We start from the raw sequence: 51,485 nt of genomic DNA, 5'->3' as shown, positions 1-51,485 counted from the left end.
TGGCCAGCGCCAGACCGGCGGACAGAACCTGTTCGATCCGGCAGACAATCTTGAAAGCGACTATGCGCGCGATGCGCTCAGCCGCTGGTTTCAGCTGCTCTATGACGGCAAGCTCGAAGCCACCACGTTCGGCAATTTCGTCGAGCGTACCGGCCTCCGGCTTGAAAACCCCGATGGTGGGCTGACCGACAATCTTCCCACAATCCAGCGTTGGCTCAACCGCATCCTCGCGCTCCCGATCGCGCTCCAGAACGCGATCTTCGAGGAATATCTCGGACTGGTAGAGGCGCGGATCGAGGCCGCTCGCGAGGCGGGGACGCTCGACCAGGGACTGGAGACCGTGAGGGTCGATCGTTTTACGGTCCTGGCAGATGAACTCCTGCGCACCGATCCCTTGACCGGAGCCGAAACACGCCTCGTCTCGCTCGAAGTGACGAGGCACCTTCGGCCTTTGCGCTTGCAGCGACTGGTGCGGATGCACGAGATCGGCAGCCCGCACGCGGTCCCGATGCGCAATGCGCGGTCGGGCAAGGTTGCGCTGTCGGTTCCAGCCCGGCGTCTCATCGCCGACGACGGGGCCGTGATCGAACGTCGGCGCCTTCTGCGACCGCTCAAGTCCGCGAACTGGACGCTTGACGCACTCGCTGAGAGCCACTGGGAGGAAATTGGCGTCACTGCATTCACCAGCGCCTGGCGGGCCGAGGAAGAAGAGGCCGCCGCTTCACCGGTGACCGAGCGTGTCCATCTCGCCACTGGTTTGCTGCTCCCTGTCTGGAAGCGCCTGCCGGGCGATCATGTCCGCGTCACCCGGCTCGTTGCCGAGGACGGCCAGTCGATCATTGGCCGCGAAGTGCTCGATATCGATCTCGCTGCGATCGCCGATACCTTTGGCCTTTCCGGAGTTACCGGACCATCGGCTGAGCAGATCGGCGACCTCGTCCTCGTCAGCGGCAAACCGCTGGGCCTCACAAGCCACGATGCCTTGACCGTAAAGCGCTCGCTGGTGGGAGGCGAGCAGCGCCTTGAACTGACCGGATTCTCGCCGGAACGCCTCGAGTGGTACAAGGGCAAGGGCTGCTTCACCGAGATCATCCGTTACCGCACGCGGCTATTTGCACCGGTGTCGAGAGCAAGCGAGATCCTCCAAAGCATCGCAATCGAGCCTTGAACTTCTCATTTGCCCTAAACTGGTCTATATAGAGACCAAATTCAGTCCTAAGGTGTTCTATGAAGCTGGACCAGCGCATCAAACCGATCAGCTATCTGAAGGCCCACAGCGCCGAAATTATCCGGGAGATTGGAGATGGCGCCGGGCCAATGGTCATCACGCAGAATGGCGAAGCCAAGGCAGTTCTGCAGGATGTCGCCAGCTACGAGCGCGCACAGGAAACGCTCGCTCTGCTAAAACTTCTGGCGCTCGGACAGGCCGATGTTGCCGCCGGTCGGACCCGCCCGGTGGCAGGCCTTGCGGATCGCGTACGGGGTAAGTCAAACTGAATGATGACGGCCGCCGTAGCGATCGAGATCACCTCCGGTGCGGAGCGCGATCTCGCGGGTATCTGGCAGCGCCGCTTGACGCAGCGCGGGCCGGATGGCGACGATGGTGCGGACGCACTGCTGGATGACCTTGTCGCGTCTATCGAATCCCTTGTGAACAATCCTGAGAAAGGACCGGTTCCACCGGAACTTGAGGCTCTCGGGATCACCGACTTTCGGCAATTGTCGCGCTTTCCGTTCCGCATAATCTACGGGTATCAGCCCGAGCCGGCACCCGGTCAGGTGACCGTGTTCGTAATCGCTGATGCGCGTCGGGATTTTCGGACGCTTCTCGAAGAGCGCTTGCTTAGCAGCGGATAGGCATAGGCTCCGCTGAAGAGGTCAGGGTCCGGATGAAGCTGAGCGCTGCCTCCGATTGCGCTTAGGTTTCCCCTTCTCTCCTCCCCTCCGTGTGTCTGAATGAACCGATAAGCTCCCGTGTCGCGTACGCCGGAGCCTGATCACGTCCTTCCTCAAGTCCGGGCGACTGATCTGCCTGTGCCCGCTGATGACGGGCTTGCGAATGGGTTCGCGCATCGAGAACAACTGCTCTCATGGACGGATCTCAGCCGATCCCTGATCGCCCCATCCCGGTAGCATAAATGGTCGCCACAGCCATTGAAGAGAGTGGAGGGAGCCCGTTGGGCTTGTGGGCCTCGTGATCCTCACCTGCGCCTTCATTCCATCAGGAGAACACCCATGATCCAGTCGATTCCCTTGAAGAAGCTCGTCCCGAGCCCGCGCAACGTTCGCAAGTCGAGCGATGTGCTGGCTGACCTCCAGCTGCGGGCAGACATTGGTGCGCGCGGTCTGCTGCAGAACCTCGTCGTGCGCAAAGGAAAGCGCGGCAAGTTCGAGGTCGAGGCCGGTGGTCGCCGCCTCGCCGCGCTGCAGGCGCTGGCAGAAGAGGGTACCTTGCCCAAAAACCACGAAGTTACCTGCCTCGTCATCGAAGGCGAGGAAAGCGAAGTGCGCGAGGCCAGCCTTGCCGAGAACTTCCAGCGTCTCGCGATGAACCCGGCCGACGAAGCGCAGGCTTTCGCGGCGATCATCGAGGCAGGCGCTACCACCGAAGACGTGGCGCGCCGCTTCGGCCTCACCGTCCGATTCGTCGAAGGGCGTCTGCGCTTAGCAAGTCTCGCACCCTGCGTCTTCGAAGCGCTCGCCGAAGGCACGATTACGCTCGACATGGCCAAAGCCTATGGCGCGATTTCCGACGTCGAGCGCCAGGCGCATGTCTATGCCGAGCTGCAGGACGCCTGGTACCAGATCACGCCTGACACGATCCGCCGCATGGTGCTCGATGCAACTGTTCATGGCTCCGATCCGCGCGCGGTTCTCGTCTTACGAGATGCCTATCTCGCCGCAGGCGGCCGGATCGAGCGCGAACTGTTCGACGATGATGCCAGCGAGAGCTGGATCGATGTCGCGCTGCTCGAAGACCTCGCGCACAAGGCCATGGAAGAAGCCGCCGAAAGGATCGCGCTCGAATATGGCCTTGCCTGGGTGCACCCGACGCTGGGCACCTATGTCAGTCATGACCTTGTCGAAGGTCTGAGCCGTTTGCCTTGCGAACCTGCGCCGATGACGGAACAGGAAGCGAAGGAGCTTGGCGAACTCGAGGCTGACTATGACCGCGTCGCCGCCGTGCTCGAAGACGAAGACAGCGACGAAGACGAGGTCGCCAAGGCCGAAGAGGAACTCGTGGTGATCGACCGCGCCATGCGCGCGCTCAATGATCGGCCGCCAGTACTCGCCGATGAGCTGAAATCCGAGGCTGGTGCCTTCCTCGTCCTTTCGCGTAATGGCGAGCCGACCTTGGTCCCGCAGTTCTATACCAAGACCGAAGTCATCGCTGAGGAAGGTCCTATCGAGGCAGTCGAGGACAGCGGAACGGCGAAGCCCAAGGGTAGCTCGCTGTCCCAGCGCTTGCTCGACGAGCTCGCGATGCAACGCCGCGACATCCTGGCAATCCATCTCGCCAACGATCCGGCACTGGCGCTCGACTTCATGGTCTTCACGCTCGCCGATGCCGATGGGCACGACTGGCGCGCCAAGAAGGCGTCGACGCTTGTCGGCTCTGTCGCGTCCGGCCCGGTCACCGGGTTCGAGGCCAAGGATGCGCCCGCGAGTGCTGCTTTGGCCGAGTTTGCCGGGTCGCTCGATGAAAGCTGGCGCTCTGGCGAAAGCGATGTTGAGCGGTTTGCCAGGTTCCGGGCACTATCCGACGAGGGGCGCTCGGCCTGGCTTGGTCATGTCGTCTCGCGCACGCTTGTCGCGAGCCTGGCCTGCGAAGGCGAGCGCTCGGTGCCTATGCATGAGGCTCTGGGCTCGCTCCTGGAAATCGAGACCGCGCATTGGTGGCGTCCCACGGCGGCGAACTACTTCGACCGCGTGGCCAAGGCCCGCACGCTCGAGGCACTCGATGCTGCCGGTGGTCCCGAACTGGTCAGTCGCTACGCTGCATCGAAGAAGGCCGAATTGGCGAGCGCTGCCGAGCGCATCTTCTCCGGCAACTTCATTGGCGAGTCTGAGGTCAAGGAGCGGGCGCAGGCTTGGGTTCCGCCGATCATGCGTTTCGCCGGTTCCGAAGAAGGCGAATTGTCCGACCGCGAAGAAGACGAAGCGGTCAACGCAGTAGAAACTGACGAGATTGCCGAGCAGGCTGCCTGACCCCTCCTGACAGGTCCAGGTCACTCGGCGGGCGGTCCGTCCCTTCCGGGACGGGCCGCCTTTTCCGTGTCAAATTTCGGGGCGGTTGCAGACCGTTGGGTTTTGGTGAGCAGGCAGGAGAAAGCAGCCGTTTTCTTTCAGGAGATCGGCGAATGCCAATGTATCCCCACGAAAACCTTGGGCAACTTGCTCAATTACTTGACGCACGTCTCCCAGAAACGTCATCTAATTGGGTGACCTACGATTTCGCTTCCTTGTCGCACAGTGAGTTCGAAGAACTGGCAAACGCGCTCATCGGGGCAGAGCTTGCGGTTCGGTTTGAACGTTTCGCAGAAGGACCGGATCAGGGAATCGATGGCCGATACGCCGAGAGCGACCGCAGCGTCATTTTGCAGGCAAAGCACTATCTGCGCTCGGGCTTTTCCAAACTGAACTCGGCGATGGCGAGCGAGCGCGCCAAGATCGATCAGCTCGCGCCTAGCCGCTATCTTCTGGCAACTTCATGTGACCTAACGCCAGCTCGCAAACAGACGCTCGCCGAGAAGATCGGGCCCTCTCTCCAGTCTCCCGGTGATATTTTCGGTCCTGCGGATCTAAACGCCCTGCTGCGCAAATTTCCTGACATCGAGAAGGCTCATCCGGCGCTTTGGCAGGGGTCGACCGCAGCCTTGCGGTCCATCGTCTCCGACGCAGTCGTCGAGGCGCTGGGTACCAAGCAGGATCTCCCAGAAATCTTCTCCGACCTGCTTGGTCAATCAAATGAGGCGAAAGGCGAAGGAGAAAAGGCGTCGAATTTCGAACGCAACGTGTTGTTTCTGATTAAGACCCATCCCGCAGACGACGAGTTCGCGCTCTGGCTCGCTCCCAAGCTCGAGGCAGAAGGGTACACTGTCTTTGCTGATATCCTCTCACTTGAGCCTGGAGACAGATGGCGACGCGAGGAAGGCTTGGTCCTGCAACATCGCGCAGCCAAGGCCTTGATCTGCGTCTCGGCGGCGGCAACCGCAGACACAAACGTTCAGGACAATATCGATCTCGCTCTGGAAGTGGCGCAAGCGATCGATGACAGCCGCTTCATGATACCATTGAGACTTGAAGCGACCAATCGCATCAAGGGGATCGGGGATGCTCGGCCGGTCGACTTCGTGCGCGGATGGGGCGAAGGACTGCAGACCCTTCTGGAGACTTTGCGCCGGCAGAAGGTGCCTCAGCGTGCCGACGGCGTTGCGATCAACCTGAATTGGGAATTGTTTCGGCGGCGTCGCAGCATAGAATTGTCGACCGATCCCGAGCCCTTAACCTCGAACTGGCTCAGGGTTCTCGAGGCGCCCGACACGATCCGCTTTTTTTCCGCAATGGGTGCTCAGACCGAACAAACGAGTGCCATCGCCGCCAAGACGCTTTCATACCCGGCAATTGCCCATCGCGGCGGGATTGTCAGCATGGCGGACTTAGGCGACATCGAGGCTGAGCTCGGGTCAATCGGCCGTTTCGAGCTCACCGCTGAATTGCCGATTGAGGAATTTGCTGAGCATGGCTGGGCCGAACTCGCGATCGTGCGGCAGGTCGCGCAAAAGATGCTGGTGCAGATGTTTGGCGAGGCTTGGATCAGCTACTGTCGTGAGCGAGGCCTGCTGCAATACAATTACTCCAGTTCAATCGGTTTTCATGCGTCGCCAGAGCTAGCGCCGATAGGAAAACTGATCCCTTGGGGGCGGCAAGGCGAACGACGCGCTTCGATGCTCCGCAACATTGCCAAGGGTCATATCTGGCAGTTCGGCGTGACCGCCACGCCAGTCTTGTGGCCCTTCTGGCATCTAAGACTCAAATCCCGCGTTCTATTCGCGGACGACAACGGCACCCCCGAAGGCTTGCAGATCGACGATGCGAAGAAGATGCATCGATTGCGCAGATCAATCTGCAAGGGCTGGCGCAATAAGCAATGGCATGGCCGATTGCTTGCCTTCCTCGAACTGCTCTCGGGTGAGTCCGCCTATATCCGCCTCAAGCTTGGCGGTACGCGCTCGCTCATGCTCGATGCCTCTCCGATCCTGTTTACCTCGCCTGTCAGCACGGTCCTTCCAGACCTGCTGGATCCGGACGCTGAGGAAACTGACGCCAGTACGCTCGGGAGACCCGAGCTGTCGCTGGAAGAGGATTCGGCATGAGGTTCCCGGAGACGCAACTCAAGGTTGAGCACCTCGCTGAACCGCAGCTTGAGTTCGCTTTCGGCCAGCAGAGTCCGCATCCAAAGGACGGGCTGTTTCTCTACGGCCCGCTGGCCAAAGCCAAGAAAACGAAGGAGATTAGGGTCGGCGTGGTCGGCACGCCCGAAGGTCTCGCGCATTTCCGGAGCTGGTCGCGTTCTTTGCTCCGCTCGGTTGAGGTTCCGCCGCCGGGAAAAGGGGAAAAGGCGGACCGGTTGCATCTGGCAAATTTCCCCGGGCTCGAAGAGGCATTCGGCATTTCCTTCGATCCCGACGAATGCAGCGTGCTGTCAATTCCGCTCGCGGATATCGACAGGGCCACGCGCGTGACCAACCTCAATGAGGCGGTCGACCAGGTGGCCAGTCTCTACATCGATCGCGTGCAAAAGTATCTGCGCAACGAGGAGAAGGCGATCGATGTCTGGGTGCTGGTCCTGCCCGAAATCGTCTATGAGCGCTGCCGTCCGGAATCTCGCCGCACCGGTTTGCCCTTGGTCAAGGGAGAATTCGGCAAAAAGCAAAAGTTTCGCGCAGACCTGCCGCTCCTGTCAGGGGCGGGAATCATCGACCAGAGCGGCGAGCGGATCTTCGAAGATGTCCCGGACTTTCACCGCCGTATCAAGGCAGAGTTCCTAAGGATCGCCCCCACTCAGCTGGTGCGCGAAACGACGCTCGCTCCAGGGGCATTCCTGAACAAGGCAGGCTACCCGATCCGCAATACGCAGGATGCCGCGACCACTGCCTGGAATCTGGCAACGGGTCTCTACTACAAGACCCAGCCAAAGCCACCCTGGCGCCTAGCCGAAGTGCGCCAAGGCGTTTGTTATATCGGGATGGTCTACAAAAGCCTGCCTAACGATCCTGACGGTCATTCATGCTGCGCCGCACAGATGTTTCTCAACGAAGGTGACGGCGTCGTCTTCCGCGGAGCCAATGGCCCTTGGAAGACGGGCGACCGCGAGTTCCATCTCAAGCCGCGGGCCGCCCGAGAGCTCATGGAACTCGTCCTCGAGACCTACATCGAAACACATGGAGCCCCGCCAGCTGAACTATTCATTCACGGGCAAACGACATTCAACGACGAAGAGTGGCAGGGCTTCGTCGCGGCAGTGCCGGCTGAAACCAACCTTGTAGGGGTTAGAATCCGATCAACTGGCGGTGAAACAAAGCTTTTTCGCGATGGGGATTATCCGGTCCTGCGCGGCACGGCACTTTTGCTTGACGACCAGACCGCCTACCTTTGGTCGTCAGGCTACGTGCCCCAGCTGGATACCTATATAGGTCCGGAAACACCCAATCCGCTTCACATTACTGTGCTGCGAAGCCGATTCGCCAAACCCAATATCCTGACGGTGCTACAAGACATCATGGGACTGACCAAGATCAACTATAATTCCTGCAACTTCAATGACGGCCTGCCCGTAACTGTGCGGTTCGCCCGTATGGTCGGCGATGTCCTCACCATGGGCTCGGCAAAGGGAGAGGAGAAGCAGCCCTTCAAGTTCTATGTCTAATTGTTGCGGCACATTCTTTGCGAGATGTCCTTTTGGCTGTCCGCTATTGGGATAGCGTCGCGCGCGGCAACAGGTCCGAAACGAAGACTCGTAGCGGCATTCATTAATGAGAGGGGAGGAAGCTTTGCTCTTCCTGAACCGGGACAATTCGGTCTCGGCGATCAGGAGAACTCCCATGAAGAAGTCCCGTCGCGCTGCATCGACTTCGCCGGCTCAGAGCATCACCGCCGCTATCATCGAAAAGCTCGAGCAAGGCACCAAGCCTTGGGTCAAGCCATGGCGCGGTGTGCCGGTCTCGCGGCCCTTGCGGAGCTGCGGGACACCCTACCGCGGCATGAACACATTCTGGTTGTGGATGGTGGCCGATGGCTGCGGCTATACCTCGCCTTACTGGATGACCTATCGCCAGTGTCAGGCGCTCGGCGGACAAGTCCGCAAGGGTGAAAAATCGACCCTCGCGATCTTCTACAAGAGCTACACCAAAGAGGTCGAGAACGCCGAAGGCGAAGCTGACACCGAGAACCGGCGCGTGCTCAAGGCCTATGCCGTGTTCAACGCCGATCAGTGCGACGGCCTGCCCGAGTTCTACTTTCCCAAGTCGCTGGTTGCCGCGCTTGAGCCAGAAGGACGCGAAGACCGGCTCGATGCTTTCTTTGCCCATATTGGCGCAGACCTGCGCCATCATGGCTCGCAGGCCTACTACGAGCCGCTGCGCGACCGCGTCACCATGCCGCCAGCCGAACTGTTCGAAGCCTACGACCACTACTACGCGACGCTCGCACACGAGTTGTCGCACTGGACGGGGCATTCTTCGCGGCTCGACCGCGATCTCAAGAACCGCTTCGGCAGCGACGCCTACGCAGCAGAAGAACTGATCGCAGAACTGTCCTCGGCAATCCTTGGAGCCGAATTGGGCCTTCCGGTCACCCACCTCGACCATCACGCCAGTTACATCGCGTCCTGGCTCAAGATCCTCAAATCGGACGAGCGCGCGATCCTGACCGCCGCGGCCAAGGCCGAAGAAGCTGCCAGCCTGTTGCTCGAACTTGGAGGCCATCAATCCCGTGAAGGCGAGGCCGACATCGATCTCGCCGATGCAGCCTAAGGAGTAGTGAGATGGGACGTTCCGTCAGCTACCCGACCGGCTCCGTAGTGGCCTTTCGCTTGCTCGATGACGGCGAAGACGAAGATATCGACTGGGTCTATGAGTGCCTCGTCGACGAGGTCATCGATGCCGCGAAAGCGGCCTTTCCTTCGTTCGAGCGCTTCAATGGATGGCGCGGCCGCGAAGATCGTATCCTCCTTCGCAATGCCTTCGCTGATTGCGGCATATCGACCTATTGCGGTCTCGCCGCGATCTGGCTCGTCGAGCGTGACGATGCCCGATACTGGGAGGCGGATTTCTACGTCCCACGAACGGCAAGGGCACGGCACTGGCTCGCCCAGGTGTCGGGACGCTTTATTGACCTGTTCGGGGATCTGCGCCTGGTCGGGCGATTCTCGAATGGCGAAGCGATCTTCGAGCGCTCCCGATCCACCTGCGACATCGGGACCTGATCCTGCCTCATCCCTGTCCGCCGGGAGAGGCCCTTGGGCCGGTCGGGGCGCGCCGCAACCTGCGGCCCGTCGGCCCGTGTTGCCCGCGCCAGCCTAGGGCCGCAGGTTTCCCGCTACGCGGTGCGTCACGCCCCTTGTCCCGGCCCTGATCGGGCTCCGGCGGACAGGGCCGAGGCAATGGTGCCTCCTCTCCTTGTCCCCGCGATCAGGAGACACCCCATGTACGACAGCTTCATCGACCAATTGAACGGTCTCGATCTCTCGGGCCTAAGCATCAGGCCAGCCCCCTTCAACGAGACCGACTTTCCCTGCGAGGATGCGATCGAGCAGACCCTCGCTGCAGTCTGGTCCGATCTTTTCGCGATGTTTTCGGACACGGCCCTGGAGGCCGATGCCGAGGACATTGCCTGGGGCATGGTCAATCTCTTTCACCGCGCAGCCAGCCGCAAGTCGGCTCAGCTCGACCGGGCCAGCGATGAAATCCGTGTTCTGCTCGCATCGGCCGATGGCTCCGAAGTGCATTCGAGCAATCTGGAAGAGCAGGTAGAGCGCGCGCAGGCCGCCGAAGCCAGCATGCTTGCCTTCGAGCAGATGCGCGAGGCTGCGGCAGCACTCTATCGCGACGAGACCGGTTCCTCGTGGAAGCCCGTTTCCGGCTCGCGCACGAGCCATTCGCGCAACCTTACCTCGACTGTGATCGATGCCCGCGACTTCCTTCGCGCACGTGCTGAGAACCGGCGTCACGCCCTGATCCCGGAAGGCACTCCAATCGTCTTCGCCGGTGGTCGCCAGAGCTTCGAAAACGCAGAAGATGCGCGTGTCTATGCCGACAATATCTGGGCGACGCTGGACAAGGTTCGCGATGCGGTTCCCGATCTCTTCCTGGTCCATGGCGGCGACGGCAAGGGTGCCGATCGTCTGGCAGCGAGCTGGGCCGAGCGCCGCGAAGTCCAGCAGCTGACGTATTCGCTCGATCGTCGGCTTGGTGCCCGCGCCGGGTTCAAGCGCAACGAGCAGATGCTTTCGCTCAATCCGCGTTACGTTGTCGCCTTTCCGGGCAATGGCGTGACTGAACGGCTAGTGATCGACGCCAAGACGCGCCGGATCACCGTGGTCGATCGCAGGACCGTGACGTCCGGATCCAAGACTAAGGGATAATAGTCTGTTGGTCGCTGCAGCATGTCTACCATCGGTTGGCTGCGGCGACCATCTCAGACAATTGTCATCGATTGCCTTTTCGGTTGGAGAGGGGATTTCTTGGGAAGGCATCTCGGGTTATCAGCCCCGCATGCACCACGCCGACTCCAATCCGCTCGCCCATGATCACAACTTCCTGAGCGCCTCGCACGACGCCCATGAGCGGCGCACGCGTTATGTCGTTGCCTTGACCGCCGCGATGATGGTGGTCGAAATCGTCGCTGGCCTGTGGACCGGATCGATGGCGCTTCTCGCCGATGGTATCCACATGGCGACCCACGCAGGTGCCCTGGGCGTCGCGGCCTTTGCCTACTGGTTTGCCAGGCGCCATGCGAACAACCCGCGTTTCACATTCGGTACCGGCAAGGTGGGCGACCTCGTCGGCTTCGCGAGCGCGCTTGTCCTCGCCATCTTCGCAATCGGGATCGCGGTTGAATCGGCTCAAAGGTTCGTCAGTCCGCTCACGATTGCCTATACCGAGGCGATCTGGATCGCCCTGCTCGGCCTCGTGGTGAACCTCGCGAGTGCCTGGCTGCTTGGTGCCGATCATCACCATGGGCATGATCACGACCATCATCATCACCACGACCATGCGCATGCCGACAACAATCTGCGCTCCGCCTATTTCCACGTGCTTGCCGATGCCCTGACCTCGGTCCTGGCTATCGTGGCCCTTCTCGCCGGCATGTACCTCGGCTGGGCATGGATGGACGCAGCAATGGGTCTGGTAGGTGCATTCGTGATCGGGCGCTGGTCATGGTCGCTGCTGCGCGATACCGCAGCCGTGCTTGTCGACGCCGAGGCGGACTCTGAACGATACACAGAAGTGAGCGAGGCGCTAGAGGACCGGGACGCCGCGATCGGCGATCTGCACATCTGGCGTATCGGCCCTGGCAAGTATGCGGTCATCGCCTCGCTCATCGCCGGTGATCCGCTCGCGCCCGACCATTATGCGAGCCGACTTTCAGAGCATGCGGAATATGTGCACGTCACGATCGAAGTGCATCGCTGCGAGCATCCCCATCCCGAGCTTCGCGCGGCCTGATCGCGCCGTTCTAAAAGACCGAAACAGTATTCGAGGACTGTTATACTGTAACAAACGACTTATACTTCATCGTGTTACGGAGCTTGCAATCTTGATCCGGTTTGCTAGGAGCCGTCGGAATCCATGACCACAAGCTATCGTCGCCTTGTCCTGCATCCTTTCGTCGTCCTGCTCATGCTGGTCGCGATGGTGTTCGTGACGGCGGCGGATGCTGCTGCTTGCGGCGCCGAAGTGGCGCCCGGAAGCACGCCCGTTCTGGTTTCGCTCGACAGCGCGTCCGCGTCATCCGCAGCTACTGACGAAGTTCCGGGCGATCCGGATGCGCCGACCGAGCAACACGGCGTGTGTGGGCACGGCCATTGTCATCATGGGGCGAGCTTTGCCAGCACCGTGCAGAAGAATTCGGTTCCTCACTTGGTTGTGGTTCCCGATGCGCCTCCCGCCGAAGCGCTCGCTTCCGACATTGCCGACCGACTGAAGCGCCCCCCTCGCGCCTGACGACCGTCACCGCGCTGCATGCCGCAGCGCAGTTCGGATCGTCAGCAGAGGAATATTCGAAAAATGTCAGCCATTCATTGGCGAGGGGTCCTCCTTGGAGGGCTGTTCCTCGCCGCTCAAGCCACGACCGTGGCGGCGCAGGAGCGTGAGCTTCTGACGCTCGAAGCTGCGCTCGCTCGTGCGGGCATCGTCGACAGCGCAGATGAGCCCCCAGAAAATCCGCGCCTGATCGGACCGCGGGCCGAAGCCGACGCGGCGCGGGCCCTAGTCGACCAGGCGCGGCTGCGGCCCAACCCAGAAATTGCTTTCGAAGCCGAAAACATTGCCGGGAGCGGCGCGTTTTCGGGATTGCAGGCCACCGAGTATACTTTGTCCCTGAGCCAGCGGCTCGAATTGGGCGGCAAACGGGGAGCGCGCGTCCGCGCCGCCCAGGCGGAAGCGCGCATCGCGACCCTTTCAGGAGCGCTCTCGGTTGCTCAGCTCGGGCGATCGGTGCGCGAACGCTATGTCGAAGCCGTCGCTGCGGCAGCCCGATTGGAACTCGCGCGGGACATAGTCGAGCGCAATCGCGAGCTTGCCAGGATCGCAGGCGTACTGGTCGATGTTGGGCGGGAGCCTCCTCTGCGATCGCTTCGTGCCGAAGCGGCACTTGCGGAGGCGCTCGCGGAGCTTGAAGCGGCCCTGGCTGCCGACAGTACGGCGAGGAACGCGCTCGCCGCGCTTTGGGGCGAGGCAACACCTGCTACGGACGTGCCTTCGGTGTTCCCCGAGATCGAACCTCCGGCGACGCTGCTCGCGTCACCTTCGGCCTTACGACTTCAGGTCGCCCGTGCCGAACGCGAGGCCGCGGATGCCGCGATCGCCCGGGAACGCTCTCTCGGCATTCCGGATCCGGCAATATCCGCCGGAGTCCGACGGTTCGAGGAAAGTCGAGACCAGGCGTTTCTCGTGGGGGTTTCGATCCCGCTTCCATTGCGTAATCGCAACCAGGGAAACATCGCCGCTGCCGAAGCGCGGCTTCGCGCCGCGACGGCGCGGGAAGCAATTGCCCGCACCGATTTCGAACTCGAGGTCACGCAGGCCCGCGGACAATTTCTGGCAGCCGAAGCGCGGGTCGAGACCCTCGCGGAGACGTCCTTGCCCCAAGCCGAAGAAGCCTTGCGCCTCGTTCGGATTGGCTACCGCAACGGCAGGTTTCCGCTGATCGAAGTTCTGGCTGCGGCCGAAGCGCGTGACACCATCCGTGAAGCTTTGATTCAAGCTCAGGAAGATCGTGGTCGCCTGGCGGCGACACTGATCTGGCTCGGTGCACAATGAGGTATTTTCCGATGAACCGTAAACGTCTGGCCGTTGCGATCGGCCTTTCCATTCTCTTTGTAGTCGCGGCGCTCATGCTGTGGCCCGATAACGAAGCTGACCAAATCGCCGAGGAGACGAGTGAGGAGGTCGAGCTTCCCGAAGGCCTTGTCCTGCTTGGCGCCGAACAAATTGAAGCGTCCCAGATAGTGGTCGAAACCGTCGGCCAGGGATCGGCGGTCGAGCTGGTCTTCCCGGCCACCGTCGCGGCAAGCCCGACGGCAAGTGCCCGCATCGATGCCCGCGCGGCGGGCGTGGTCCGCAGTGTCGGCAAAACGCTGGGCGATTACGTGAGGCAGGGCGAGACGATTGCCCGCATCGAGAGCGCCGACGCGGCTGCTCTCGCAGCGCAGTTGAGCGCAGCGCGCGCGAGGGTCAACGAACTGTCCGCTGCCTACGATCGGGAGCGCCGCCTGTTCGAGGCCAATGTCACCGCACGGCAGGATCTCGAGGCCGCGCGAGCAAATCTGCAGGTCGCCCAGTCGGAACTTGCGCGCGCCCAGGCGGCAGTCTCCGCGGCGGGCGTTAGCGGCGACGGGCGCTCCCTTGCGGTCACGAGCCCGCTCGCAGGCCGAGTGACCTCGGCGCCTATCGTTCTCGGCTCCTTCGTCGATGCCGGGGAAGAACTCTATCAGGTCGTGAATCCGAGCGGCATGCAGGTCGAGGTTGCCCTCCCGTCGGCTGAAGCAAGCCGCATCCAGCCTGGCGACGAGGCGACGCTGGAAATCGCGGACAACCGGGAAGTGGGTGCGCGCGTGCGGTCTGTCACTCCCTCGCTCGATCCCGAAAGCCGCAGCGCTACGGCGGTCCTGTCGCTGGCAAGACCGATCCCCGGTCTGCAACCCGGGGCCTTCCTGCAGGCACGTATCCGCCCCTCGGGTGAGGTCGATACAGGCCGCATGTCGGTGCCGGAAAGTGCCGTCCAGACAATCGATGGCGCAGAAGTGGTCTTCGTTCGCACGCGCCGCGGGTTTCAAGCCCGTCCGGTGGTCACCGGTGCGCGTTCGGGAGGACGCGTGGTCATCGAGTCCGGTCTCGAAGCGCAGTGGCGGATCGCCACCGCCAATGCCTTTTTGCTGAAGGCTGAACTCGAGAAGGAGGAGGCCGAGCATGGACACTGATCACATGCAGGACGCGGATCGCTCCCACCGCCATGGCCTGATCGGCATGATCCTCGACGTCGCCGTGCGCTTTCGCTGGGCGATGGTCGTACTGACGCTCGGTGTGGCAATCTATGGCGTGGTGAATTTGCTGCGCCTGCCCATCGATGCCGTGCCCGATATCACCAATGTACAGGTGCAGATCAACACCGAGGCACCAGCCCTGTCGCCTTCGCAAGTCGAAACGCAGGTCACCTATCCCGTTGAAACCGGGCTTGCCGGTATCGAGGGTCTGGAGATGACCCGCTCAATATCGCGCAACGGGTTCAGCCAGGTGACCGCGATTTTCGAGGAAGGGACCGACATCTATTTTGCGCGTCAGCAGGTCAACGAACGGCTGATGCCCATAAGTGCCTCCCTACCCGAGGGTGCCGAACCGGTGATGGGACCCATCTCGACCGGCTTGGGCGAAGTGCTCATGTATACCATCGAGTACGAGTTTCCTGACGGCAAGGAAGCACCGCTGGGCGGAGCGGTCGGTTGGCAGTCCGACGGGAGCTTTGTGACCGAACGTGGCGACCGGCTCGACAGCGATGTTGCCAAGGCTGCCTATCTGCGAACCATCCAGGACTGGGTGGTTGCCCCCCTCATGCGGTCGGTCGACGGTGTGGCGGGTGTCGACTCGATCGGCGGCTTCGAAAAGCAATACCTTGTCCAACCCGATCCCGCGCGATTGACCGGGTACGGTTTATCGTTCGACGAAGTGATCGATGCGCTGGAAGCGGCCAATCTCGCCGAAGGGGCCAATTTCGTCGAGCGGGCAGGCGAAGCCCTCCTCGCCCGAGTTGATGCGCGCCTCGGCAGTGTCGAGGATATCGAGCAGGCGGTCGTTTCTACACGCGAAGGAGTCCCCATTCGCGTAGGAGACGTCGCCACGGTCAGCATCGGTGGCGACCTGCGAACGGGCGCGGCGTCGCTGAACGGCGATGAAGCGGTCGTGGGCACCGTGCTCATGCGCGCGGGCGAGAACAGCCGCACCGTGTCGGCCCAGGCGGCCGAACGGCTCGAGGAAGTTCGCAGCTCCCTGCCGGAAGGAATTGTCGCGGAGATCGTCTACAACCGGTCTTCGCTGGTCGATGCGACGATCGCGACCGTCGAGAAGAATCTCGTTGAAGGCGCGCTTCTGGTGATCGCGATCCTGTTCTTGCTGCTGGGCAACATCCGGGCAGCGATCATCGCGGCGCTGGTCATTCCCTTTTCCATGCTGATGGCATCGATCGGAATGAACCGGCTCGGCGTGTCGGGCAATCTCATGAGCCTGGGTGCGCTGGACTTCGGCCTGATCGTCGATGGTGCCGTCATCATCGTCGAGAACAGTGTCGCGAGGCTCGCGGCCCGGCAGGAACACGAAGGCCGGCTTCTCACACTGGGCGAAAGGTTGACGGAAACGCGGCTTGCCGCGCAGGAAATGATCAAGCCGACTGTGTACGGGCAGGCGATCATACTTCTCGTCTTCGCACCGCTTCTGACCTTTACCGGGGTCGAAGGCAAAACCTTCTCGCCCATGGCGATCACGGTCATGCTCGCGCTCGCCTCGGCGTTCGTGTTGTCGCTGACCTTCGTCCCGGCAATGATCGCCATCCTGCTCAACAAGAAGCTGACGGAAAAGGAGGTCAAGCCGATCCGGATCGCCAAGGAGCGATACGGACCGCTGGTCCGCAGGGCGATCACCCGCCCTTGGCCGGTCATCGGCATGGGCGTCGGCATCTTCGCCTTTGCGGCCTTCGTGTTCAGCTTCCTCGGGAGCGAGTTCACACCGCAATTGGACGAGCGCGACATCGCCGTGCAATCGCTGCGTATTCCTTCGACATCGCTCGAACGTTCGCTCGCGATGCAAAGGCGGGTCGAGGACCGGCTCGAGCAGTTTGAGCAGGTCGAGCTCGTCTTTTCGCGGACGGGCACGGCGGAAGTGGCCAGTGACCCGATGCCGCCGAACGCTTCCGATGCGTATGTGATCCTCAAACCCCGTGAGGAATGGCCCGATCCCGACCTCGCCAAGGACGAGTTGGTCGCGCAAATGGAGAGCGCCCTCAGCAGTCTCGTCGGCAACCTTTACGAGTTCAGCCAACCGATCGAATTGCGGTTCAACGAATTGATCGCAGGCGTTCGCGGAGATGTTGCCGTCAAGATCTACGGAGACGATCTCAGCGCCATGACCTCGGCGGCGAACGAGGTTGCGGGCGTGCTGCGCGATGTCGACGGCGCCGCGGACGTCAAGGTCCAGCAAGTGTCCGGGTTCCCCACCCTCGATATTGCCTTCGATCGGCCAGCGATTGCCCGTTACGGGCTGAAGGTCGAAGACGTTGCGCAATCGGTGGCGATCGCACTGGGCGGTCGGCCTGCGGGCCTCGTTTTCGAAGGCGATCGCCGCTTCGATGTGGTTGTGCGGTTGTCGGACGCGACCCGCGACGATTTCGACCAGTTGGGTGCTTTGCCGGTGCTGCTCCCGAACGGGGCAACCATACCGCTACGCTCGGTTGCCGAGTTCCGTGTGGTGGATGGTCTCGCGGAGGTTCGCCGGGAACAGGGACGCAGACTGGTGATCGTTTCGTCCAACGTGCGAGAACGCGACCTCGGGTCTTTTGTAGAAGAGGCCCAGGAAAGGGTTGCGGCGCAGGTCGAACTGCCCGCTGCCGCGTTTATCGAGTGGGGCGGTCAATACCAGAACCTCCAAGCCGCTCAGGAAAGACTTCAGATCGTTATTCCTATCGCTTTCGCGGTCATTCTCCTGCTGCTTTACATGGCGGTTGGGGGCTGGGTGCCGGCGCTCGCCGTATTCAGCGCGATCCCGTTGGCCCTGGCAGGCGGAATATTCTCCTTGGCCCTGCGCGGGATGCCATTCTCCGTTTCTGCGGCGGTAGGCTTTATCGCCCTGTCGGGCGTGGCGACCTTGAATGGCCTCGTGATGGTGACTGCGATCCGTCAGCGGCTCGACAGGGGCATGGCGCTCGATGACGCCATCGTCGATGGTGGATTGGCGCGCCTGAGGCCGGTTCTCATGACCGCGCTCGTTGCTTCGCTCGGCTTCGTGCCGATGGCCATTGCGACCGGGACCGGCGCGGAAGTGCAGCGTCCCTTGGCGACAGTCGTCATCGGAGGATTGATCACGGCCACCGCGCTCACCCTCTTCGTCTTGCCCGCAATTTTGAAGCTGGTTTTCGGGACCAGAGAAGATGACCAGACCTGGCGACAGCGCTGGTGGGACCGGCTGCGGCGCAACGTGACAAGCGATGAGCAGCGCGAGCTGAAGGACATCGCATGACCGATCGGGAAAGGAAAAAACGGTGCTGGCACTGAAGGAAGAGAACGGACTGCTCTGGATACGCGCCGGAGGCAGGCTGGGGGATGAAGCCTATGACCGCTTTGTTCCCCAATTCGAACATATCGCAGAGCGCGAGGCCGGTACCGTCCCGATGGTGATCGAGCTCGCGCCTGACTTTTCGGGTTGGGACTTCGGAGGTCTCTGGCGCGATCTCAAGTTCGACATCCGGCATAAGGATTGTTTCAGCCGGATCGCCATGATCGGCGACAGCAAATGGGAAGAGCGGGGCTGGAAATTGTCATCCTCACTCTTCCGCGCCGAAATGAAGTTTTTCCGGCCATCACAGCGTAGTCATGCGGAAAGCTGGGTACAAACCGGGGAGGACGCAGCATGAGTGGCGGACATGAGGTCGATGTCCGGTCGCCTGAAAAGCGCAAGACCCTGTGGGTTGTCCTGTGGCTTAACGTCGCCATCGCGATCGGCTTCTTCGCGGTCGGATATTTTGCCGATTCCAACGCGCTGTTGGCAAACGGCCTCGACAATTCATCGGATGCAATCGTTTATGCGCTCAGCCTGCTTGCGCTAACCCGCTCGCGGACCTGGAAACGCGGGGCCGCGCGTTTCTCCGGCATCATGCTGCTGGTCTTCTCCGCTGGGGTCATTTTCGATGCTTACCGACGGTTCGTGGAAGGTTCCGATCCGGGCGGCATGCTGATGATGGCGATGGCGTTCGTCGCGGGACTGGTGAATCTCTATTGCCTGCGCCTGTTGCAGAAGGTGGAGAACAAGGACGTCAATATGCGGGCGGCGACAACCTTCAGCTTCAACGACTTCATCTCCAATGGCGGGATCATCATCGCCGGCATCGTTGTGCTGATTACCGGTGCCAACTGGCCCGACCTAGTGGTCGGAATAGCGGTCGCCTGCATAGCGCTTTACGGCGGAGTGCAGATCCTGCGCGATACGCATATGGATGTGCACGACGAGGCGGGAACCGTCCACGGCGAGAAGAGGAATTGACGCTAATCGATACCTTGTTTGCCGCGCAGGACCTTTCGCGGGTCCTTGTCCTGGCGATGCTATCAGGCATCGGGGTCATGATTGGCGGCAAATTGGCAAAAGGCAGTTGGAGCTTCCTGCATCCGCTCCTGCCGGGCGGCGTTTCGGGTGCTTTTGCCGCCCTTGCCGTCTTGCTAACTCTTCCGCTGGGACAATCTCCTCTCACCCGCTGGACACTCACTGGTTTGATGCTGGCGGGCGGCCTGCTGCTTCTGATTTTCAACGAGCTTGGTCGATACGCAAAACTCAGACCGGATGATGACGGACCTGAGCGATGCTCCGATAGGCCAACCCTGGTACGTCGCATCTCGGTGTCGATGGCGTCCGATATCCTGCCTTACAGCGTTATCTTGGGTGCTGCCGCTGCTGCATCCGCGACGACAGCAATGGCGGTGTCTGCAGCGCTTGTTTTTGCGAACCTGGAAATAGGACGCCAGGCGATCGATGAATACCGATCCGCCCAAGTGAGCAGGATGGACCAGCTTGCGCTACTTGTCCTCTTTTCCCTGTTTTTCATCGGGATCGCTCTCTTGACCTTTTGGGCGCTGCACGGATTCACCGACAACGGGCGAGGTTGGCTAGCGGCTATTATCCCGGGCTTTCTTATAGTTGCATCGGCGCGCGCGCTGCTTCGCATGGGAACCGGATCGGTCGCCGCCAATCATATTACGCTCCTGGCATTCGTCGGAGGGTTCGCGCTGCTCGGCCTCGCGATCTCGGCGCTTGGAGAACTGTCGCGCGAACTCGATGTCTCGAACAGCACGTTCCAGCATTCCCCCGCGCAGTCCGTTACGACGACCAAGAGAACAGAAAAAGGAGGCAGGTAGTGGCACAATCGGGCGGTCATGCCGGGCACAGTCACGGCGAAGAAAGCATGAGCGACGGCCGCCTTGTATTGGCCGTCGCCCTCAACGTCCTGCTGACTGTCGCCCAGATCATCGGGGGGATATTGTCGGGTTCGCTCGCACTGATCGCCGATGCGCTGCACAATTTCAGCGACGCGGCATCGCTTGGACTGGCTCTGTTTGCGAGGCGGATCGGGCGCCGGCCAGCCGACAAGCTTATGACCTTCGGCTATGCTCGTGCGGAAGTCGTGGCGGCGCTCATCAATCTGACGACTTTGCTTATCATCGGTTTCTATCTGCTCGTCGAGGCGATCAACCGTTTCGCAGACCCTCAACCCGTTGAGGGGTGGACCGTAATCTGGGTCGCCGGGATAGCGCTGGTGATCGACGTGGTTACGGCGGTGATGGTTTACGCCAGCTCGAAGAACTCCCTCAACATGAAAGCCGCCTTTCTGCACAATGTGTCCGATGCGCTGGCTTCGGTCGGTGTGATCGTGGCTGGCGTACTCATTCTGCGATACGAACTTTATATTGCCGATCTGATCATCACTGTGGTCATTGCTGCCTATGTGATCTGGCAGGGCGTCACTTTGTTGCCTCGCACGGTGCGGCTCTTGATGGGTGCGGTGCCGGACGAAAGCGAGTTCGATCGCATTGTGAGCGACCTGCGTGACACAGAAGGCGTGGCCGACGTCCATCACGTCCATGTCTGGAGCATCAGTGAGCATTATCGCGCGCTTGAGGCGCATATCGTTCCTGCCGAATCTTCGCTGCAGGCTTTCGAGGATGTGAAGGCGCGGGCTCGCGGTATGCTCGAGACGCAGCACGCCATCGCCCATGCAACGTTCGAAGCCTGTCTCGCTGCGGAGTGTGATCCGGACATGATCCCGGACCATCAGGTCGAGAAGAACCATCACCACGACCATGACCACGACCATTGACAAGCGCTGCGATCGGGTCGGTCGCTGTGGGCAAGCAGCTTGGCAGCGCACGGCATAAACCGCCCTGCAACTCGTAAAATGAGGACCAACGAATGAAAGCATCCGATCTCATGGTCGCCGCACTCGAAGCCGAGGGCGTCGAATATGTTTTCGCCGTTCCAGGCGAAGAAAACCTGGATCTTCTGGAATCGCTGCGAACTTCCGCCATCACGCTGGTTCTGGCCCGTCACGAACAGGGCGCTGGCTTCATGGCGACGACCTATGGCCGCCTGACCGGCAAGGCAGGTGTGTGCCTGGCGACTCTCGGGCCTGGGGCGACGAACCTGACCACACCGGCGGCCTATGCCGCGCTCGGGGCCTTTCCGCTTGTCATCATTACCGGACAGAAGCCGATAAAGACATCGAAACAGGCCCAGTTCCAGATCGTCGATGTCGTTTCCCTGTTCACTCCGCTCTGCAAGGCTTCGACCCAGATTGTGAACGGCAACCGCATCCCCTCTCTCGTTCGCGAAGGTTTCCGCCTGGCGCAGGAAGAAAGACCCGGAGCCGTCCTCCTGGAACTGCCCGAAGATATCGCTGAAGAGGAAACGATCGAACCGGTCATACCGCCGCATGACAGGCGTTATGCGGTCGCCGGAGATGCTGCGCTCGACGAAGCGGCCGAGCGCATCATCGCGGCTGAGCGGCCATTGCTCCTGATCGGTGCCGGAGCGAACCGCCGCCGCGCTTCGAAAGCGTTGCGCAAATTCGTGTCTGATACCGGCTTTCCCTTCTTCGACACCCAGATGGGCAAGGGCGTGGTCGATGAAGATAGCGAGCTCTATCTGGGCACCGCGGCGCTATCGTCGGGCGATTATGTTCACTGCGCAATCGAAAAGGCCGATCTGATCGTCAATATCGGTCACGACGTGGTGGAGAAGCCGCCCTTCTTCATGGAGCCGGGCGGGCAGACCGTCATCCATATCAATTACAAGGCAGCCGAAGTCGATCAGGTCTACTTCCCGCAGCTCGAGGTCATCGGCGACATCGCCGGATCGGTCGAGCGGCTGGGAAACCGCCTGGATGGCAAGCTGCAGTGCGACCGCAGCTATTATACCGCCCTGCATCACGAGATTGCATCGCACATCTCCGAGACCAGCGACGACGAACGTTTTCCAATGGTCCCCCAGCGCGTGGTTGCCGACGTACGCAGCGTAATGGCGCGCGATGATATCGTTGCGCTCGACAACGGCATCTACAAGATCTGGTTCGCCAGAAACTACATCGCCCACGAGCCTGGCACCATCCTGCTCGACAATGCATTGGCGACGATGGGTGCTGGCCTTCCATCCGCCATGATGGCTGCGATGCTGGCGCCGGGGCGCAGAGTGCTCGCGGTATGCGGCGATGGCGGGTTCATGATGAACTCGCAGGAACTGGAAACGGCCGTCAGGCTTGGACTGAACCTTGTCGTTCTCGTTCTGAATGATGCAGCATACGGGATGATCCGCTGGAAGCAGGACCAGCTTGGCTTTCCGGACTACGGCCTGACCTTTTCCAATCCCGACTTTGTCACCTACGCACAAAGCTATGGAGCGACCGGCCACCGTGTCGAGCGAAGTGCGGATCTGGTTTCGGTCCTGAACGCCGCATTCGAGGCTGGCGGCGTGCACCTTGTCGATCTGCCCGTCGACTATTCCGAAAACAAGAAGGTGCTGATTGATGAACTCGGCGCAAAGGTGTGTGAGCTATGAAAACGATCGTTCACAATCCTTTCGACCGCTCGCCGATTGCAGAAGTACCGCTTGTTGGCTGGGCTCAAATCGATGAATGGCTGAATGAAGCGCAGTTGCTCCACCGCGACCGCCATGGCTGGCTTGCCGTGCACGAGCGTGTCGCCATCCTCCGGCGGGCTGCGGATATCATGCGCGAACGAGCCGAGGATCTGGCTCTCCAGATCGTCAGGGAGGGCGGCAAACCCCTGGTCGATGCGCGCGTGGAAGCCGGTCGCGCGATCAACAGCGTCGACTTGTGCGTTCAGGCGCTCAGCGATGGCGGCGGTCACGAGATCCCCATGGACCTGACAGAAGCGGGTGCGGGAAGGACGGCAAATACCTTCCGCGAGCCGATCGGTCCTGTCGTGGCGATCTCGGCATTCAATCACCCGCTCAACCTAATCGTCCATCAGGTTGGACCGGCGGTAGCAGCCGGGTGCCCCGTTCTCATCAAGCCTGCGCTGGAAACGCCTCTTTCATGCCAGAGCTTCGTGGGCATTCTCCATGAAGCCGGCCTGCCCGGGGCCTGGTGCCGGTTCGCTCCGTGCAGCAACAATGTCGCCGAAAGAATGGTAACCGATCCGCGCACGGCGTTCTTCTCATTCATCGGTTCTGCGAAAATCGGCTGGATGCTTCGCTCGAAGCTGGCGCCGGGAACCCGCATTGCTCTCGAGCACGGCGGTGCGGCGCCGGTAATCGTGGACAGCGGCGTGGAGCGCGCAGCAGTGATCGCCTCGTTGCTAAAAGGCGGGTTCTATCATTCGGGTCAGGTCTGCGTTTCCGTGCAGCGCGTATTCGTCCCTGCTGCAGAATTGAAAGACTTCGCCAATGACCTAGGGCGAGCTGCCGAAAAGCTGGTCGTGGGCGATCCCGCCGATGCTGAGACCCAATGCGGACCCCTGATCCGAACGGAGGAAGTTGACCGCGTCGAACGCTGGGTCGATGAAGCCATCGCAGCAGGAGGCACCCTGGTGTGCGGGGGAAGCCGTCTGAGTGACACTCTTTTCTCCCCGACCGTCATTGTTGATCCTCCGGAAAGCGCCAAGGTATCCCAGGAAGAAATCTTCGGCCCCGTGATCTGCGTGTATGGCTATGACGATATCGACCTGGCTATCGAGCAGGCCAATGCCCTGCCTTACGCCTTTCAGGCCGCTGTATTCAGCGATCGGCTGTCAATCGCCAATCATTGCATCAGGTCTCTGACGGGATCGGCGGTGATGGTGAACGACCATACGGCATTCCGCGTCGACTGGATGCCTTTTGCAGGGCTGCGCCGCTCCGGGCTTGGCGTCGGCGGGATCGCCTACACGATGGAGGATATGAGCATTGAAAAAATGGCCGTCTGGAACTGGCCGACAGCAGCATCATAACCCGTTCGACAGACCCGGGATGGCGACACGGGCAGCTTCGCACTCGTCGGCCTTCCCGAAGTTAAGTCTCTTAGGGGCGGCGGACAAAAGCCGTGCATCGGCGAGCCTGACCGAACTGGCGCACGAGGCGCGGGCATCAAGGCTCGGTGGTACCGGCAAGTGCATCGATGATGCGACAATCGCCTACCGTGTCTTGCTCGCAGGCAGCGATCATGCGCCCAAGCTCCGTCCGCAACGCCTCCAGGCTGGCGATCTTGCGCTCGACTTCGCCGAGATGGCTTCTGGCCAGAGCGTCAATGCCCGCGCAGGACCGGTCGGCATCATCGGAGAGATCGAGCAATTCCCTGATGCGTGCCATCGAGAAGCCGAGATCACGCGCGCGCCGTATGAAGTTAAGGCGCGCTTCCTCTGCAGGTCCATAGTCGCGATAATTGGCCTTCGTGCGCGGAGGGGCAGCGAGGATACCTTCGCGCTCGTAGAAGCGGATTGTTTCGGATTTGACGCCGGTTATCCGGGCAAGTTGACCAATTCTCATGACAAAGGCTCCTGCGGCTTGACCTTGTAGTTACTACAAGGTGCATAGGGCGGATCGACGCAAGGAGTCGAGTAAATGGGAAAGACCTGCTGCGGTCCCGATGAGGGCGGTGCAAACAACAACGATCCGACATGGCGGCGCATTCTGTGGATCGCGCTGGGCCTTAATGCAATCATGTTCGGTGTGGAGATCGTGGCAGGCATTGCTGCGGATTCGCGCGCCTTGCAGGCCGACGCGCTCGACTTTCTCGGTGATGCGGCAAACTATGCTATCAGTCTCGGCGTAGCGGGCATGGCGCTCGTCTGGCGCGCGCGTGCGGCTCTCGTAAAGGCGGCGACCATGCTGGCTTTCGGCCTGTGGGTGCTCGGCTCGGCCATCTGGGGTTTTTTTGTCGGGGCGTCGCCCGACCCGGGAACGATGGGCGCCATCGGTTCTCTTGCTTTGGCGGTAAATCTCGCCGTCGCCGCGATGCTGTTCCGGTATCGCTCGGGCGATGCGAACATGCGCTCGGTGTGGATCTGTTCGCGCAACGACGCGATCGGTAATATCGCCGTGCTGGCGGCAGCGATTGGCGTTTTCGGCACCGGCCGTGCGTGGCCCGATCTGGTTGTGGCGAGCATCATGGCAGGACTGGCGGTGTGGGGAAGTGCCGAAGTCTTCAAACAGGCACGTGGCGAACTGCGCTCTACCTAAACTACAGAATATGCCCGCGATTGCGGATTGAGGGAAATACGTTTCCGTCTAGACTCTGCTATTGCGAATTAATTGCAACAGATATAGAGACCCCTCATGCATCGCATCGTCTCCGCCACCGTCCATCCGGCACTGCGGCTCATTCTGCTGGCGCTTGCGCTGTGTCTGTCCGTCACCGCGAACGCGGAAGAACCCGATGTGCGAACCACCTGGCGTCTGCTCGATTATATCGCGGTCGACTACGCCTCCGCGGTTTCCGAGGGACGTGTTGCCGACGAATTCGAATATCGCGAAATGGTGGAGTTTTCCGATGTCGTGGCGCGGCAGGTCGCTGCATTTCCGGACACTAAAGACAATCAAGCACTCATCCGCCGATCGGACCAGCTGCGAGCTCTGATCGCCCACAAGGAACCTGCCGAGCAAGTTGGGCGCTTCGCGCGCGCGCTGGCAGCCTCGTTGCTGACAGCCTACCCGGTTCCGCTCGCCCCTTCGCAGGCGCCCGACCTTGTCCGCGCCCGCACTCTCTTCGCGCAGAACTGCGCCTCGTGTCACGGCGCCGCCGGAAGTGCGCCACCGGCCGCAATGCAGGCGCTCGATCCCCCGCCGATAGACTTTACCGATATCGACCGGGCACGGCAGCGCAGTGCGTTCGGGCTTTACCAGGTCATCACGCAGGGGCTTGAAGGAACGTCCATGGCCAGCTTCGCATCGCTGTCCGACGAGGATCGCTGGGCGCTTGCATTCTATGCCGGCAGCATTGCTTTTGAAGATGTGGCCAAAGGCGAGCGTATCTGGCGGGAAGATGATGGCATACGCCAGCTTGTCCCCGATCTCGAGACGCTCGCCGCGCTCACACCGGAAAGTCTGGCCGAGGAGATCGGAGAGGACCGTGCGCTCGCCGTCATGGCCTATCTTCGCGCCAATCCCAATGCGGTGGGACAGGCAAATGACACAGGTTCGCTCGCTTTCGTTCGCGATACGCTCGATCGCAGCCTGTCAGCCTATCGGGCTGGCGACCGTGAAGAAGCGCGGCAGCTTGCCCTGTCTGCCTATCTCGACGGGTTCGAACCCCTGGAGGCCCTCCTTGCAACGCGCGATGGCGGTTTGATGCGCGAGGTAGAACAGGCGCTCGGGCAATTTCGGGCCGGAATAGAGTCCGGTGCGGATCCATCCGAACTACAGCAACTAAGGGCTCGCATCGATAGTCTGCTGGCCAGAGCCGAGGGAGCGTTGGCTCCTGAGGCGGCCAGCGAAATCTCGACCTTTCTCGGGGCGTTCACCATCCTGCTGCGCGAGGGGATCGAAGCACTTCTGGTTGTGATCGCCATGATCGCCTTTGTGAAAAAGTCGCAGCGCTCCGAGGTATTGCCCTATATCCATGGTGGCTGGATCGCTGCTCTTTTCGCAGGTGTCGCCACCTGGGTCGTAGCAACCTACTTCGTAAGCATCAGCGGGGCGAGCCGCGAGATGACCGAAGGGATCGGCGCGCTGCTTGCGGCTGTCATTCTCGTATCGGTCGGGATCTGGATGCACGGCAAATCCCAGGCCGAGGAGTGGCGGCGCTATATCCAGGAAAAAATGGGCAAGGCGCTTTCGCGCGGATCGGCATGGTTTCTCTTCGGGCTCGCCTTTGTCGTGGTCTACCGCGAAGCTTTCGAGACTATCCTGTTCTACGCTGCCCTGTGGAACCCGCAGAGCAGCGGCATCATACTGTTAGGTGCCTTGTCGGCAGTAGCGCTGCTGGCGCTCATTGCTTGGGCCATGCTGCGCTACAGCCGCAAACTGCCGATCACCCAGTTCTTCCGCTACAGTGCTATCCTGATTGCGATCCTTGCGGTCATTCTCGCGGGCAAGGGCGTGGGCGCTTTCCAGGAGGCCGGAGTTCTTTCCGCCACTTTCATCGCCGGCTTGCCGCGCCTCGCCGAACTCGGCTTCTTCCCGACTGTCGAGACGATCGGCGCGCAATTGCTCACGCTGCTGGCCCTGATTGCCGGATTTCGGGTAAGTCGATCACCATCGGGACCGCAGCCGGCAGCTGTCGAGGGATAGGAGATCCCGGTTTGCGATCAGCGGGGTCCGGTGCCGAGACGGCGCGCGAGCCACAAGGTGGCGGTGGGAACCGCGACCCACATCACGATCGGTACCAGGCCGATTTTGGTCCCGGGCACAAGCGGCATGATTGCACTATAGGACCACCCCCAGTCGGCACCGACAGCCAGCACTTCGACCATGGCAGTAATGGCCAGGCCGATTCCCAGGAACACGACCAAACGCGAGATCGGCCAGTCTACGAGCCACGGCGTTTTACCACTGCCGACAGAGGCGCCGAGATAAGCGGCCACCATGATCCCGGCATCGCCGAACGAGGCCAGGCCGCAGCGACGTGCTGCCTCGGCAGGCGACAGATCTCCCGACTGGTAGAAAGGAAGCTGAAGCATCTCCCAGGCGAATGCGATAAGAATTCCGAATATCGCGATCCAGAGCGCTGGATGAGCACCGCGCCATTCGCGCGATTTCTCAGAGATTTGGTTTTGATCCTGCATCGTCTAATCCGTCACTCTTGCCATCTCCCTCCCGTGCCCATCGCTCAGGTATCGAATTTGGGAAGAGCGAGGCCGCGCAGGCGCAGGGCGTTGCCGATCACCGATACCGAGGACAGGCTCATCGCCGCGGCCGCGATCATCGGGTTCAAAAGCAACCCGGTCCACGGATAGAGAACACCTGCGGCGACCGGAATGCCGAGCGCGTTATAGGCGAAGGCAAAGAACAGGTTCTGCCTGATGTTGCGCATAGTGGCCCGAGACAGGACGAGCGCCTGAACAACGCCGACGAGGTCGCCGCGCACCAATGTCACGCCCGCGCTTTCGATCGCGACATCGGTACCCGTTCCCATCGCGATGCCGACATGCGAAGCGGCAAGCGCGGGTGCGTCGTTTATGCCGTCGCCGGCCATAGCGACCCGGCGACCCTCGCTCTTCAACTGCTCGATCTTGCGATGTTTGTCCTCGGGCGAGACATTCGCTTCGACTTCGTCGATACCGACCTGGCTTGCTACCGCACGCGCGGTGGCTTCGCTGTCGCCGGTAAGCATCACGATCTTGATGCCGCGCTCATGCAGCGCGGTAATAGCGGTGCGGCTGGTTTCCTTGATCGGATCGGCGACAGCGATAAGGCCTGCCGGTGCCCCGTCCACGGCCACGAACATCACCGTCTGTCCGAGGCTTCGACCCTCATTGGCCGAGGACCGCCAGCTTTCTTCGAGCGCCCCTATGCGCTCCATCATCTTTTCATTCCCGATCGCGACCCGGCGCTTGTCGACATTTGCCTGGATGCCTTCGCCGGTCACGGACTCGATATCGGAAGCGTCGAGAATGGCAGCGCCCCTGCTTTGAGCCCCTTCGACGATCGCGTGGGCGAGCGGATGCTCGCTTCCTCTCTCAACAGCAGCGACAAGGCTCAGCAACTCCTGCTCGTCGAAATCTGACTGCGGTTTTACGTCGACAAGATCGGGCTTGCCCCGGGTCAGTGTGCCGGTCTTGTCGACAACCAGCGTATCGATCTTTTCCAGCGTTTCGAGCGCTTCGGCGTTCTTGATCAGGATGCCGTGCTGGGCTCCCTTGCCGGTGCCGGTCATGATCGACATTGGCGTCGCCAGTCCGAGCGCGCAGGGACAGGCGATGATCAGAACGGCGACCGCGTTGACGAGCGCGTAGGCAAGGGCCGGTGCCGGTCCCCAGATGGCCCAGACGACAAAACTCACGATAGCGACAAGGACGACGATGGGCACGAACCATCCGGTGACCTGGTCGGCGAGCCGCTGGATCGGTGCCCGGCTGCGCTGCGCCTCCGCCACCATCTGCACGATCTTCGAGAGCATGGTGTCCGCGCCGACCTGCGTCGCGCGCATGGTGAAGCTGCCGGTCTGGTTGACAGTGCCCCCGATTACCTGATCGCCCGCGCTTTTCTTGACGGGAATGGGTTCGCCACTGATCATGGACTCGTCGATGGCGCTGCTTCCATCCTCGAGCGTGCCATCGACGGGGACCTTGTCGCCCGGACGCACGCGCAGCAGGTCCCCAGACGTCAATTCATCGAGCGGTACTTCGCGCTCGTCTCCGCGACCGAAAATCTTCATCGCGGTCGGGGGCGCGAGTTCGAGAAGCGCTCGCAAGGCGCTCGATGTCGATCCGCGCGCCTTGAGCTCGAGCACCTGCCCGAGCAGCACGAGGGTCGTGATAACCGCTGCGGCCTCGTAATAGACGCCGACCCGGCCCGCATGATCGCGGAAAGCCTCGGGGAAGATGTCCGGGGCGAGGGTTGCCACAAGGCTGAACAGATAAGCGATGGCGACGCCGAAGCCGATCAGGGTGAACATGTTGAGGTTCATGGTCCGGACCGATTGCAGCGCCCGGGTGAAGAAGGGCCAGCCGCCCCAAAGCACCACCGGAGTGGCCAGCAGGAGCTGCAGCCACTGCGCGAAAGCGGGTTCGATGACCTGATCGAACGGTCGCGACGGGATCATGTCGCCCATCGCATAGGCGAAGAGCGGCAGGGTGAAGAGCGCGCTCCACCAGAACCTTCGCCGCATGTCGACGAGTTCGGGATCGGGGCCCTCGTTCAAGGTGACCGTTTCGGGTTCGAGGGCCATCCCGCATATCGGGCAGGAGCCCGGCCCCGGCTGCCGGATCTCCGGATGCATCGGACAGGTGTATATCGTACCTTCCGGGACATCCTCGACAGCATCGAGGTGCGCCTTCGAAAGATACATCTCCGGATCCGCGCGGAACTTGTCGAGGCAGCGCGAGGAGCAGAAGTAATGGTCGCCACCCTCGTGTCGATCGATGAAGCGGGCGCCGTCCATCTTCACGCTCATTCCGCAAACGGGGTCGGTCGCCGTACCCTCGATTGCATTGTGCCCATCGCTCATCTGTCGTTCTCCCCTAATTGGCCGTGACCACGAACTGCCCCATCATGCCTGCGTCCTCGTGCTCGAGGATATGACAGTGATACATGTAGGGATTGTCGGGATCGGTATTCTCTTCAAACCGCAACAGCAGCCTGACCTGTTCACGCGGGTTGACGATAACGGTGTCCTTGAAGCCCGCCTCTTCCGCCCGCGGAGGCCGACCGTCCCGGTCGAGCAAGCGGAACTGCACGTTATGAATATGAAAGGGATGCGCCATCATCGAAGCGTTAGCGATTTCCCATATTTCCCACTGACCCACCGGTACGCGTTGATTGATGACGTCCATGTCCATGGTCTCGCCGTTGATCGACATGCCTCGACCCATCATGCCCATATCGAGCACGAAACGGCGGCTGCGAACGGCGAGCGAGGGGTCCGGCGCGGCAAGCGCGGCCAGGGTGGGCGGAAGCATAACTGAAGTCGACGCGCCGGAGGGACGCATATCGAGGATCGAAAAGGTGCGGCCCTGCCTCTCGCGACCGGTCCGGTTTCCCATCATTCCGCCGTCCATCATACCCCCGCCTTCTCCGGCCATCATTCCCATGGCGTTATCAGGACTGCTGGCATTCAGGCGCAGCGGGCGCCCTTCGGAAAGGTCGACGATCACTTGTGCGCGTTCGCCTGGGGCAAGGGTAAGACTTCGAACCTTCCGGGGTGCGGCAAGCAGGCCGCCATCGCTTGCGATGAGTTGCATCGGACGATCACCTTCGAGCGAGAAGGTGTAGAACCGCGCATTCGATCCATTGAGAAGCCGCAGGCGCAGCGGGCCGGCGGCGCCGTCGAAAACGGCATTGGCCGTTCCGTTCACATAGATGTGCTCGCCCAGCACTCCCATCATCCGCGAGTGCATGTTGAGCGGGTAAACGAGGCGGCCCGAGCTGTCGATCACGCGATCCTGCACGATGAGCGGTATGTCATCCACACCGTACCGGCTCGGCAGATCGAGGCGATCCTCTTCCTCGTCGCGCACGTAGATCGGGGCTGCGAGACCGGCATAGACCTGTGGTCCCGCCCGCTGATGTAAATGCGAATGATACCAGTATAGCGACGCGCGCTGGCGTATTTCGAAGGACGGGCTCCAGCGCTCGCCGGGCCGCACGAGCTGGTGCGGCCCGCCATCCGCGGTGGCGGGAAGTTCGAAGCCATGCCAGTGGACGGTCGCATCTTCGGCAAGCTTGTTGTCGATGTGAAATCGAACCTGTTCGCCGCGACGCATTTCGAGGGTCGGTCCGAGATAGGATGCGTCGATACCGATTGTCGGAGACGGAGTGCCAGGCACGAAGTCTTTCTCGCCCGATGTCAGGGACAGGCGAAAGACACGCTCCCCCCGTTCGATGGTTCCTGCCTGTAGCTCAGGTATGGCGAGGGGATTGCTAGCGCCTGATCGATCGAGCGACATCCTACTTTGCGTGTCGCAACCCACTAGCGGCAGCACCGCGAAACTCGTCGCCGCGAGGCCGACGCTCTTCATGAAGTCGCGGCGATCCTGAAAGTTGGGCCTGTCGATACCTGGCATATTCACCTGCTTTGGCGTGGGAGGCGCCGGCGCGACCGAGCACCTCCCACTTATTTTTCTATCGCGGCGTCACCGAGGTAACGACACTGCCTTCGGTTCCAGTACGAAATTCGAAGGCTATTCCCTCACCGATACTGACCTGTTCGAGGATCTGCGCGTCGGCTTCGAAGGCCATGGTCATTGCCGGCCATCCGATACTTTCGACCGGACTATGCTCGATGGTCACGGTGCCCGCCTCGGGATCGATGGCTGTAACCGTTCCCTCCGCGCTGGCGCTCTGCTCGCCGCCGGTCTCCTCCGCCATCGGCATTTCGCCTGACATGGGCATACTGTCCGAGTTCGCCATTTCGTCAGGCATCATGGTCTCGGAGGTATCGTCCGCAGCATCGCAGGCTGCAAGCGCCAGCGGTGCCGCGAGCAGGATTATGTAGGTTAGGGTACGCATTCTTCTTCTCCTTGAGAATTGGCCGGTTTTTCCGGACGGGGGCGCCGCAACAACAGATAAGCGGCGGGAAGCAGGAACATGGACAGGAGCGGGGCGGTGATCATGCCGCCGACCATCGGCGCGGCGATGCGGCTCATGACTTCCGAGCCCGCGCCCGTGCCGATCAGGATCGGAAAGAGACCGGCAAGGATGACTGCGACGGTCATCGCCTTGGGCCGCACGCGCAGGAGCGCGCCTTCCCGGATGGCCTCGTCTACTTCTTCGGCGCTCAGATCACCGCGCCGCCGCTCCAGTGCGGCTTTCAGGTAGATCAGCATCACCACACCGAATTCGGCGGAGACGCCGGCAAGCGCGATGAAACCGACCGCAGTCGCCACCGACTGGTTGTAGCCCATCAGATAGAGCAACCAGTATCCGCCCGTCAGCGCGAAGGGCAGCGTGCCCATGATCAGCAAGGCTTCGTCCCAGCGCCGGAAAATGAGATATAGCAGCAGGAAGATGATCGCGAGCGTCGCGGGAACCACGACCTTCAGTCGCTCATATGCGCGCGTCAGATATTCGAACTGGCCCGCATAGGACAGGCTGACGCCGGCAGGAAGATCGACACCCGCGGCGACGACCTCCTGCAGATCGGCGACCACCGAGGTAAGATCGCGGCCCCGGACGTCGACGTAGATGTAGCTGGTCAGTCGGCCCTGTTCGCTCTTGAGCATGGGCGGACCGTCGCTGACGGCGATACGGGCGACAGTGCCAAGCGTGATCTGTTGGCCGGACGGCGTCAGAACCGGCAAGGCCCTGAGTTCCTCGACGCTGTCCCTGATTTCGCGGGGATAGCGCACATTGATCGGATAGCGCGCCAGCCCCTCGACGGTCCGTGCGACATTGGCACCGCCAACTGCACCAGAGACGATCTGCTGGATGTCGGCAATGTTGAGCCCGTATCGCGCGGCCGCCATCCGGTCGATATCGACATCGACATACCGACCGCCCGACAGCCGCTCGGCCAGGGCGGAACTCACGCCAGGCACGGTCTTGGCGATACGCTCCACATCGAGTGCAACGCGTTCGAGTTGATCGAGATCGTCGCCTGAAACCTTGACCCCGATCGGGCTCTTGATCCCGGTCGCGAGCATGTCGATCCGGTTGCGGATCGGCGGCACCCAGACATTGGCGAGGCCCGGCACCTGGACGACCCGGTCAAGTTCCTCGACCAGCAGATCGGGCGTCATTCCCTCGCGCCACTCCTCGCGCGGCTTGAAGCGGATCGTCGTTTCGAACATCGTCAGGGGAGCCGGATCCGTCGCTGTATCGGCGCGCCCCGCCTTGCCGAACACCGTTTCCACCTCGGGGACCGACTTGATCAGGCGATCGGTGCGCTGCAGCAGCGCCGAAGCCTCGCCGGGGGAGAGGCCGGGCAGCGCGCTCGGCATATAAAGCAAATCGCCTTCATCGAGCGGCGGGAGGAACTCGCCGCCAAGCCGGGTGAAGGGGATCGCGGTGGTCAGGAAGATCAGCGCCGCGATCACCAGCGTTGCCTTTGGGCGCCGCATGACCCAGTCGAGCCCCGGACGATAGATTTTCGTCAGCCAGCGGTTGAGAAAATTGGAATCCTCCGAAGGGATCTTCCCACGGATCAGCCATCCCATCATTACCGGCACCAGCGTTACCGACAGAATGGCCGCGGCCGCCATGGCATAGGTCTTGGTGAAAGCGAGCGGAGCGAACAACCGCCCTTCCTGCGCCTGCAGGGTGAAGACCGGTAGGAACGACAGCGTAATGATCAGCAGACTGAAGAACAACGCCGGTCCCACTTCCTTCGATGCATCGGCGATGATCCGCCAGCGTTCCTTCACCGCGAGCACGGTATCGGGATTCTCGTGTTCCCATCGCTCGAGATGCTTGTGCGCGTTCTCAATCATGACGACGGCGGCATCGACCATCGCACCGACCGCGATGGCTATTCCACCCAGCGACATGATGTTGGCATTGACGCCCTGGATGCGCATCACGATGAAGGCCGCGAGCACGCCCAAAGGCAGGGTGATGATGGCGACAAGTGCCGAGCGCGCGTGCCAGAGGAACAGCGCGCATACGAGCGCCACGACGATAAACTCTTCGATGAGCTTCGTGGTGAGGTTCTCTATAGACGCATCGATGAGCTGAGAGCGATCGTAGGTCGTGACGATCTCGACGCCTTCGGGAAGGCTTGCCTGCAAGTCGTCGAGTTTCTGTTCGACGGCCTGTATTGCGCTTCTTGCATCCGCACCCTGGCGCAGGACGATGATGCCGCCGGCAACCTCGCCTTCGCCATTGAGCTCGGCGATGCCTCGGCGCAGTTCGGGGCCGACCTGGATCGTCGCTACGTCGCCCAGCGTGACCGGAACGCCGCCGCTCACCGCGCGCAGCGGGATCGCCCTGAAATCGTCGAGGTCGCCGAGATAACCCGAGGCACGGACCATATATTCGGCTTCGCCCATCTCGACGATCGAGCCGCCCGCTTCCTGGTTGGCGGACTGGATTGCGCTCACGATCTCGGCGTGAGTCACGCCGAGCGAGGCCATCCGGTAAGGCTCGAGCACGACCTGGTATTGCTTGACCATTCCTCCGACGCTGGCGACCTCGGCAATGCCGGGGATTGTCTTGAGCTCGTAGCGCAGGAACCAGTCCTGCAGGCTGCGCAGTCCGGCAAGGTCGTGTCCGCCGCTGCGATCGATCAGCGCATATTCGTAGATCCACCCTACCCCGGTGGCATCGGGGCCGAGCGTGCTCGTCACGCCATCGGGCAGGCGGACCTGCACCTGGTTGAGATATTCGAGCACACGCGATCGCGCCCAGTAGAGGTCGGTACCGTCCTCGAAGATGATATAGACATAGCTGTCGCCGAACATCGAGTAGCCGCGGACGGTTTTCGCCCCCGGCACCGAAAGCATGGTCGTTGCCAGGGGGTAGGTGACTTGGTCCTCGACGATCCGGGGGGCCTGCCCCGGATAGTTTGACCGGACCACAACCTGCACATCGGACAGATCGGGCAACGCGTCGACCGGCGTCGTGCGCACCGCCCAGAAACCGGCCAGCGTTACCGCGACGGCGGCGAGAACGATAAACAGGCGGTTGGCGATCGAGGCATCAATTATCCGAGCAATCATTGTCCGGCCCTCGTGATAGACTCGATCCGGGGGCCGGCATCCTGCTGGGTGAAGGTGAAGCGCACCCTGTCTCCCGTCTCGAGCCCGCGCATTTGCGCCGCGCTCTTCGTGCGGAAGGTCATGGTCATCGCGGGCCAATCGAGCCGGGGCACAGGACCATGCCGCAGCGTCACCGAACCATTGGCGATCGACTGGATCGTGCCGGTGGCACCGAAGGTCGCTGGTTCGTCCTCGCCGCCGGTGGAAGCGTCATCTGCCTGATCGACCGGACGGACGTCGAGTCCGGTAAGGCTTGCTTCGGAATCGAGCAGGAACTGACCCGATGTCACGACCTGTTCGCCGGCCGACAGACCGGCCAGAACCTCGGTCCTGCCACCCGCTTCGCGGCCGATCCGGACCTCGGCGGGCATGAAACCGCCCTCGTCCTGCTTCACCATCACGATGGTTCGACGTCCGGTCCTGATAACGGCTTCGGACGGCACCAGCAGCGCGCGGCGTGTGTCCGGGGTCAGCGAGACCTGTGCGAACATGCCCGGCTTGAGGCGACCGGATGCATTGGGCAGTTGCGCACGAACGGTGATCGTACGGCTTGCATCCTCCGCGCTCGGCAGGATAGCGACAATGGGTCCGGAGAAGCGTTCCTCGGGGAATGCGGTCAGCGTCGCGCTGACAGGTTGCCCGACGCGTACATTCGCCGCCTGCGTTTCAGGCACCGCGGCTTCGAGCCAGATCGGTGAGAAACCGGTTATCTCGGCGAGCGTCTGTCCGGCCATGACTGTCATTCCCGGACGCACGCCGAGCGATGTGATGGCACCTCCAATCGGCGCGGTAACGGTGATCGTGGACTGCGGACGTCCATTGCGCCCTACCGATGAGATCAGGCCTGGAGGCATGCCCAAAAGGCGCATGCGTTCGCGCATGGCCTGCGCAAGTTCTTCATCACCGCTGTTCAGGACGGCCAGATACTCCTGCTGCGCTCCGCCCCATTCGGGAACCAGGATATCCGCGAGCGGCGCGCCCCGTCCAACGACATCGTCGGGCGCGCGGCCGTAGGTTCTTTGTACATAGCCTCCGGCACGTGGCTGGACGATCGCGACGTCGCGTTCGTTGTAGGCCAGAACGCCTGTGACGGTTATTTCCGGCTCGAGGACGCCGTACTCGGCTTCAGTGGTGCGGATGCCGAAATTCTGCACCAGGCCGGGATCTATCCTGACGCCTGCAGTGGCCTCCTCGCCCGCGCACTTGGGCACCAGCTGCATATCCATGAAGGGCGAATTGCCCGGCTCGTCGAAGTGCTGCCCCGGCACCATCGGGTCGTACCAGTAAAGGACCTCCTCGCATTCGGTCGCACTGCCGCCCGCGTCGCTTGCACCACCCTGGCCTTCGCCGAGCTGCGAGAGACCATAGCCGGCGGCAAGACTGATGAGCGCGACCGTGCCTGCCATCGTCCAGGATTTCTGGCGCGGCGACAGCCTGTCCCACGCGGCTCCCATTGCGGCTCTCATCGGCCATACTCCCCATAGGTCAGTCGCAGGTTCGCGGCGGCTTCGACGGTCGCTTCCTCGCGTTGCAGAATGTCCACCCGCAGCACGGCGAGCGTTTTGATGGCGTCGATGACGTCGAGCAGTTCCGCGCGGCCCGCGGCAAAGCTCGCGCGCTCGAGGTCCACGCGGCTTTCGGCAAGGGGAAGCAATTCGTCGGTCGCGCGCTGCCATTGTCGATAAGCGCTGCGCCATGCCGCGAGATCGGTTTCGAACCGGGCTTCGAGTTCACGCAGCCGATCGGCTCTGGCCGACTGTGCCGCAGCCGCTTCGGCTTCGGCGGCGGCTATACGCGGGTTTTGGCGCCGGTCCGCGAAAATCGGGAGCGTGATCGAACCCATCACCGAGATTGCATCGCCAAAATCGGGATCGCGCCGTCCATAGCTCACATTGACGCCGAAATCCGGACGCCTTTCCGATCGGGCAAGATCGCTTCTCGCTTCCGCTTGGCGGACCTGCGCAAGCGCCACGACGAGCTCCGGATTGCTTTGAAGCATGGCCCGCAAACCTTCGGGATCGAGATCGGCCGAAGGGATGGTTCCGGTCGCGGTGGCGGTCGGCAGAGCGGTATAGCGCGACAGCATGGCCTGAGCGGCCTCTCGGTCGGCCTCGATCCTGGTCCGCATATCCTCGACTTCGAGCACGGCACGGCGTATTTCCAGACTTTCGGCGGGTCTGGCCGAACCGGCGGCGACAGCACTGCGCGCGAGTGGTACGAGCCCCTCGATTTCAGCAAGTGCATCGTCGGCGACGGTCAGAGCCCGTTGGGCATAAGCCAACGAAATCCATGCCATTCCTGCTCCGACGCGTACCCTGTAACGGGTCTGACGCAATTGTGCTGCGGCAAGGTCGATGTCGGCGTCCGCCATTCCGAACCGGGCCCGACGTTTCGCGAGATTGGGAATCTCCTGTTCGATACCGACTTGGATTTGCGTAGGGAGCTGGCGACCCAGCTCGAACGCAGCCGGCCCGCTTACCGGCAGGTTCTGGATGCCCGCGCGAAGGCGCGGATCGGGCAGTTCATCGGCAGCGTCGGCGATCTCGCGCCGGGCGTCCAGTCGCAGCTCGCTTGTGCGAACCTGGGGCTGGTCGCTCGTTGCTGCTCGCAAAGCTTCTTCATAGCCCACCGACTGGGCATTACTCGCCGGCGCGAGGGCCAGCAGGACCGGAATCGCGGTCCAAGTAATTCGTTGCATGATCGTTCATCCGCAAAAGGAGCGCGTCAGACACGCGTTCCGGATCACCGGCCCGCATCGAGCGCAGGTCGTCCATCCAGAGGCAGGAGCGCACAGGCTTATGCCTGCACGCGGGTCATGCCGGAAATTGCGGAGGTGGCGGTTCTGGCCCCAGCCTTGGGGCCGCGAGCGAATTGGAGACTAATCTGCTGAACTGAGAAGCCTGCGCCGGTATTTCACCGACCAGGGTCGAATCACCCCCTGGAACGAGGGGCGGGATGCAGCCGAATGCCACGAGACAATCCAGCCGAAGGTTCTTGCAAGGCACGCCGTCATGATCGTCCATGGAAGCTGCGCCCGCCATCATCTCCATCTCGGCGCAGGCCGGTTTGCCTGCATCGACCGCCTGAGGCAGGGCAGATGCATGCGCTGCCGACTGGACGAACAGCCCGCAGGCGATCAGTAGCAGTCCAAGGGTGCGCAAGACTCGCATAAAAAAAGCGTAAAGCTTTGAAGAGCGCAAGACAAGGACCTCGCATCGGGTGCGATGGTTCATCACGACGCGTGCTGCCAGGCACCCATCGAGCCCAGATATATATCGAGCTTGCCAAATCCTTTGCTTTGCAGCCAGCCCGCCGCCACACTCGCACGCATTCCACTGGCACACATGACGGAATAGGCGCGTTCGCGATCGAGCTCGGCGAAGCGGGAATTGAGCTCGCCCACGTAGATGTGGTCCGATCCCTCGATCGCGCCGCTGCGCCGCTCATCGAGGTCACGCACATCGAGCAAGGTCCAGTCGTCGCGCTTGCGCTCGAGACGATCCTGAACCTCGTTCGTCCCGATCATCGGAAGGCTCGCCATCTTCATTCCTTGCGCTGCAGCCGGCACGATACCGACATAGCCGCCGACGATCGAGTCGAGCCCGATCCTCACAAGGTGCGTCATGGCCGAAGCCAGCTGGTCTTCCGCCGATCCGACGAGGGCGATTGTTTCACCCTCCCTGATGAACCAGCCCGCAAACGCCGAAATCATGCCGACCGGAAGGCATATCGAACCAGGCAGATGCCCGCTTGCGTATGCAAGCGGATCCCGCACGTCGACGACATGGTCGGCGTCGATTTCGCGGATGTCCGAGAGCATGAGACGTTTTGGTCGCAGGATCCGTGGCGCAGGAGATGTTCCCTCGACATTCAGACGCTCCATCAGTCTGAAATAGGGTGGCTGGTAATGATGCTCGGCGAGCTTCGCCTCGATGAATTCCTCGCGATCGGCTATCTGGAGCCGCGGATTGTTGCGACGTTCGTGGCCTATGGTCGAGAATTCCCGGTTCGCCATTCCCGAACCGCAGACCGAGCCTGCTCCATGCGCGGGGTAAATGATCGCCTGGTCACCCAGACCGCAAATCTTCTGCAGTGAATCGTACAGGAGGCCCGCGACCTCCCGCGCGCGCTCGGGATAGAAATCGGTGCGTCCGACGTCGCCAACGAAGAGCGCATCGCCGGTGAACACGCCGACCGGTCCTTCGGGAAAATCGTCGTCATGGAGGACGAAGGCGAGATGATCGTCGGTGTGACCGGGAGTTTCGAGCACCGAAATCCGCAACTTCCCGATCTCGAAAACGTCGCCCTCTCGCGCGGTGTCGGCGAAAACAATCTCGTCCGCAGGGTTTGGACCGTGCAGAACGCGGGCACCGGTCATTTTGGCCAATACCGGCGATCCCGTGATGAGATCCTCATTCCTGTGCGTTTCGAAGATATGCGTGATCTCCAGCCCTTCGGCGCGGGCACGCTCGACATAAATCTCGCAGTCCCGGCGCGGATCGATGACCGCTGCCTTGCCCTGCGAACCAATCAGATAGGAAAGGTGGGAGAGGCCGGGGGTCTTTATCTTCTCGAGCAGCATGTTTTGCCTCGTCGTTAGAGTGTTTCCGCGAGCCCGCGTCGATCTAGTCGATCCCGAATTCGGCTTTGAGCGCCGAGACGTTCTCGAAGCGGTCTGCTTCTGGCCGGGCGATAGCGGGTTTAGCGTTGACCCAGGTGTTCTCGCAGACGAATTCGAGCATGGCTGCCGCGAGGTCGGCGTGCCTGCAACGAAAGCAACCCTCGGCAAGACGCTCGTCGGTAATGACGGCTTCACCCGTATAGGGTTCGTCGAGGAGCCAGCCCGGTCGCGCAGCCGTCCATTTCAGGCCTTTCGCGCGCTCCAGAAGATCTTCCATGGCGCGCATCTGTTCGAGAATATTGTGCAAGGCTGGTCTTGCCGTGAGCTCGAACCATGCAGGAACGCTGGGTTGCGGCTCTACAAACGCCGCCGATATCACGACGATCCGGGAAATGCCGGTCGTCGACATCGCTTCCACCAGCCTGCGGGTTCCCTCCGTGTAAAGCGGAGGCGGATCGATCGTCGTGGATGGACTGAACCCTATACCGAGTGCGGAAATGACCGCACGACAACCTTCAAGCTCGCTGCTGAAGTCGTCATTGAGAACGTCGCACTGGAAATACTCGACATTGTCGACCCTGTCCGATGGTTCGGGCAGGGTGTGTTCGAACGCTCGTACCGCGATGCCCTTGCGGACCGCATGGCGCAATATTTCCGTGCCGGTCTTTCCTCCGGCACCGAAGACCGCAAGGGGGGCTGCATCGGTCACAGGCTCAGCTTCCACTGTAGCACCTCATTGTAAATTCGGCCGCGCTTGCCGGGCCGATCATGATTATGGAGCGGGCACCGACGGAAGCCGGCGCCCGCTCGCTCGTGTTCACGCTTCGCTGTTGCCGCAAGTCGTGTACCCCCAGAACCCGAACTCGTCCTTCATCCGGGGGCCGGCGACGATGAGCTCCTGCATTTGCAAGCCCGCGTCTCCTTCGTCATCGAGAATGCGCGTACGGATACGAAGCTCACCATTCGCATACTCACCCGAGGCGCTTGCCGTAACAGGGATCAGCTTGCCGTTGATCTTGATGGCCCCGCGACCGCTGTTGTCGTAGACGAATGACGGAAAAGCGACCTCGGTCAGGCGGAACTGGCACGTGTTTTCGGCTCCCAGCGCGGCGAGGTCCGCCTCGCTCATGGTCTCGGGCAGCATGAGGCCGGGGCTGAGGTTGGCAAGAGCGCTCGCAGCACTCTCTATCGGAGCTGCCGTCGCCGGAGGATCGAGCTGCGCTTCGCGATCATTGCCGACCGCGGTATTGGTGTTGCAGGCCGCCAGCGGGAGGGCTGCAAGCGTCAGAAGTGCGATCTTGTTCATTGCTGCATCTCCTCGGGCAGGCGTTCTTCGGTGCGTGGACCGTTCTCCTCGATGTCCTCGATGAGATATTTCATCTCGGCGATCTCACGCCGCTGCGCGACGATGATGGCCTGCGCAAGTTCGCGAACCCGCGGATCCTTCAGGCTCGCCCTCTCGCTGGTCATGATCGCGATCGAGTGGTGCGGGATCATCGCGGCCATGTATTCGGTGTCGTCGACCGTGGTCTGGCTGCGTACGAGCCATAGCGCGAGTGCGAATACGAGGGCTCCGACGCCCAGGATGATGAAGTTCTTGGTCCGGTCCTTGTACATGCCCCACATGAAGAGAAGCATGACCACCATCATCATCGCGCCCATGACGAACATCATCCAGAAGCGCGTCTCGCTCCAGAACACGTCGTCCATGTCGAAGCTGTTGGCGTACATCAGGAAGAACATGATCACGGTCGAGGTCGATACCATGGCCATGAATCGCCAGTAGTTGCCGCCCCCTCCCTTATCCGAGTGGGATGTGCTTTCAGTCATGCGTTTTCTCCTTCCTTCATCATGGTCCAGAACAATTGTGCCGAGCAGCTGATGAGCGCGAAGCCGGTCAAGGCTTCGACGCCGGCAATGACGCGCAGGTGCTCGGTCGGGTAGATGTCGCCGAGCCCCAGCGTGGTCACGTTGATCAGCGAGAAATAGAAATAGTCCATCGCACTCATCGCCGGCGTCTTGTCGAACCCGCCGAGGCCCAGCTCCGCGCCCAGCCAGAAACCGCCAGCGAAGAGCGTCGCGACAAGCAGGTGCGATGCCAGGACGAGAAGCGCGACCCCAAGTTTGGCGGAGAAATTTCCGGGTGCGTCGAGCATGCGATGCCCTGCGCCGAGGATCGACAGATGCACGCCGACCGAGGCCAGGAAAAGTGCAATGGCGAGAATTAGTGCGGCGATCATCGATGATCTCCATCGTGTGTGGCGGGCATTTCACGCAGCGCAGGATTCCGACGGAGATAGAACCATTCGGCTCCGAACACTGCGGCAATACCTGCGACCGCATAGGCGACGACCGCAGGGTCGGTTTTGAGCTTGGCGAGGGCAAAAGCTGTCAGGACTACGCCGTCCGCCATGAGCGCCGACCAGAGGATCCAGGCACGCGCGCCTATTTCTTCCCGCAAACCGCGCAGCACGCCCCAATGCACGAGCATGTCCATTACGAGATAGAAGAACGCTCCGAGCGAGGCGATCCGCGAAAGATCGAACAGGACCGCGAGCGTGCCGGCGACCACGACGGTATAGACCAGCATGTGACTGCGGATCGGTCCCTTCATCCCAAAATGGCTATGCGGGATCATCTTCATTTCGGTCAGCATCGTCAGCATTCGCGAAACGGCGAAAACGCTGGCGATGACACCCGAGGTCGTGGCTGCGATCGCGATTGCGACTGTGAAATAGAACCCAAGCTCTCCGAGCGCGGGGCGCGCAGCTGCCGCAAGCGAGTAATCGCGCGCTTGCGCTATTTCCGAAGTGCTGAGGCTGGCTCCGACCGCCACCGCGACCAGAAGGTAGACGACCACGCATACTGTGATCGAAATGATAATAGTTCTGCCAACATTTCGGTGCGGATCGATGATTTCGCCGCCGCTGTTGGTGATGGTGGTGAAACCCTTGAACGCGAGGATCGAGAAGGCGACCGACGCGAGCAACGCGTCGAGACCCGAAAGCGCGACTGGCTCTGAGAAGGCGCCGCCCGAAAAGCCGCTGGCCCAGATCGCCGCAATCGCGAACAGGGCGATGCCGCCGATCTTGATCGCCGACATGACGAGAGAGAAACCGCTGACCGATTTGTTGCCTGCCGCATTCACGAAATAGGCGAAGACGATGAGCGCCAGTGCCGCGACGGAAACCAGAATGCCGCTGCTCTCGAGCCCAAAGGGCCGCAAGGCATAGGTCGCGAAGGTCCGAGCGACCAGGCTTTCGTTGATGACCATCGACAGCGCCATCAGGAGCGATGCCGATGCTGCAACAACACCCGGTCCGTAGGCCTTCTGAAGAATCATCGCGATGCCGCCAGAGGAGGGCCAGCGGTTCGACATCTTGATGTAGCTGTAGGCGGCTAGGGAAGTGACCAGGGCGCCGACTATGAAAGAAAGCGGAAATAGCGGTCCAGCCAGTTCGGCAATCTGGCCGGTCAGTGCGAAAATACCAGCGCCGATCATGACGCCGGTTCCCATTGCGACACCGCCAAGCAGCGTTATCGATCCAGCACTCTTCCCATGTTGATCGTTGCCATCTGTCTGCAAGTCTTTCCCCTGTCGATGTCCTCCCGTCCGAGAAACATCACGACAAGCAGTACGTTGCGAAGCGGCTCACCCCTCAAAAAATTTTCTGGCGGGGCATGAGCCATCCTTGGGCTGGCCCCGGAATCGCGTTGAGCTATCGATTTCCGGCGGCGCGCTCTTTCTTCCTGCAGCGATGCCGATGGCGGCGCGTCAAGGCACGGCAGTCCACGCTGAGTGCGCCTAATATTCAGCGCGTCAAATCAGGAAAACCGGGCCTGGAAAAACCGGTGCAGCGGGACCGCGATGAGTGCGATGTACCAGCCGTAGAGAAAACTGCCCACCGCTCCTGCAAGAAATCCCGACAGGGTCAGCCATTCGAACCATGGCAGCAACGGAGCCCAGGCTTGGTGCATGTGAAACCGCTCGGGTGCGAGGACTCCGAAGGCAATGCATAGGAGGTAGCTGACAAGCAGGAACACGCTGAGCGTCCAGCCCCATGCGAATATCGAGTTCTTGATTGATCCTTTTACCATCGCATTTCTCCCACTTCGTGCGTCCTAAAATTATGCAAACGGAAGGGTCCGGGACCGTCGGGGCAGCCGGCCCCGGACCCAGCGGGATGATCGACAGGCATCTTAGCGCCCGTCCCGGTGTCCCGGGCTTCTGTGTTATTCCCGCGCGATTGTTCTTCAACGAGACATCGCCCTTATTTCTCGCGCGGCCACTGGCGTCAGTTCCTTACAATCACCGATAAGATGCGAAGACGCTCTGTCCGGTCGGACCAAAGGCGATGACCTCATAGGGCTGGATCCGGTTTCCGGCCTCCATGCCGGGCGATCCCAGAGGCATTCCCGGAACCGCTAGACCGGCAACGCCGTCGGGCCGCTCGCGCAAAAGTCGGGCGACGGCTTCGGCGGGCACGTGACCTTCGATGATGTATCCATCGACCTCCATCGTGTGGCACGACCACAATTCTTCCGGTACGCCGCGCGCTGTCTTGATCGCCGCCATGTCGTTGCTATCGACCGATGCCACCTTCGCGTTCATCCCATCTTCAAGATGGCCTGCCCAGTTGAGACAGCATCCACATCCGGGGTCCCTGAACATCGTATAGGTCGCTGCCTGAGCCACGTTCGAACAGGCTGCCAGCACGAGCAAGGCCGCGCCGCTGACCGATCGCCGGAACAGGGCAGGCTTTTTCCAGATCATTGTGCAATTCCTTTCTTGTATCCGCGCCATAGCGAGATCGTCCCGGTCACCGTCGGGAACCGGTGGAGCAGGCATGGCTCGGTGAAGATTTCGGCGAACAGTTTTTCGACTTCGCCGTCGGCGCTGGGCTGCGTGTCGCTAATGCCGTCAAGCGACTGGACGGTCGCCCGGAAGAGGCTCCGCATGAGTGGGCTATCCTGCTTCATATAATCGGCGATCAAGACGGTTCCGCCTGGCACGAGCAAGCTTTCGATGGTTTCCAGGATTGCCTGCTTCTTGCGCAAGGGAACCTGGTGAAGGACGAGGCTGCTGACGATCTTGTTCGGCTGCCACCCTGCGGGCAGCTCGAGGCTTTCGAGAAAGCCATTGTGCCATTTGACGAGATCGGCTCCCGCCCCAAACTTGCGCCGCGCAAGCGCGAGCGCCTCTTGGTCGGGTTCGACACCGATCAGACCCGCTTCCGGGCAATCCGTCATCAAGGCCTTGAGAAGTGTACCGGTTCCGCTGCCGACATCGATCACCCGGTCGCCGGGGACAAGGTGCAGCTCTTCGACAATCTTTTGTCGCCAGAGATGTTCGCGGGTGAACAGACCGAGCGCCCGGTCGTAAAGCGGCGTCAGAAAGCTCTTGCCAAGAAGAGGCGTGAATTCGCCGTGATCTTCAGGCGCGGTGATATTGTTCACGCGTTCGCTCCCATTCATCCCGGGTTCGACCCGATTCTGGCAGACCCGTCTCGATTACGTATGGCGGGGGACATTCCCTCAAAAAAAGAAGTTTAAGGGATTGTGCAGGCGAGCGCGTATAGGGCACGTGGAACCCACAGGAGTTTTTCGGATGCGTGACAAACACTCTCTTGATGCGGTGCTCGGAACCCTCTCCGCCAGCGCCGCTAGCGAGGTCCCCGCCGACTTTATGGATGGCGTTTGGCAGCGCGCCGGACAGCTTGGCGAAATCGCCGACCGACGCCGCCGCACGGCTTTGTTCGTCGGTCTGTTTGTCGTCGGGCTCGGGGCTGGCGCCGGAACGAGCGGTTGGCCCGGGGGGTATGGCACGTCGTCCGCGCCATTTGGCGACAGTGCGATCCTCGGCGAACAGCTGTCTCCATCGGCGCTCCTCCATGTGGAGCAATAGGGTTTGAAGTCGACGCATATCGTTCTCGCGGTGCTTCTCGCAGCGCTCGCAGGATGCCTCGGCGCGATTGCCGCGGATCGCTGGGCCAATCACGAGGCTGGCTCCGGCCTCCACGATTTCGTGCACGACGAGCTCACCCTGACGGCCGACCAGGAGCAGCGTCTCGATGCGCTCGAGGCCCGTTTTGCTGTCGAAAGGGCAAGGCTCGAAGGATCGGCGCGCGCAGCCAATGCCCGGCTCGCCCAGGCGATGGAAACCGAGCATGAGTACGGTCCCGAGGTCTCGGCCGCGATCGACGAGGTGCATGCACGCATGGGCGATCTGCAGAAAGCAACGGTGCGCCATGTCTTCGACATGCGCGAAATTCTCGAACCCGATCAGCAACGCCAGTTCGACCGCAAGGTCTCCGACGCCCTGACCCGCGACCCGCGGGACTGAAGCGCCATGTCGGGGGCGGGCGACAATCCGGATGAGGCCCTTGTTTCGCAAGCGAGGACTGGAAACAAGCGGGCTTTCAGCCAACTCGTCGAGCATGAAACGGGTCGGCTTCTCGCGCTCGCGACACGCATGCTTTCCTCTCCTTCTCAGGCGGAGGACGTTGTTCAGGACAGCCTCGCTTCGGTGTGGCTGACGCGCCATCGGCTCGATCCGGACAAGCCGATCGGACCCTATCTGACAACCGTTGTCCTCAACCGCTGCCGGGACCGTTTGCGCAGGCGCAAGGTCGCGGGCTTTTTCGGACTGTCGGGCGATGACGAACTCCATTCCATCGCCGACGATTTGCCGGGTCCTGAAACGTCGGCCGTTTCCAGGGAAGAGCTCAATCGTGTCCAGGCCGAGATCGCGCGAATGCCTGTAAGGCTGCGCGAAGCGCTTGTGCTCGTCACCATCGAGGGGCGTAGCCAGGCCGAGGCGGCCGATCTTCTCGGAACGACCGAAAAGGCGATCGAAACCCGCGTATACCGCGCGCGCAACAGGCTGAAGGAGCGCTTCGAAAAACTTTGAGGGGTTGGGTGGGCGCGCGCGTAAGTAACGGTAAACACCACGTCAGGAGCCCTTTATGATCGCCGTCAATCGACGCAAGTTTCTCGGAGCCGGAGCAGGAGGAATGGGTCTGCTCAGCCTTGCCGGGGCGATGCCTGCCTGGGCACGCGGCGCGGACATCCTCGCAGGTAACGCCCGCAAGGGGCTGGACGAGGTATCCGGCCCCAATATCGACCTCACCGTTGCCCGATCGGCCTTCGCGACCGGTAACAGGCGCGGGGGAGCGATCGCCGTCAATGGCACGATCCCCGGTCCGCTGCTGCGTTTGCAGGAAGGCACGACCGTCCGGCTCAATGTCCATAACCAGCTCGAGGAAGATACCTCGATCCACTGGCACGGTCTGCTCGTGCCGTTTCAACTCGATGGAGTGCCGGGAGTAAGCTTCCCCGGCGTCAAGCCGGGAGAGACCTTCACCGCCGAATTCCCGGTTCGCCAGTCAGGCACCTATTGGTGGCACTCGCATAGCGGGCTGCAGGAACAGGCCGGGCATTACGGCGCGATCGTGGTCGATCCCGCCGGACCCGATCCGGTTCAGGCCGACCGCGAATATATCGTGGTGCTGAGCGAATTCAGCGCAATGTCGCCCCACACGATTTTCGACAAGCTCAAGAAGGGCGAAGGCTACTTCAACTACCACCAGAACACCTGGACCGACGATTACCCGCTTTCGGGCGAGGATCGCCGGATGTGGGCGAAAATGCGCATGATGCCGACGGACATCCTCGACGTGTCGAGCGCGGCTTATACCTATCTTCTGAACGGCCATGGCCCGCTCGACAATCTGGAATACCTCTTCCGCCCGGGCGAACGCGTGCGGCTGCGCTTCATCAATGCCGGCGCCATGACCTTCTTCAATATTCGCATTCCCGGCCTGCCGATGACCATCGTTCAGGCGGACGGGCAGAACGTCGAGCCGGTTGAGGTCGACGAGTTCCAGATCGGTGTGGCCGAGACATACGACGTCGTCGTGACGCCGGGCGCGCAACAGGCCTACACGCTGGTCGCGGAGTCGATGGACCGCTCGGGCATGGGTATTGCCACACTCGCGAGCGCACCCGGCGCGCGGGCCGCCATTCCGCCGCTGCGCGATCCGCCGCTCCTCACCATGGCGGACATGGGCATGAGCGGCATGGACCACGGCTCGTCGGGCGATGCCGGCATGTCGGGAATGGACCACGGAAGTGGCGGCGACATGGCGGGGATGGATCATGGTACCTCCGGTCAATCCGAGATGGCGGGCATGTCGGGCATGCAGATGCGCGACACCTCGCTTCTGCCGCCCGATGTGAAGGTCGGGCCCGGTCTCGACATGGTCTCGATGAACCCGGTCGACCGCATGGGCGATCCCGGCATCGGTCTCGCCGATGTCCCTCATCGAACGCTCGACTATCGCAAGCTGCGCGCTCTGACGCCGCACCGCGAGGGCCGCACGCCGTCACGGCGAATGGAAATCCATCTGACCGGCAATATGGAGCGCTACATGTGGTCGTTCGACGGCAAGAAGTTCTCCGCCGTCTCCGACGAGCCGATCCGTTTCGCCTATAACGAGCGCGTGCGCGTGAAGCTCGTCAACGACACGATGATGGCGCACCCCATTCACCTGCACGGTCATTTCTTCGAGCTGGTCAATGGCGCCCCGGCCGATCGTCAACCGCTCAAGCATACGGTGATCCTGCAGCCGGGTGGTAGCGCGCAGTTCGACCTGACGGCGGACGAGCCGGGCGACTGGGCCTTCCACTGTCACCTTCTCTATCACATGCATGCCGGGATGTTTCAGATCGTCACGGTCGCCAATCCCGACGGGAGCGAAGCATGAAAATTCGTATTGCCAGCCTGCTCGCATCGGTCGCAGCCGGCTCAATTCTCGCCTTGCCCGCGGCGGCACAGCATGCCGGTCATTCGCCGGCGGAACCGCAGCAAAGCGCCGAGGCGCAGGCTGACGCGAAGACAAAGTGCGAGCAAGAAGCCGAGCGCCATCGCGCGATGGGGCATCCGGTAGCAGATGGAGCATGCGAACCGGCTGCTCAGCCTGAAGCCGCCATGGACCGCTCCGAGATGGATCATTCAATCATGGATCATGGTTCGATGACAGCTCTGGATGGCCATTCTGGCATGACAATGCCGATGGACGCTGCCCGTCCACAGGCATCGCCCGAAAGTCATGACGGAATGGATCACGGCTCGGTGCCGCAGGGCAAGCCTGCCGAAGGCGCGATGGATCATTCGCAGATGAATCACGGCGAGATGGGACAGGCGGAAGCCAGTTCGTCGATGGACCATGGGCAGATGGATCACAGCCAGGTGAACCATGGGGAGACGCCTTCGCAGGACATGCAGGGCATGGACCATTCGGCGATGCAGATGGGCGCGGACGATGATATCCCGCTGCTGCCGCCTCCTCCAGAAGCCGGGAGCGGCCCCGCGCGCGCGGCGGTCGCCATCTGGGGCGAGGAAGCCATGAACGAAGCGCGCCGCGAGCTTGTCCGCGAGACCGACGGAGGAATGCGCTTCTGGTTTCAGGGCGATCGGCTCGAATACCGCGCCCGCGAGGGGAAGGATGGATATCTGTGGGACATCCAGGGCTATTATGGCGGCGACATCGACAAATTCTGGTTCAAGTCAGAGGGGGAGGGCAGCTTCGGCGAACCCATAGAAGGCGCCGAGGTCCAGGCGCTCTGGAGCCGCGCCATTGCGCCCTTCTTCGATTTCCAGGCAGGTGTTCGCCAGGACCTGACCGGTCCGGAGCGCACCCATGCGGCGATCGGTATCCAGGGTCTCATGCCGTACCGCTTCGAGGTCGATGCCGCGGCCTTCGTCTCCACCAAGGGCGATGTGACCGCGCGGATCGAGGGCGAACTCGACCAGCGCATCACGCAGCGGTTGATCCTCCAGCCCAGAGCCGAACTCGCGCTTTCTGCGCAGGACATTCCCGAGCTGGGCATCGGAGCCGGTCTTGATCGGATCGAGGCGGGCCTGCGTCTACGCTACGAGTTCGCGCGCGAATTCGCACCCTATGTCGGCGTTTCGCAGGAATGGCGCATCGGCGACAGCGCGGATTTTGCGCGGGCCGCCGGAGAGGATCCGAGCGTCACCAATTATGTCGTCGGTGTGCGATTCTGGTTCTGAAACCTCAAAAAGGATAAAACTTCCATGACCAAGACTTTGACGCGCATCGCGGCGACTTCGTTTGTTGCCGCGCTGATACCGCAGCCAGCCTTCGCGCAGCAGATGGACCACTCTTCCCATGCGAACCATCAGATGCACGCGATGGACGCTTCGGCGGAGGATGTCGCGGGCGCTGAAGAAACCCTCAAGGCCTATCGCACCGCTCTTGAAGCGCGCGACGCGCAGGCAATGCGTGCGCTCTTCGCCGAGGACTCGGCGATCTTCGAGAATGGCAAGGCGGAAGGAAGCTTTGCCAATTACATGGAGCACCATTTGGGCCCCGAGCTCGACGCGATTGTGAGCTTCACCTTTACCGACCCCACGCTGACCGTCACCCGGATGGGGCACATGGCCCATGCTAATGAGACGTATGGCTATCGCATCGAACTTACCGATGGCCGGGTGATAGAGCGCGACGGCGTGGCGACATCGGTGCTTGCTCACGATGCGGACGGCTGGAGAATCGTCCAGTACCATTCCTCGTCGCGCGCGCCGCGCAACTGATTACGGCTTTCGAAGAGGTAGCACCGGTTGGCAACGCCGTCGCTGAAGCTGCGCCTGCATGTGCTCGGCAGCAAGATCCACAAATGGCTGGCGATTTTCGTCGGTGTCCAGGTTCTCTTGTGGATGGGAACCGGCGCCCTCATGTCGTTTCTCGACCTGGAAGAAGTTCGCTCCGAACATGTCGTTTCGCGTGAACAAGAGGCGCTGCCCGCCGATGCCCCGCTCCCGGCCTGGGTCGCAAATGACGGTACTCTTGCAGCGGTGACGACGCGTTCGCTCGACGGCGATGCCGTGACTGAGGTCCGAAAGGTTGACGGTAGCGTGAGCCTTCACGATCCGGTGACAGGGCGCAAACTCTCCCCCATCTCGGCTGCGACGGCAAGATCCATCGCCTTGCGCGCATGGACCGGACCGCGCACGACGATCGAAGGCGCGCGGCTCGTTCACGAACCGGTGGGGACCGAGTTTCGCGGCCCTTTTCCGGCCTGGCAGGTCACCTATGCTGACGAGGCTTCGACGCGCCTCTACATCGATGCCAGCAGCGGTACCCTCGGGGCGGCGCGTAGTGATACTTGGCGCCTGTTCGATTTCATCTGGGGCCTGCACATCATGGACTGGACCGAGCGTGATCGCATCAACAGTTGGTGGCTTCTGCTGTTCGGCATTGGCGGTACGATCATAGCCCTGTCGGGTTTCGTCCTGCTTGCGAACCGGATGCCGAGGCTGCGCCGCCGCGCAAAGAAGAGCAAGCTCGCCTGAGCCCATGGGGCTAATGCGCGTGGGCGAACGCCTTACCCTCGTTCGCCAGGCCGAACGCGGCCAGGAGCCGAATGCGTTCGACGATCGCGATGGTGCCGCCATCAGACGTGATACGGCGGACGCACATCTGTCGCGCCAATACCATCAAATTAATGCGAGGGGCATGCGGCTGC

General features: G+C 61.7%; 46 protein-coding genes. 29 read left to right on the top strand and 17 right to left on the bottom strand.

What is annotated here, in order from left to right; all coding sequences use genetic code 11:
* The 20 genes from ASS64_RS15335 to ASS64_RS15240 form a co-directional block, all read left to right on the top strand.
* A partial coding sequence (locus ASS64_RS15335) for a strawberry notch C-terminal domain-containing protein (RefSeq protein ID WP_198147735.1) occupies positions 1–1,168 on the top strand: 1,168 nt, incomplete at its 5' end.
* Between the two features lie 59 nt (positions 1,169–1,227).
* Positions 1,228–1,497, top strand: coding sequence for a type II toxin-antitoxin system Phd/YefM family antitoxin (locus ASS64_RS15330; RefSeq protein ID WP_010240558.1), 270 nt, complete (start codon positions 1,228–1,230; stop codon positions 1,495–1,497).
* A gap of 3 nt (positions 1,498–1,500) precedes the next feature.
* Entirely contained in the window at positions 1,501–1,857 is a 357-nt protein-coding gene (locus ASS64_RS15325; protein ID WP_064305634.1) for a type II toxin-antitoxin system RelE/ParE family toxin, read from the top strand.
* A gap of 378 nt (positions 1,858–2,235) precedes the next feature.
* Positions 2,236–4,209, top strand: a complete 1,974-nt coding sequence (locus ASS64_RS15320; protein WP_054523288.1) for a ParB/RepB/Spo0J family partition protein — start codon at positions 2,236–2,238, stop codon at positions 4,207–4,209.
* Positions 4,210–4,442: 233 nt separating this feature from the next.
* Positions 4,443–6,377 (top strand): toll/interleukin-1 receptor domain-containing protein, encoded by a 1,935-nt coding sequence (locus ASS64_RS15315; RefSeq protein WP_067696367.1) that lies wholly within the window; start codon positions 4,443–4,445, stop codon positions 6,375–6,377.
* Positions 6,374–7,930, top strand: a complete 1,557-nt coding sequence (locus ASS64_RS15310; RefSeq protein ID WP_054523290.1) for a hypothetical protein — start codon at positions 6,374–6,376, stop codon at positions 7,928–7,930. The genes ASS64_RS15315 and ASS64_RS15310 overlap by 4 nt, the downstream gene beginning before the upstream one ends.
* A 175-nt stretch (positions 7,931–8,105) precedes the next feature.
* Positions 8,106–9,035: an ArdC family protein gene (locus ASS64_RS15305; RefSeq protein WP_054523291.1), complete on the top strand. Its 930-nt coding sequence runs from the start codon at positions 8,106–8,108 to the stop codon at positions 9,033–9,035.
* An 11-nt stretch (positions 9,036–9,046) separates the two neighbouring features.
* Complete coding sequence (locus ASS64_RS15300; RefSeq protein ID WP_054523292.1) at positions 9,047–9,487, top strand: hypothetical protein; 441 nt, start codon at positions 9,047–9,049, stop codon at positions 9,485–9,487.
* 219 nt (positions 9,488–9,706) lie between these two features.
* Positions 9,707–10,645 (top strand): DUF2493 domain-containing protein, encoded by a 939-nt coding sequence (locus ASS64_RS15295; protein ID WP_054523293.1) that lies wholly within the window; start codon positions 9,707–9,709, stop codon positions 10,643–10,645.
* Between the two features lie 130 nt (positions 10,646–10,775).
* The gene (dmeF, locus tag ASS64_RS15290; protein ID WP_054523294.1) at positions 10,776–11,729 is read left to right on the top strand and encodes a CDF family Co(II)/Ni(II) efflux transporter DmeF; all 954 of its coding nucleotides are present in this window, start codon (positions 10,776–10,778) and stop codon (positions 11,727–11,729) included.
* Between the two features lie 123 nt (positions 11,730–11,852).
* Positions 11,853–12,227: a hypothetical protein gene (locus ASS64_RS15285; RefSeq protein WP_054523295.1), complete on the top strand. Its 375-nt coding sequence runs from the start codon at positions 11,853–11,855 to the stop codon at positions 12,225–12,227.
* A gap of 63 nt (positions 12,228–12,290) precedes the next feature.
* The gene (locus ASS64_RS15280; protein ID WP_067696364.1) at positions 12,291–13,544 is read left to right on the top strand and encodes a TolC family protein; all 1,254 of its coding nucleotides are present in this window, start codon (positions 12,291–12,293) and stop codon (positions 13,542–13,544) included.
* An 11-nt stretch (positions 13,545–13,555) separates the two neighbouring features.
* Positions 13,556–14,704 (top strand): efflux RND transporter periplasmic adaptor subunit, encoded by a 1,149-nt coding sequence (locus ASS64_RS15275; protein ID WP_067679325.1) that lies wholly within the window; start codon positions 13,556–13,558, stop codon positions 14,702–14,704.
* Between the two features lie 37 nt (positions 14,705–14,741).
* Positions 14,742–18,005, top strand: coding sequence for an efflux RND transporter permease subunit (locus ASS64_RS15270; protein WP_157075221.1), 3,264 nt, complete (start codon positions 14,742–14,744; stop codon positions 18,003–18,005).
* Between the two features lie 22 nt (positions 18,006–18,027).
* Positions 18,028–18,399 (top strand): STAS/SEC14 domain-containing protein, encoded by a 372-nt coding sequence (locus ASS64_RS15265; protein ID WP_067679256.1) that lies wholly within the window; start codon positions 18,028–18,030, stop codon positions 18,397–18,399.
* Positions 18,396–19,025 (top strand): cation transporter, encoded by a 630-nt coding sequence (locus ASS64_RS15260; RefSeq protein ID WP_067679253.1) that lies wholly within the window; start codon positions 18,396–18,398, stop codon positions 19,023–19,025. The genes ASS64_RS15265 and ASS64_RS15260 overlap by 4 nt, the downstream gene beginning before the upstream one ends.
* Positions 19,022–19,891 (top strand): hypothetical protein, encoded by an 870-nt coding sequence (locus ASS64_RS15255; protein WP_054522853.1) that lies wholly within the window; start codon positions 19,022–19,024, stop codon positions 19,889–19,891. The genes ASS64_RS15260 and ASS64_RS15255 overlap by 4 nt, the downstream gene beginning before the upstream one ends.
* 47 nt (positions 19,892–19,938) lie before the next feature.
* Positions 19,939–20,850, top strand: a complete 912-nt coding sequence (locus tag ASS64_RS15250) for a cation diffusion facilitator family transporter (protein ID WP_156501943.1) — start codon at positions 19,939–19,941, stop codon at positions 20,848–20,850.
* A 92-nt stretch (positions 20,851–20,942) separates the two neighbouring features.
* Entirely contained in the window at positions 20,943–22,583 is a 1,641-nt protein-coding gene (locus tag ASS64_RS15245; protein ID WP_066761537.1) for an acetolactate synthase large subunit, read from the top strand.
* Positions 22,580–23,974, top strand: a complete 1,395-nt coding sequence (locus ASS64_RS15240) for an aldehyde dehydrogenase family protein (RefSeq protein WP_067679244.1) — start codon at positions 22,580–22,582, stop codon at positions 23,972–23,974. Before ASS64_RS15245 ends, ASS64_RS15240 begins: the two co-directional genes overlap by 4 nt.
* A gap of 136 nt (positions 23,975–24,110) precedes the next feature.
* On the opposite strand, the gene ASS64_RS15235 is transcribed toward ASS64_RS15240, so the two are convergent.
* Complete coding sequence (locus ASS64_RS15235) at positions 24,111–24,509, bottom strand: helix-turn-helix domain-containing protein (RefSeq protein WP_008603824.1); 399 nt, start codon at positions 24,507–24,509, stop codon at positions 24,111–24,113.
* A gap of 75 nt (positions 24,510–24,584) precedes the next feature.
* On the opposite strand from ASS64_RS15235, the gene ASS64_RS15230 reads away from it, so the two are divergent.
* Together ASS64_RS15230 and ASS64_RS15225 are read left to right on the top strand one after the other, a co-directional pair.
* The gene (locus ASS64_RS15230) at positions 24,585–25,202 is read left to right on the top strand and encodes a cation transporter (protein WP_008603825.1); all 618 of its coding nucleotides are present in this window, start codon (positions 24,585–24,587) and stop codon (positions 25,200–25,202) included.
* A 96-nt stretch (positions 25,203–25,298) separates the two neighbouring features.
* Positions 25,299–27,251, top strand: coding sequence for a cytochrome c/FTR1 family iron permease (locus tag ASS64_RS15225; RefSeq protein ID WP_067696358.1), 1,953 nt, complete (start codon positions 25,299–25,301; stop codon positions 27,249–27,251).
* Positions 27,252–27,268: 17 nt separating this feature from the next.
* Here ASS64_RS15225 and ASS64_RS15220 read toward each other — a convergent pair whose 3' ends face one another.
* The 16 genes from ASS64_RS15220 to ASS64_RS15140 form a co-directional block, all read right to left on the bottom strand.
* Positions 27,269–27,745: a hypothetical protein gene (locus ASS64_RS15220; protein ID WP_067696355.1), complete on the bottom strand. Its 477-nt coding sequence runs from the start codon at positions 27,743–27,745 to the stop codon at positions 27,269–27,271.
* A 44-nt stretch (positions 27,746–27,789) separates the two neighbouring features.
* A complete protein-coding gene (locus ASS64_RS15215; RefSeq protein ID WP_067679242.1) occupies positions 27,790–30,129 on the bottom strand; it encodes a heavy metal translocating P-type ATPase in 2,340 nt (779 codons plus the stop codon).
* Positions 30,130–30,142: 13 nt separating this feature from the next.
* On the bottom strand, positions 30,143–31,684 hold the full coding sequence (locus tag ASS64_RS15210) for a multicopper oxidase family protein (protein ID WP_066761549.1): 1,542 nt from the start codon (positions 31,682–31,684) through the stop codon (positions 30,143–30,145).
* A 58-nt stretch (positions 31,685–31,742) separates the two neighbouring features.
* Complete coding sequence (locus ASS64_RS15205) at positions 31,743–32,129, bottom strand: copper-binding protein (RefSeq protein ID WP_066761550.1); 387 nt, start codon at positions 32,127–32,129, stop codon at positions 31,743–31,745.
* Positions 32,117–35,275: an efflux RND transporter permease subunit gene (locus tag ASS64_RS15200; protein WP_067696352.1), complete on the bottom strand. Its 3,159-nt coding sequence runs from the start codon at positions 35,273–35,275 to the stop codon at positions 32,117–32,119. Before ASS64_RS15200 ends, ASS64_RS15205 begins: the two co-directional genes overlap by 13 nt.
* A complete protein-coding gene (locus ASS64_RS15195) occupies positions 35,272–36,768 on the bottom strand; it encodes an efflux RND transporter periplasmic adaptor subunit (RefSeq protein WP_067684650.1) in 1,497 nt (498 codons plus the stop codon). The genes ASS64_RS15200 and ASS64_RS15195 overlap by 4 nt, the downstream gene beginning before the upstream one ends.
* Positions 36,769–36,776: 8 nt before the next feature.
* Complete coding sequence (locus tag ASS64_RS15190; protein ID WP_067684652.1) at positions 36,777–38,012, bottom strand: TolC family protein; 1,236 nt, start codon at positions 38,010–38,012, stop codon at positions 36,777–36,779.
* A gap of 534 nt (positions 38,013–38,546) precedes the next feature.
* Positions 38,547–39,896: a rhodanese-like domain-containing protein gene (locus ASS64_RS15180; RefSeq protein ID WP_066761557.1), complete on the bottom strand. Its 1,350-nt coding sequence runs from the start codon at positions 39,894–39,896 to the stop codon at positions 38,547–38,549.
* A 43-nt stretch (positions 39,897–39,939) separates the two neighbouring features.
* Positions 39,940–40,644 (bottom strand): NAD(P)-dependent oxidoreductase, encoded by a 705-nt coding sequence (locus tag ASS64_RS15175; protein ID WP_067683269.1) that lies wholly within the window; start codon positions 40,642–40,644, stop codon positions 39,940–39,942.
* Between the two features lie 108 nt (positions 40,645–40,752).
* On the bottom strand, positions 40,753–41,241 hold the full coding sequence (locus tag ASS64_RS15170; RefSeq protein ID WP_066761563.1) for a DUF6692 family protein: 489 nt from the start codon (positions 41,239–41,241) through the stop codon (positions 40,753–40,755).
* Positions 41,238–41,765 (bottom strand): DUF305 domain-containing protein, encoded by a 528-nt coding sequence (locus tag ASS64_RS15165; protein ID WP_172807445.1) that lies wholly within the window; start codon positions 41,763–41,765, stop codon positions 41,238–41,240. Before ASS64_RS15165 ends, ASS64_RS15170 begins: the two co-directional genes overlap by 4 nt.
* Positions 41,762–42,175 (bottom strand): potassium channel family protein, encoded by a 414-nt coding sequence (locus ASS64_RS15160; protein ID WP_054527894.1) that lies wholly within the window; start codon positions 42,173–42,175, stop codon positions 41,762–41,764. Before ASS64_RS15160 ends, ASS64_RS15165 begins: the two co-directional genes overlap by 4 nt.
* Positions 42,172–43,476, bottom strand: a complete 1,305-nt coding sequence (locus ASS64_RS15155; protein WP_255356054.1) for an APC family permease — start codon at positions 43,474–43,476, stop codon at positions 42,172–42,174. The genes ASS64_RS15160 and ASS64_RS15155 overlap by 4 nt, the downstream gene beginning before the upstream one ends.
* Before the next feature lie 284 nt (positions 43,477–43,760).
* Positions 43,761–44,033, bottom strand: a complete 273-nt coding sequence (locus ASS64_RS15150) for a hypothetical protein (protein ID WP_010240151.1) — start codon at positions 44,031–44,033, stop codon at positions 43,761–43,763.
* Between the two features lie 211 nt (positions 44,034–44,244).
* Positions 44,245–44,709: a DUF411 domain-containing protein gene (locus ASS64_RS15145; protein ID WP_029140646.1), complete on the bottom strand. Its 465-nt coding sequence runs from the start codon at positions 44,707–44,709 to the stop codon at positions 44,245–44,247.
* Positions 44,706–45,410, bottom strand: a complete 705-nt coding sequence (locus ASS64_RS15140) for a class I SAM-dependent methyltransferase (RefSeq protein WP_067696346.1) — start codon at positions 45,408–45,410, stop codon at positions 44,706–44,708. The genes ASS64_RS15145 and ASS64_RS15140 overlap by 4 nt, the downstream gene beginning before the upstream one ends.
* A gap of 133 nt (positions 45,411–45,543) precedes the next feature.
* On the opposite strand from ASS64_RS15140, the gene ASS64_RS15135 reads away from it, so the two are divergent.
* Genes ASS64_RS15135 through ASS64_RS15105 form a run of 7 tightly spaced genes read left to right on the top strand, consistent with a single transcriptional unit; the run spans position 45,544 to position 51,312 of the window.
* Positions 45,544–45,840, top strand: a complete 297-nt coding sequence (locus ASS64_RS15135) for a hypothetical protein (RefSeq protein WP_067696334.1) — start codon at positions 45,544–45,546, stop codon at positions 45,838–45,840.
* 3 nt (positions 45,841–45,843) lie between these two features.
* Complete coding sequence (locus ASS64_RS15130) at positions 45,844–46,278, top strand: Spy/CpxP family protein refolding chaperone (protein WP_054527888.1); 435 nt, start codon at positions 45,844–45,846, stop codon at positions 46,276–46,278.
* A 6-nt stretch (positions 46,279–46,284) separates the two neighbouring features.
* Positions 46,285–46,845 (top strand): RNA polymerase sigma factor, encoded by a 561-nt coding sequence (locus tag ASS64_RS15125; RefSeq protein ID WP_054527887.1) that lies wholly within the window; start codon positions 46,285–46,287, stop codon positions 46,843–46,845.
* 55 nt (positions 46,846–46,900) lie between these two features.
* Positions 46,901–48,700, top strand: a complete 1,800-nt coding sequence (locus tag ASS64_RS15120; protein WP_067696331.1) for a copper resistance system multicopper oxidase — start codon at positions 46,901–46,903, stop codon at positions 48,698–48,700.
* The gene (locus tag ASS64_RS15115; protein ID WP_067696328.1) at positions 48,697–50,010 is read left to right on the top strand and encodes a copper resistance protein B; all 1,314 of its coding nucleotides are present in this window, start codon (positions 48,697–48,699) and stop codon (positions 50,008–50,010) included. Before ASS64_RS15120 ends, ASS64_RS15115 begins: the two co-directional genes overlap by 4 nt.
* Positions 50,011–50,034: 24 nt before the next feature.
* The gene (locus ASS64_RS15110; protein ID WP_083508410.1) at positions 50,035–50,553 is read left to right on the top strand and encodes a nuclear transport factor 2 family protein; all 519 of its coding nucleotides are present in this window, start codon (positions 50,035–50,037) and stop codon (positions 50,551–50,553) included.
* Between the two features lie 27 nt (positions 50,554–50,580).
* Complete coding sequence (locus ASS64_RS15105; protein ID WP_067696325.1) at positions 50,581–51,312, top strand: PepSY domain-containing protein; 732 nt, start codon at positions 50,581–50,583, stop codon at positions 51,310–51,312.
* Positions 51,313–51,485: the final 173 nt, after the last annotated feature.

This window comes from Erythrobacter sp. AP23, assembly GCF_001542855.1.
Classification (GTDB): domain Bacteria; phylum Pseudomonadota; class Alphaproteobacteria; order Sphingomonadales; family Sphingomonadaceae; genus Qipengyuania.
The sequence above is the reverse complement of the archived record's forward strand: the minus strand, read 5'-3'. Positions and strand labels throughout refer to the sequence as shown.

Bases quoted from the DNA above. Each gene is read 5' to 3' on its own strand.
- ASS64_RS15225 (WP_067696358.1), top strand. From the start codon at position 25,299: ATGCATCGCATCGTCTCCGCCACCGTCCATCCGGCACTGCGGCTCATT.
- ASS64_RS15325 (WP_064305634.1), top strand. From the start codon at position 1,501: ATGACGGCCGCCGTAGCGATCGAGATCACCTCCGGTGCGGAGCGCGAT.
- ASS64_RS15180 (WP_066761557.1), bottom strand. From the start codon at position 39,896: ATGCTGCTCGAGAAGATAAAGACCCCCGGCCTCTCCCACCTTTCCTAT.
- ASS64_RS15200 (WP_067696352.1), bottom strand. From the start codon at position 35,275: ATGATTGCTCGGATAATTGATGCCTCGATCGCCAACCGCCTGTTTATC.
- ASS64_RS15160 (WP_054527894.1), bottom strand. From the start codon at position 42,175: ATGATCGCCGCACTAATTCTCGCCATTGCACTTTTCCTGGCCTCGGTC.
- ASS64_RS15110 (WP_083508410.1), top strand. From the start codon at position 50,035: ATGACCAAGACTTTGACGCGCATCGCGGCGACTTCGTTTGTTGCCGCG.
- ASS64_RS15240 (WP_067679244.1), top strand. From the start codon at position 22,580: ATGAAAACGATCGTTCACAATCCTTTCGACCGCTCGCCGATTGCAGAA.
- ASS64_RS15195 (WP_067684650.1), bottom strand. From the start codon at position 36,768: ATGGGAGCCGCGTGGGACAGGCTGTCGCCGCGCCAGAAATCCTGGACG.
- ASS64_RS15285 (WP_054523295.1), top strand. From the start codon at position 11,853: ATGACCACAAGCTATCGTCGCCTTGTCCTGCATCCTTTCGTCGTCCTG.
- ASS64_RS15150 (WP_010240151.1), bottom strand. From the start codon at position 44,033: ATGGTAAAAGGATCAATCAAGAACTCGATATTCGCATGGGGCTGGACG.
- ASS64_RS15230 (WP_008603825.1), top strand. From the start codon at position 24,585: ATGGGAAAGACCTGCTGCGGTCCCGATGAGGGCGGTGCAAACAACAAC.
- dmeF (WP_054523294.1), top strand. From the start codon at position 10,776: ATGCACCACGCCGACTCCAATCCGCTCGCCCATGATCACAACTTCCTG.
- ASS64_RS15215 (WP_067679242.1), bottom strand. From the start codon at position 30,129: ATGAGCGATGGGCACAATGCAATCGAGGGTACGGCGACCGACCCCGTT.
- ASS64_RS15210 (WP_066761549.1), bottom strand. From the start codon at position 31,684: ATGCCAGGTATCGACAGGCCCAACTTTCAGGATCGCCGCGACTTCATG.
- ASS64_RS15275 (WP_067679325.1), top strand. From the start codon at position 13,556: ATGAACCGTAAACGTCTGGCCGTTGCGATCGGCCTTTCCATTCTCTTT.
- ASS64_RS15250 (WP_156501943.1), top strand. From the start codon at position 19,939: ATGAGCGACGGCCGCCTTGTATTGGCCGTCGCCCTCAACGTCCTGCTG.
- ASS64_RS15305 (WP_054523291.1), top strand. From the start codon at position 8,106: ATGAAGAAGTCCCGTCGCGCTGCATCGACTTCGCCGGCTCAGAGCATC.
- ASS64_RS15120 (WP_067696331.1), top strand. From the start codon at position 46,901: ATGATCGCCGTCAATCGACGCAAGTTTCTCGGAGCCGGAGCAGGAGGA.
- ASS64_RS15320 (WP_054523288.1), top strand. From the start codon at position 2,236: ATGATCCAGTCGATTCCCTTGAAGAAGCTCGTCCCGAGCCCGCGCAAC.
- ASS64_RS15165 (WP_172807445.1), bottom strand. From the start codon at position 41,765: ATGACTGAAAGCACATCCCACTCGGATAAGGGAGGGGGCGGCAACTAC.
- ASS64_RS15220 (WP_067696355.1), bottom strand. From the start codon at position 27,745: ATGCAGGATCAAAACCAAATCTCTGAGAAATCGCGCGAATGGCGCGGT.
- ASS64_RS15170 (WP_066761563.1), bottom strand. From the start codon at position 41,241: ATGAACAAGATCGCACTTCTGACGCTTGCAGCCCTCCCGCTGGCGGCC.
- ASS64_RS15190 (WP_067684652.1), bottom strand. From the start codon at position 38,012: ATGCAACGAATTACTTGGACCGCGATTCCGGTCCTGCTGGCCCTCGCG.
- ASS64_RS15300 (WP_054523292.1), top strand. From the start codon at position 9,047: ATGGGACGTTCCGTCAGCTACCCGACCGGCTCCGTAGTGGCCTTTCGC.
- ASS64_RS15330 (WP_010240558.1), top strand. From the start codon at position 1,228: ATGAAGCTGGACCAGCGCATCAAACCGATCAGCTATCTGAAGGCCCAC.
- ASS64_RS15140 (WP_067696346.1), bottom strand. From the start codon at position 45,410: ATGAATGGGAGCGAACGCGTGAACAATATCACCGCGCCTGAAGATCAC.
- ASS64_RS15145 (WP_029140646.1), bottom strand. From the start codon at position 44,709: ATGATCTGGAAAAAGCCTGCCCTGTTCCGGCGATCGGTCAGCGGCGCG.
- ASS64_RS15115 (WP_067696328.1), top strand. From the start codon at position 48,697: ATGAAAATTCGTATTGCCAGCCTGCTCGCATCGGTCGCAGCCGGCTCA.
- ASS64_RS15295 (WP_054523293.1), top strand. From the start codon at position 9,707: ATGTACGACAGCTTCATCGACCAATTGAACGGTCTCGATCTCTCGGGC.
- ASS64_RS15310 (WP_054523290.1), top strand. From the start codon at position 6,374: ATGAGGTTCCCGGAGACGCAACTCAAGGTTGAGCACCTCGCTGAACCG.
- ASS64_RS15235 (WP_008603824.1), bottom strand. From the start codon at position 24,509: ATGAGAATTGGTCAACTTGCCCGGATAACCGGCGTCAAATCCGAAACA.
- ASS64_RS15135 (WP_067696334.1), top strand. From the start codon at position 45,544: ATGCGTGACAAACACTCTCTTGATGCGGTGCTCGGAACCCTCTCCGCC.
- ASS64_RS15260 (WP_067679253.1), top strand. From the start codon at position 18,396: ATGAGTGGCGGACATGAGGTCGATGTCCGGTCGCCTGAAAAGCGCAAG.
- ASS64_RS15205 (WP_066761550.1), bottom strand. From the start codon at position 32,129: ATGCGTACCCTAACCTACATAATCCTGCTCGCGGCACCGCTGGCGCTT.
- ASS64_RS15245 (WP_066761537.1), top strand. From the start codon at position 20,943: ATGAAAGCATCCGATCTCATGGTCGCCGCACTCGAAGCCGAGGGCGTC.
- ASS64_RS15280 (WP_067696364.1), top strand. From the start codon at position 12,291: ATGTCAGCCATTCATTGGCGAGGGGTCCTCCTTGGAGGGCTGTTCCTC.
- ASS64_RS15125 (WP_054527887.1), top strand. From the start codon at position 46,285: ATGTCGGGGGCGGGCGACAATCCGGATGAGGCCCTTGTTTCGCAAGCG.